Here is a 57,024-nt window from a genome sequence, read left to right on the forward strand (position 1 = left end):
GTTCGCCGTCGTGCGGCTGCTGGTGCTCTCCAGCTGGCGCCTGGCCCACTTCCGGCGGCTGGAGACACACCCCGACCCGGTGCTCGCGGCGGTCGCCGCCAAGGGCGTCAAGGAGCTGACCTACCACCGGCAGTACGCCGCCGAGTGGTGCGTGCGCCTGGGCGACGGCACCGACGAGTCGCACCGCAGGATGCGCGCCGCACTGGACGAGGTCGCCCCGTACCTGGGTGAGCTGCACACGGCGTACGACGTCCGGGACGAGGTCGCCGACGACCTGCGCCAGGTCACGGAGGCGGCCGGGCTGCCCCTGCCCGTGTACCGGCCGCTGCCCGGCTCGGGCCGGGCCGGCGAGCACACCGAACACCTGGCGCCGCTCCTGACCGAGCTGCAGGGCGTCGCCCGCGCCCACCCGGAGGCGACATGGTGACCCGGGACCCCGCCCTCCTGGACGCCCGCCGCGCCCGGCACGTCGCCGAGCAGGTGGCCGACCCCGAGCTGCCCATGCTGACCCTCGCCGACCTCGGCGTCCTGCGCGACGTCGAGGTGGAAGGGGACGGCACCGTGGTCGCCAGCCTGACCCCCACCTACTCGGGCTGCCCGGCCATGGCCGAGATGCGGGCGGACGTCGCCGCTCGGCTGCGCGCGGCGGGCTACCCGCGCGTGGAGATCCGCACCGTCCTGGACCCGCCCTGGACCAGCGACTGGATCACCGAGTCCGGCCGCGGCAAGCTCGCCGAGCACGGGATCGCCCCGCCCGGCGCCGCGCCCCGCGGCCCGGTCTCCCTGGTGCTGTCGCCCACCCGGCCCGCGGTGCCCTGCCCCCGCTGCGGCTCGGCGGACACCGAGGAGACCTCCCGCTTCGCCGCCACGTCCTGCAAGGCGCTGTGGCGCTGCCGGGCCTGCCGCGAGCCGTTCGAGTACGTCAAGGAGATCTGATGGCCCCGACCGCCCCCGTCCCGGCGGCCCCGGTGCGTACCCGCCGCCGGCCCGCCTTCCACCGTCTGCGCGTCGCGGCCGTCGAGCGGCTGTGCGCGGACGCGGCGGCCGTGAGTTTCGAGATCCCCGACGAGCTGGCCGGGGAGTTCGTCTTCGCGCCCGGTCAGTCACTCACCCTGCGGCGCGAGGTGGACGGCCGGGACGAGCGCCGCTCGTACTCGATCTGCGCACCGGCCGGCTCGGCGCCGCGCATCGGGGTCCGGGTGGTGCCGGGCGGACTGTTCTCGGCGTGGCTGGTCGACGAGGTGCGGCCGGGCGACACCGTCGAGGTGATGGCGCCCACCGGCCTCTTCACGCCCGACCTGACCACCCCCGGCCACCATGTACTGATCGCGGCCGGTTCGGGCATCACGCCGATGGTGTCCATCGCCGAGTCGGTGCTCGCCGCCGACGACCGCTCCACCGTCACCCTCTTCTACGGCAACCGCCGCACCGACACGGTGATGTTCGCCGACCAGCTCGCCGACCTGAAGGACCTCCACCCGACCCGCTTCCACCTCGCCCACGTGCTCTCCCGCGAGCCCCGCGAGGCCGAGGTGCTCTCCGGACGCCTGGACGCGGGACGGCTCTCGGCGCTCATCGGCTCGCTGCTGGACGCGGAGAGCACGGACCACTGGTGGCTGTGCGGACCGCAGGGCATGGTCGCCGACGCCCAACAGGTCCTGACCGGCCTCGGCGTCCCGGCCGACCGCGTCCACCGGGAACTGTTCTACGCAGACGACGAACCCGTACGGGAGGTGCGCCACGAGGAGAGCGGCCCCGAAGGACCCGTCAGCGAGGTCACCATCACCCTGGACGGCCGCTCGACGACCTCCTCGCTCTCCCGGGAGCGGTCGGTGCTCGACGGGGCCCAGCAGACCCGCCCCGACCTGCCCTTCGCCTGCAAGGGCGGGGTCTGCGGAACCTGCCGGGCCCTGGTCACCGACGGCAGTGTCGACATGCGCCGCAACTACGCGCTCGAAACCGCCGAGGTCGACGCCGGTTACGTCCTGACCTGCCAGTCGTACCCGGTCTCGGAGAAGCTGACCGTGGACTACGACAGCTGACAGGACGTCGCCCCTGGTCCGCTCAGGCGGGGTTGTCGCCGTGGGTGAGGGTCTCCCAGGCGACGAAGAGGTTGTTCGTGCCGGAGGGGCGGGTGCGTTCGGTCAGGGCCTGGGTGTTGGTCATGGCGAACCCGAGGCGGTTGTGCAGGGCGTTGTAGCCGACCTCGGTCACGGGGCCCAGGCCGAGGTCCACCTCGCCCCCGCACAACCAGCTCGGGACAGCGGCGCCCTGCTGGTACTTGGCCTGGAAGCCGAGCGCGTGCCGCAGCCGCTCGCCGACGTCGGTGCCGTAGAGGTCCTGCCCCTGGATCCGGCTGGTCTCGGCGACGTGCGAGATGGACGAGATGCCGTACCCGGTGTGGGTGAAGTCCCGGCAGGTCTCCTGGGTGAGGCCGGTGACGAAGGTGGACTGGCCCTGCCAGTACTTGACGATCTTGTCCCGGGTGTCGAGGTGCTGGCTCGGCACGGTCTTCGGCAGGTCTCCGTCGGAGTTCAGGTACACGTACGCGGCCGTGCGGGTGCGGAACCTGGCCATGGCCTTGTCGTAGGAGGCCCGGTCCTCCAGGAAGACGGAGATGCCGACGGCGGCCTCCGTCATCGTCAGCTCCCAGTTGCCGTTGGAGTTGGAGCCGTTGATGATCTCGGGCAGGTAGACGTCGCGGAGCATGGTGGCGAAGCGGCCGGAGTTCGTCCAGGCGCCGCCGTACGTGTACTTGATGATCTCGGCGGCCTTGGGCCAGGACGACCCGGCCCACCCGGTCTGCAGCGGCGCGTTGCTGTTGGTGTGGTCCCGGAGCACGGCCGACCAGGCGTCCATCAGCTCGATGGACTTGCGGGCGTACCTCTCGTCCCGGGTGAAGTACCAGGCCAGCGCGTTGGTGTAGGCCGCGATCGCGTCCTCGCGCTCGTCGGTGCAGCCGTAGTTCGGGTTGGAGTAGGACCCGCACTCCACCACTGCGCGGGGTTTCGGGACGCGGTTCGGGTCGGCGTACCTGCTCGCCGTCATCTGGTCGAAGGCGCCCTTCCAGGGCTGGGCCCCGGCGTCGACCTTGGCGCGGACGAAGTCGAGTTGACCCTGGGAGACGGTGACTCCGGGGTGCGTGAACGCGGCCGGTGCGGCGTCCGCGCGGGGGGTGGCCGAGCCGGGTCCGGTCAGCAGGGCGCCGGTGAGTGCCGCCGTGAGGGTGGCGAGGAGGACGGAGCGGGATCTCCGGTGACGGCGCGGGGGAGCAGAGGACATGTGGGGGGTCCATCCGTTCGAGTATGTGAACGTTGAGTGCTGTTCTGAACGTCCGACTGGGCGGTGACGATAGGTAGAGACCAATGGGGCGTCAAGAGGCCACGCAGGAAAGCACGGAGTTCCGGGCGGGCGGGGCTCGGCGAACACTATGAACGCAACGGCCGAAGGGGTGGCTCCGGATCCGGGGGATTCCTAACATCCCGGCTCGCAGCGCAACTTCGCGCCGGCCCGCAGCAGCACGTACAGGAGCCGCACCTTGACCACACCCCCCGCTCCCGCGCACGACACCCGGCCCACACACCGCAGAAGCCGCCCGGCGGTGGTGGCCGCCGCGCTCGCCGCCGTCTTCCTCGGCACCCTCGGCAACGTCTCCGCCGCCCCCGCCCGGGCGGCCGGACAGCCGTCGGCCGGACAGCCGTCGGCCGCCGACTGCCCGCCCGCCCTCGCCGAGAAGGCCACCTGCTACACCGGCCGGGAGGCCGACGGCGCCTACTACACGATGGCCGTGCCCCACCGCTGGAACGGCTCCCTGGTCGTGCACGCGCACGGCGGCCCCGACCTCGGCGACGCCTCGGACCCCGCCCGCAGCACCGAGGACCTGGAGCGCTGGGCGGTGATGGTCGACCAGGGGTACGCCTGGGCCGGCTCCTCCTACCGGCGCGGCGGCTACGGGGCCCGCATGGCGGCCGCCGACACCGAGAGCGTGCGCCGCCTGTTCACCGACCGGTTCGGCCGGCCGGAACACACCTACCTGCACGGCCAGTCCTGGGGCGGGAACGTCGCCGCGAAGGTCGCCGAGACCTACGGCCGGCAACCCGGCGCCTACGACGGGGTGCTGCTGACCAACGGCGTGCTCGGCGGCGGTTCGCGCGGCTACGACTACCGCGTGGACCTGCGGGTGGTCTACCAGTACTACTGCCACAACCACCCGCGCCCCACCGAGCCGCAGTACCCCCTGTGGCAGGGGCTGCGCCCCGGCTCCACCATGACCACCGCGGGCCTGCGCGCCCGGCTCCAGGAGTGCACGGGCTACGCCTCGGACCCGGCGGACCGCACCGCGGCGCAGCAGCGCAACCTCGACGACATCCTCGCCGTCACCGGCATCCCCGAGCGCACCCTGGAGTCCCATCTCCGGTTCGCCACCTTCACGTTCCGGGACATCGTGAGCAACCGGCTGGACGGGCGGAACCCCTGGAGCAACCGCGGAGTGCGCTACTCGGGCTCGCACGACGACAAGGCGCTCAACGCGGGCGTCGAGCGCTTCTCGGCCGACCCCGCCGCACGCCGCGACCTGTCCTGGGACAGCGACCTCACCGGCCAGGTCTCCCTCCCCGTTCTCACCCTGCACGCCATCGACGACCCGACCGCGTTCGTGGAGCACGAGGCGGCCTACCGTGCCACGCTCCGGGGCGCCGGCCGGGACCGGAACCTCGTCCAGACCTTCACGCGGGAACACGAGCACAGCTCGCTGAGCGACTCCGAGTACGCGGGCTCCCTGGCCGCACTGGACTCCTGGGTGCGCACCGGCCGCAGGCCGAGCCCGCGCTCGATCGCCGACTCCTGCGCCGTCTTCGACGCGAGGTACGGCGAGGGCTGCTTCTACGACCCCGGCTTCCACCCGTCGCCGTACGCCTCCCGGGTGCGGCCCCGGCCGGGCTCTCTCGCCTGGCCCGCCATGACGGCCGCGCAGGAGCGGGCGTGGAGCAGGATCGAGGGCGTGGGGATCGCGCCGTAGGCCGTGGGACCGCGCCGCTGACCTAGCGGTCCTCCGCCTCCGTCAGCACCGCCCGGATCACGTGCCGGGCGTTGCCCGCCATCGCGGGGTTGGTCTTCCGGTAGTACGGCAGGGCGATCAGGGCCTGGGACAGGGTGCGGCCCCGGCCGCGCCGCCAGGCCGCGTCGTCGACGCCGAGTGCCTCGCGGAAGACCTCCCGCGCGCCGGCCGGCAGCACATTCCACGCCGGGAAGAGGTCGCAGGCCGGATCGCCCACCCCCATGCACCCGAAGTCGATCACCGCGGACAGCCTGCCGCCGTCCACCAGCAGGTTGCCCGGCATCAGGTCCGCGTGCAGCCAACCGGGCGGCCCCTCCCAGACCGGTGCGCGCAGCGCGTCCTGCCACACGGCGGCCAGCGTGTCGCAGTCGACGTCCTCTTCGGGGAGGGACCGCAGTTCGTCGAGCGCGGCCCGCGTCGGCGCGTCTAGCGTGGCCAGCGGCCCACCGCGGTACGCCTTCGGCGCGTCGGGCAGGGAGAGGCCGCGCATCGCCGCCACGAAGGCGGCCAGATCCTCCGCCAGCCGCACGGGCTCGGTCAGCGCTCCGGCCTCCGGGTTCTCCCCGGGCAGCCACCGGTAGACCGACCAGGGCCACGGGTACCCGTCGCCCGGCACCCCTTCCCCGAGCACCTCGGGCACCGCGGTCGGCAGCAGCGGCGACAGCCGCGGCAGCCACGCCCGCTCCGTCGTCACGTCCGTGACGCCGCCCTCGGTCAGCGGCAGCCGTACGACCATGTCCTCGCCCAGCCGGTACATCGCGTTGACCGTACCGCCGGAGGGGAAGCGTTCGACGGGCAGGCCCGACCACCGCGGGAACTGCCCCTCGACCAGGCGCCGTACCAGACGGTCGTCGACGCGGCACCGGTCCGGATGCCTCTGCCCTGAACTCATGGCCCTCATCCGATCCTTCGACGCGGACGGCCGTCAAACGCTTTCCCGGCCGAGGGCCAGTGCCCCCGCCGCCGCCGTCCCCGCCGCCAACGTCAGCGTGCCCGGCAGGGACCACGCGGCGAGGGGGCCGGCGACGGCCACGCCCAGGGCGAACGCGGTGATCTTGAGGCTTGCCCCGGTGGTGAAGACCTGGCCCCGCAGGTGCTCCGGGGCCTCCCGGTGGCGTACCGCGAACAGCGCGGTGAGCTGGGGGCCCTCACCGATGCCGAGGACGAGCACGGCGACCACCAGCGCCACCGGCCGGCCCGTCGCCGCCAGCGTCAGCGCGACCGCCTGGACCAGGGCGCCCGCCCGGACGACCGTGTCGGGGGCGACGGCGAGCGGGCGCCGTGCGAGGACGGCGTTGGCCGCCAGGGCGGACACCGCCGCGCCGGAGAACAGCAGGACGCCGCGCCCGGCCGCACCGAGCCACTGTGCGCCGAGGAGCGGGACGCAGGCCGCCAGCATGCCCTGGGCGGCGCAGGAGGTCACCGAGGTGAAGGTCGCCCGGGCCAGGAGCGGGCGCCGCAGGACGACCCGGAACCCGGCGGCGAGGGCGCCCGCCACCGTCCCCGGCCGGGTGTCCCGGTCGGGGACGGTGCGCGCGGGCAGCCGCCACGCGGCGGGCAAGGCCGCCGTGATCAGTGCCGCGGCAAGTGCGAGGGCCGTGGAGGCTCCCAGCAGCACGGCCGCACCCCCGGTCAGGGCCGGACCCGCCAGGCTCGCCATGCCGAAGGTCATCGCGTCCAGCGCGTTGGCCCGGGGCAGCCGCGCGTGTGCCGCCACGCGGGGGAGCTGGGCGGTCCAGCCGCCCGACAGGGCCGGGCCCAGCAGCCCCGTGAGCACCGCGAGCGGGAGGGTGCAGGCCATGGGGAGTCGGCCGAGCCCGGCGAGGATCACCAGCAGCCCCGTCGCGTACAGCGCGAGCGCGCCCGCCAGCAGGCGACCCGGTCGCCCCGCCCGGTCCAGGAGCGCCCCGAGCAGTGGTCCGCCGACCGCGGCGGAGACCGTGATGCCCGCGAGCAGCGTCGACGCGTCGGTCGTCGAACCGGTGACGGCGAGGCCCGCCAGCAGCAGCGCCGGTCCGGACATCTCCTCCCCGGCGCGCGCCGCCGTCGCCGCGGTCAAGTAGAGGCGTAGTGAGTAACCCTTCGGCACCGGGGAGACGTTACGGAGGTAACTCAAAACTCGGCAATATGCGTTACATTCGGCCGGTGTCCACGCCTCGCGACGCCCACGCCCCCGACGACGACTGGTCCACGAGGCACTCCGTGCTGTCCACGGCGCGGCGCACCGCCGCTCTCGTCAACGTGCTCGTCGCGGGCCCTGCCGACGCCGGCGCAGGCCCGGCCCCCGGCGCGGTCGCCGAGGTGCTGCGCGCCTACGGCGAGAAGGAGCCCATCGACCTCACCGCGCGCGACGTGGAGGGGATGCGCGGAGCCGCCGCCCTGCTGCGGGACGTCTTCGCGGCGGAGTCCGCCGACGCCGCCGCGCACGTACTGAACCGCCTCCTCGGCGCACATACGGGACGCCTGCGCCTGACGTCCCACGGGGGCGGAACTCCCTGGCACCCGCACGTCGACCGCGCCGACGACGCGCCGTGGCCCGAATGGTTCCTGGCCTCGTCCTGTCTGGCGCTGACGGTCCTGGTCTGGGACCGTCAGCGCCCGCCCGGCAGGGTCTGCGTCTCCGCACGCTGCCGGAACGTCTTCATCGCCCGGGGCAGCGGTCCGGAGCGCCGCTACTGCTCACGTCGCTGCGCGACCCGGGAGCGGGTCGCGGCGCACCGGCGCCGGGCCGAGGGGTGATCAGACGCCGAACTCCGAGGGCGGGATGTTCAGCGCGGTGCACGCCTCGCGGATCGCGTACTGCTCGGACGGCTCGAAGGATCCGTCGGCCCCGGCGACCACCATGCCGGTCTGCACGACCGCACGGGCCTCCGCGGGCTTCTTGGCGGCCTTGGCGATCACCTGGAGGGCCTCGGCCTTCCCCTGCTCGAAGTTGGCGAGCAGCCGGTCCACGTGCTGGTTGAACCGCTGGCGGAGCTGGTCCGCCGGGAAGTTCTGCAGCACCTCGTTGGAGACGATCAGCTCCTCCACGCGCTGCCGCTCGGCCGGCTCCACCCGGCCGTCGGCGGCGGCGACCAGTGCGCACAGGGCCATGGTGGCGTCCCGGTAGGCGCCGCTCTTGAGCTCGTTCTTGGCCGAGGCGAGCTGGGACTTGAACATCCCGACCAGCTGGGCCTTGGAACCGCCGGAGGACGAGCCCGGCCTGCCGCCCGTCGAGGGGCCGTGCGATCCCTGCCCGGATCCGCTCGCTCCCCGAGTGCCCTGGGACTGCTGGAAGGTCTTGGCCTGGTCCTTGATCTTGTCCCACATCGCCACTCGTGCCACCTCGGCTTCTGTCGCTGTGTATCGGTCTGTCCTCGGCCGCTGTTTCCCGCGGTCACCACGATGAACGCGTCCGGGAACCACAGGGTTCCCCAAAGGCAAAGAAAAGGCAAAGCACCTGGTGGTGTCGTAGTACGCTGCGCCACCAGGGAGTTGTCGGTCGGTCGACGGGGTCGGGGGCGCACGTGTGGTCGCGGGAGGTCGGCTGGTTCGTCGCGATCGGCGTCGCGTCGACCGGGGGCCAGGCGCTGCTCTACTGGGGACTGCGCCCGTGGTCGCCGCCGGCGGTCGCCAACCTGGTCTCGCTCCTCGTCCTGACGGTGCTGAACACCGAGGCGAACCGGCGGCTGACGTTCCGCCACGCCGCCACGAAGCCGGCCCGCGCCCACCTCGGAGCGGGCGGCCTCTTCCTGCTCGGCTACCTGGTCACCTCCGGCGCCGTGCTGTGGTTCACGCACCGGCGGCCCGACGCCTCGCCCGCCGCCGAGACCGCGGTCCTCGCCGCCACGTCCGTCGCCGTCACGGTCGTACGCTTCGTCGTCCTGCGACTCGCCGTCTTCCGCGTCGCGCGTCAGGTGCCGACGAGGCCGCGCGAGGCCTCCCCGCGTCGTCGGGCGAGCCGCTGAACTGCTGGGTCGCTCTCGGGTTCCCCAGTCACTGAAAAGTGCGTTCTTCCATGTCGGCGGTCACTCTCCTACGGTTCCCGGGTAACCACAAGAGAGCACACGAGCAAGGAGACCGACGTCATGGCCATCACCCTGGTGAACCCCGGCGGGCTGCCCGAGATCGACGTCTACCGACAGGTGTCGATCGCGTCCGGATCGAAGCTGGTCTTCGTCGCCGGGCAGGTCGCCTGGGACGCCGACGGCGTCACGGTCGGCGAAGGAGACCTGGCCGCGCAGGCCGAGCAGTGCTACCTCAACGTCGCCACCGCCCTGGCGGCGGCCGGTGCCTCCTTCGCGGACGTCGCCAAGCTGAACGTCCACGTCGTCGACTGGACGCCCGACAAGATGCCCCTGCTGCTGGCGGGCATCGAACGGGCGGCCGCCCGGCTGGGGATGACCCCGGCCGCGCCGGCCACCCTGCTGGGCGTCGCGGCACTGGACGTGCCCGAGCACCTGATCGAGGTCGAGGCCACGGCCGTCGTCGACTGACCCCTTCCCGGTTCCGCCCGGCCGGACACGACCTCCCGGCCCCCCTAGCCGTGCACGACCCGGTCGAGGAGGCTCTGCAGGTACAGGCCGCGTCCGGCGTCGACCGGCGTCGGCGTACGCGTGCGGACGGCCGTGGCGAAGTCGCGGCGCAGCACGGGCCAGCACTCCTCGTGGTCGAGGCCGGCCGTGTCGTAGACCAGGGGCTCGCCTGCGCCGAAGAGTTCGACGCGGGTCAGCGCGCGGGGGACGGCCACGGAACCGGACAGCGAGGCCTGGCTCACGGCACCGTTCTCGTGCTCGCAGGTCAGCTCCACCCAGCGGCGCGGGTCGCCGGTGGCGCGGACGGCGGCGACCGGGCCGATCGCGGCGTCCAGCAGGTCGAGCAGATGGGGACCCAGGTCGAGCAGGGCGCCGTGCTCCAGACGCCAGCCGGTGGCGAACTCCCTCTCCAGGAAAGCACCGTGGAGGTAGCAGGAGCGCGCCCCGACCACGTCGAAGGAGCGGGCGGCCTCGAGGAAGGCCCGGGTGGCCGGGTGATAGCGCTTGGTCAGTACGAGCTGGGAGACCACCCCTGCCTCGGCGACCGCGTCGGCCACCCGGCGGGCCGCGGCCAGATCGGGGCCGAGCGGCTTCTCCAGCAACAGGTCCTTGCCCCGTTTCGCCGCCAGCGGCGCCAGCTCGGCCTGGACGGCGGGCGGCACGGCGAACGCCACGGCCTCGCAGTGGTCCAGCAACTCCTCGAATCCGGAGGCGACATGCGCGGCGTAGGGCGCGGCGGTCTCGCGGGCGGCCTCGGCACGGCGGGCCCAGACCGCGGTGAGCCGGGTCTCCGGCCCGGCGCCGAGCACCCGGGCGTGCATGGCGCGAGCCCAGGGGCCGGCGCCCACGAGCCCGACCTCGACGGGCCGCTCGGTCCAGGGAGCGGGGGCAGGGGCAGCGGTCACGGCGTTCCTGTCTTCGAAGGCCTCCCGGCGAACCGCCGGGGACGACGGGCGGCGGTCATGAGGCGAGGCGTTCCAGCCGGGCGTCGGCACCGGCGGGGGAGTAGAGGTGTTCGACGACCATGGCGGCGGCCCCGACGAGACCCGCGTGGTCGCCGAGCCGCGAGGTGACGACCTGGAGGTTGGCGGTCGCCCGGGGCATCGCCCGCTGGTAGACCAACTCCCGTACACCGGTGAGGAAGGGCACCCCCGCCAGCTCTCCGGCGATCATGAGGACCCCGGGGTTGAGCAGGGTCACGACGGTCACCAGGACCTCGCCCACCCGCCGTCCCGCCTCGCGGGCCAGCCGGACCGCGTCCGGATGCCCCTCGTTGAGCAGCCGCCTGACATCCCGTCCGGACGCGGTGTCCTGGCCGAGGGCGGCCAGTTCCCCGGCGATGGCCCGGCCACTGGCCACGGCCGCGAGACAGCCGTGGGAGCCGCACATGCACAGCGCGTCGGACCGGTCGTGCAGGCGGATGTGCCCGATGTCGCCCGCCCCGCCGTCGATGCCCCGGTACAGGCGGTCCCCGATCACGACTCCGGCGCCGATGCCGGTGGACACCTTCAGAAGCACGAAGGAGGCGCAGTCGCGGTGGTTGGCCTGGTACTCGGCCAGTGCCATGAGGTTGGCGTCGTTGTCCACGAGGACCGGCACGGCCCCGGTGGGTGCCGGGTCCAGGTCCAGGCGGGCCGCGTACGCCTCCTGCAGCCGCTCCCGGATGGGGTAGCGGTCCCAGCCGGGCATGATGGGCGGCTCGATCACCCGCCCGGACTCCCAGTCGACCGGACCGGGCACGGACAGGCCGACGCCCGCCACGTGGGACGCCGGGACACCCGCCGCGGCGATCAGGTCCGGGAACCAGTCGGCCAGCCCCTCCAGGACGCGGTCGGGGCCCGCGCCGACGTCCATCGGACCGGTGTGCTCGGCCAGGATGTTGCCGGCCAGGTCGAGCACCGCGGCGCGGGCGTGCCGGGTCTCCAGGTCGAAGGCGATGACCGAGGCGTGGCCGGGGTCGAAGACGATCCGGTGGGAGGGGCGTCCGCCGGTGGAGGTGCCCGTGCTGTGGCGCAGCCACCCCGCACGGTTGAGCAGGTCCAGGCGCTGCCCGACGGTGGAGCGGGACAGGCCGGTCGCCTGCTGGAGGTCCGCCCGCGTGTTGGCACGGCCGCTGCGGATCAGGTGCAGCAGTTCACCGGCGCTGGCCTGACTTGACGTCATCATGGAGTCCCCCACGACTCAACTCTTGTCGGCGCCACTGGTCAGCCCCTCGGTGAGCAGGCGTTCCGCGGCGAAGAACAGAAGTACCACGGGGATCGTGAGCACCACGGAACCGGCCATGAGGACGGTCTTGGGCACCTCGATGCCGTTGGACAGCTGGGCCAGGCCCAGGGAGACGGTCCACTGGCCGGGGTCGGCGGCCAGGAACAGCAGGGCGAAGAGGAACTCGTTCCAGGCGATCATGAAGACGTACAGGCCCGTCGCCATCAGGGAGGGCAGGGCCAGCGGCAGGATCACCTTGCGCACGGTCTGCAGGCGGGAGCAACCGTCCAGCGCGGCCGCCTCCTCGATGGAGGCGGGGATGGTGACGAGGTAGTTCTTCAGCATGTAGATCGACACGGGCACGGTCTGCGCGACGTACACGATGGCGAGACCGACCAGGCTGGAGGAGAGACCGATCTTGGCGAAGATCACGAAGAGCGGCACGGCCAGCAGTGTCGCCGGGAACATGTAGACGGCCAGGAAGAGGGCGCTGACCTGGCGGTGACCGAAGAACTTCAGCCGGCTCACCGCGTAGGCGCCGGGCACGGCGGCCACGAGGGTCAGCACCACCGTGCCGAGCGAGACCAGCGCGGAGTTGCGCAGGAACTTCAGGAAGCCCTGGCCGCCGTCGTCGGTGGAGCGCAGCACGTCCCGGTAGGTGGAGAGGGTGAAGTCCTTGGCCGAGATCCACAGCGAGCCGGGGTCGAGCAGGAGCGCGTCGATGGGCTTCAGTGACAGCAGCACCATGTAGTAGAACGGCAGGAGGGTGATCACGGCGAGGAACGCGATGACGATCCAGCGCGCGACGCCGAAGAACCTCTCCTCGAACCGGGCCCGGGTCAGGGCCGTCTTGCCGGTCACGCTTCCTCCTGGACCTTGTTGCCGAAGAACTTGAAGTAGAAGCCCAGCAGGATCATCAGCGAGAGGGCCAGGACGAGCGCCTGCGCGGCCGCCGCTCCCACGTCGTAGCGGGCGGTGAGGAAGTCGTACACGCGCACGGCGGCCACGTCGGTGCCGGCGCCGCCGCCGGTGAGCAGGTAGACGTCGTCGAACTTGTTGAACGTCATGATGAAGCGCAGCACGCACAGCAGTGCGATCACCGGCATCAACTGGGGCAGCAGCACGTGCCGGAACCGCTGGGTTGGCGTGGCGCCGTCGACCAGCGCGGCCTCCTCCAGCGTGTCGGGCACCGCCTGCAACCGCGCCAGGATGAACAGGAAGGCGAAGGGGAAGTACCGCCAGCACTCGAAGACGATGACCGTCAGCAGCGCCAGCGGGATGTCGAAGTGCAGGCCCAGCAGGTCGACCTCGTACTCCCGGGTGGACAGGAAGGCGATCGGGTCGTCCCAGCCGAACAGCCGCCGGCCCCAGTCGTTGACCACGCCGTACTGCGGGCTGAGCGCGACCTCCCAGACGAAGGCCACGGCGACGACCGGTGCGACGTACGGCAGCAGCATCGCCGCGCGCAGCAGCCCGCGCCCCTTGAACGGCTTGCGCAGGGCGAGTGCGGCGACCAGGCCGAGGAGCACGGAGCCGAGGGTGGCGCCCGTCGTGTACAGCAGGGTGGTGCCGAGGCTGGACCAGAAGCCGGCCGAGTCGAAGACCTGCGAGAAGTTGTCCAGGGACCAGTTGCCGAACAGGCCCATGCCCTGGATGTCGACGAGCCTGGCCTTCTGGAAGGCCAGCAGCACGGTCCACGCGATGGGCAGCACGACCACCACGAGGACGACGAGGAAGGTGGGGGAGACGAACGCGAGTCCCGCGCGGTTGGCGCGTCGGCTCGCGGTGAGCGGGCGCCGGACCGGGGAGGGGGACCGGTCCCCGGACGGGTCCGTGGACCGGCGGCTGGTGTCCCGGCGCTGCGGCGCGCCGGCTGGGGCTGTGGGCATGAGAGACCTTCGTGATGTGCAGGCTGCGGGCGGCTACTGCAGGGACTTCTTGAGTGCGGCGACCTCTTCGCCGGCGTCGCGCGCCGCCTCGGACGGCGAGTTCTGACCGCTGGTCATGGCGCCGACGGCCTTGGGCACGGGCAGTTCGCCGTTGGTGGCGCCGACGAGGGCTCCCTCGCCCTGCGTGATGCCCCAGCGGCGCATGTTGCTGACACCGTTGGCGAGTTGGTCGAGGAGGGTCTCGGGGAAGACCTCGTCCAGGGGCTTGCGGGTGTCGACCCCGATCTCGCTGTGCCGCCAGGCGTCCAGGTAGCGCTCGGGCTCGGCGGCCGTTCCCCTGCGGACCGGGATCTTGCCCTCGGGCGCCATGCCGAACCAGGACTCGTAGCCGGTGCCCATCATGTACTGGATGAACTCGCGGGACGCCGCCGTCTCGGCCGTCTTGGTCGTCACCCACGAGGTGATCTCGCCGAACTGGGCCGCCTCCTTGGCGTCGGGGCCCTTCATGGCGGTGACGATGCCGCTGTTGTCCGACAGGTAGCCCGGGTCCTTCGCGCACTGGGGGCAGCTGGGCAGGGCGTCCTTGCGCAGTCCGGCGAGTTCGTCGAGCAGGAACGAGGACCAGATGACCATGGAGGACCGGCCCGCGAAGTAGGTGGCGCGGGTGGAGTCCACGGTCTGGGTGCCCGGGGCGCCGTAGGCGCGGGCCAGCTGGTCGTAGGTGCGGAAGGCCTCCTGGCAGCGCGGGGAGTCGAGGGCGACCTCGTGCCGGTCGTCCACCAGTTGGCAGTCGTTGGCCAGGGCGAGACTCTCGAAGCTCTGGGAGGTGAAGGCGTCGCTGGGGTCGGTGGCCGCCGAGATGCCGTCGTGGCCGTTGGTGGTGAGCGCCTTGGCGGCGGCCAGCGCCTTCGCGTACGTGTCCGGAGCGGGCAGGCCCTTCTGCGCGAGCTGGTCCTTGCGGTAGACCAGCAGCTGGAGCCAGGCGTCGGAGGGCACGCCGAGACTGGTGCCGCCGTCGGACGTCAGCTCCAGCGCGTTGGCGTTGAAGGTGTCACGTCCGAGCCCGTCGACGATCCGCTTCGGGATGTCGGTGTTCAGCAGGCCGTTGCTGTACATCTGCCAGACCTGGCCCATGGGGGCGGCGCCGATGACGTCGGGCAGCGTGCCCGACGCCGCCGCCGACATGATGAGCTGCGGCATCTGCTTCTCGTCGACCCCGACGAGCTTCACCTTGACGCCGGTCTTCTTCTCGAACCCGTCGATGACCTTCTGCGTCGCGGCGACGCGGTCGGGCAGGTTCTCCTGCGACCAGACCGTGATCTCACGGTCCGGCCTGCCGGGCCCGGCGCTGCTCGCGCAGCCCGAGAGCAACCCGATTCCCAAGGCTGCCGTGACGCCGACCGCGGTCGTCCTCGACCGCAGGGTCCTGATGCGCATGGAGTGTCCTCGTTCCCACTTACGTCTACTCGCCACGCATCACAGCATCACTTTTGCTTGTTGACAAGACATAAGTTGCGGATATTGTCGACGCAACCGCATCAGCAACCCTTCCGGAGCCGTCCGTGTCATCCGTGCCGCCCGTGCCGCCCGCGCCGTCCGTACCCTCGGTGTCGCCCGTGTCGTCCGTGTCGTCCGTGTCGTCCGTGTCGTCCGCGTCGTCCGTGGAGCGCGTCGTCCAGTTCACCGGGCCCCGCCAGGTGGAGGTGGCCGAGCACACCCGGGCCGAACTTCCCCCCGGCCACCTGCGGGTCCGCACCCGCTACTCGGGCATCTCGGCCGGCACCGAGCTGACCGCCTACCGCGGCACCAACCCGTACCTGACCCGGACCTGGGACCCCGAAGCGCGGCTCTTCCGTGACGGGGCGCCCGGCATCGAGTACCCGGTGGTCGGCTGGGGCTACTCCGAGGTCGGCGAGGTCGTCGAGGTCTCCCCGGAACTGGCCGGCACCCCGGGCCTGCCGGTCCCCGGCGACCTGGTGTGGGGCATCTGGGGCCACCGCAGCGAGGGCATCGTCCCCGCCGAGCGCATGGTCGGACACACCCTGCCGACCGGTCTGGAACCGCTGGCCGGTGCCTTCGCCCGGGTCGGTGCCATCGCGTACAACGCGGTCCTGGCCGGCGACATCCACCTCGGCGAGGACGTCGCCGTGTTCGGGCAGGGCGTCATCGGCCTGCTCACCACCCGCCTCGCCCGCCTCAGCGGCGCCCGCGTCACCGCCGTGGACGCCCTCGACGGCCGCCTGGAAACGGCGAAGCTGTACGGCGCCCAGCACACCCTCAACGCCCGCACCGACACCGTCGCCGAACGCGTCCGCGAGGCCACCGGCGGCCTCGGCGCCGACCTCGCCATCGAGATCAGCGGCGCCTACCCGGCACTGCACGAGGCGCTGCGCTCGGTCGCGGCCGGGGGCCGCGTGGTGGCCTCCGGCTTCTACCAGGGCGACGGCATCGGCCTGCGCCTCGGCGACGAGTTCCACCACAACCGCGTCCAGCTGATCTGCTCCCAGATCGGCGGCGTCCCGCCCCAGCTGTCCCACCGCTGGAGCGTCGAACGCCTCCAGCGGACCTTCCTGCGGCTGGTCGCCGAGGGCCAGGTCGACGTCGACTCCCTGGTGAGCCACGTCGTCCCCGTCGCCGACGCCGCCGACGCCTACGTACTGCTGGACGAGCGGCCCGCCGAGGCACTGCAGGTCGTCCTGGAATTCTGAGAGCCCCGAAAGGCAGAGGCACCCCCATGCTCAAGACCGCCGTCCAGGAACAACTCCTGCCCCAAGGCACCCTCCAGGCCAAGTGGGACTTCGCCCAGCACGCCGGATACGACGCGATCGAACTGCGCGGCAAGGGCGACTTCCACTTCGCCTCCCGGCGCGAGGAACTGCGGCAGGCCCGCAAGGACGGCGTCGTCATGCCGACCGTCTGCGTCGACATGCCGCACTTCCTCGGCGCCTTCGACGACGATCTGCGCCGCGACGCCGTCGCCCAGATGAAGTCCCAGCTCACCGTGATCGCCGAGATCGGCGGCGTGGGCGCCCAGACCCCCGCCTCGTACGGCATGTTCTCCAGGCGCCTGCCGCCCTTCGAGCCGCCGCGCACCGAGGAGGAGGACCGCGAGGTGCTCCTCGCCGGGCTCACCGAACTCGGCGAGCACGCCCGCCGGGAGGGCGTCACGCTCTTCCTGGAGCCGCTCAACCGCTACGAGGACCACATGGTCAACCGGCTCGACCAGGCCGCCGACCTGATCCGCGCCGTCGGCCTCGACTCGGTCCGGATCGGCATCGACAGCTACCACATGAACATCGAGGAGACCGACCCCGCCGCCGCGATCGTCGCCCACGCCGACGTCATCGGCCACGCCCAGGTCTCCGACTCCAACCGCTTCCAGCCCGGCGCCGGACACCTCGACTGGCCCGCCTGGCTCGGCGCCCTGCACACCGTCGGCTACGACGGCCACCTCGCCCTCGAATCCCGGCTGACCGGCGACCCCGTCCAGGCCGTGCGCTCCGTCCCCGCCTTCCTCAAGAGGTCGGGCGCGTGAACTCCCCCCTGGACCTCCTGGACCGGCCCGCGCCCACCGCGCCCGCGGACCTGACCCTGCGGCGCGGTGCGGCGCGGGTCCTGCTCGACAACTGGACCGGCGCCTCCACCGTCCCCTCCCGCACCCTCTACCCGCACCAGTGGAGCTGGGACTCCGCCTTCGTCGCCATCGGACTGCGCCACCTCTCGGTACGCCGCGCCCAGCGGGAACTGGAGTCCCTGCTGACCGCCCAGTGGGCCGACGGACGCGTGCCCCACATCGTCTTCAATCCCGCCCTGCCGCACGACGCCTACTTCCCGAGTCCCGATTTCTGGCAGTCCTCCACGGCGGGCCGGACGGCCGGCGCCCCCTCGTCCGTCGAGACCTCCGGCATCGTCCAACCGCCCGTGCACGCCCTGGCCGCCTGGCTCGTCCACCGGGCCGACCCGGCCGAGTCCCGGCGCCGCGGCTTCCTCACCCGCGTCCAGCCGCGGCTCGCCGCCTGGCACGACTACCTCCTGGACCGCCGCGACCTCGGCGGGGGCGGCCTCGCGGCCGTCGTCCACCCGTGGGAACCCGGCATGGACAACAGTCCCAGCTGGGACCGGGCCCTGAAGCGGGTCGAACCCAGCCCGACCGACACCTTCCGGCGTGCCGACCTGGACCACGGCCACCCCGCCGACCGGCCCACCGACCTCGACTACGGCCGCTACGTACGGCTGGCCACCGAGTACCGGGAAGCGGGCTACGACGACCGGGCCGTACGGCACCGGTTCGCCGTGGAGGACCCGGCCTTCAACGCCCTGCTGATCGTGAGCGAACTGGCCCTGGCCGCCATGGCAGGCGAGCTGGGCCTGCCCGGGCAGCGGCACACCGAGCGGGCCGCCGGGCTGACCCGGGCGCTGGTGGACCGGCTCTGGGACGAGCGGGCCGGCCTGTTCCGCGTGCGCGACCTGGACACCGGCGCACCGGTCGACGAGCGGACCGTCAGCGGTCTGATCCCGCTCCTGGTCCCGCAGTTGCCCGAGGACATCGTCCGGCGCCTGCGCACCACGCTCACCGGACCGCGCTTCAGCGCCCCGGCCACGCACCTGGTCCCGAGCTACGACCTGACCGGCCACGCCTTCGACCCCACCCGGTACTGGCGCGGACCGGCCTGGTTCAACACCGCCTGGCTGATCGAGCGGGGACTGCGCGCCCACGGCTTCCAGCAGGACGCCGAGCGCCTGCGCACCGGCTTCCTCGCGGAGGCGGGACGCTCCGGGTTCGCCGAGTACGTCGACCCCGCCACCGGCGCGGCCCGCGGCACCCGGCACTTCTCCTGGACCGCGGCCCTCGCCCTCGACCTGCTGAGCACCGACCCGAAGGAGGCCGGACCATGACCGCGGCCGAGCCCCGCGTCCAACTGGTGCGCGACGCCACCTTCGTCCGCCTCCACCCCGACGGGGAGATCAGCGGCACCCGCGGATCGGCACCCGACGGGCTGTTCTTCCAGGACGCCCGGCACCTCAGCCGCTGGCACCTCACCGTGGACGGCACCGCCCCCACCGCGCTGGTGCCCGCCACGGCGGACACCGACGCCACGGCCGCGGGTGTGCTGACCCCCGAGGGCACCCGGGACAACCCGCCCGCGTACACCGTCTTCCGACGGCACGGTGTCACCGCCGGCACGTTCACCGAACACCTGAGCCTGGTCGGCAACCGTCCCGACGCCCTGACGGCCCGCCTCGACCTCACCGTCGACGCGGACTTCGCCGACCTCTTCGAACTCCGCGCCGACGACCGCCACTACGCCAAGCCCGGCGCGGAGTACGAGAGCCGCGCCACCGCCGACGGAGTGCTCTTCAGTTACCGCAGAGCCGACTGGCACGCCCGGACGGAGATCACCTGCGATCCCGCCCCGGACGAGGTGGCCCCCGCACCGGCCCGGCCGGGCGACACCGCCCGGACCCTCACCTGGCACCTGCCCCTCGACGCGCACGGACGCGCCGACCTGCACCTGACCGTCCGCGCCCACCCGCACGGACGGCCCCGGCCCGCCACCCCCGCACCCGCCGCTTCCGCTTCCGCTTCCGCCGCCGCCTCCGCTTCCGCCGCACGGCATCCGCACCGGCCCGACGTCGCGACGGACGACCTGACGCGCACCTGCGAACGCGGCCTCGCCGACATCGACCTGCTGACCATCCCGGTCCCCGGCGTCGACGGCGAGGACGTGCGCGTCCCGGCCGCCGGCATCCCGTGGTTCCTCACCCTGTTCGGCCGCGACTCGCTGCTGACCGCCTACTTCCTGCTGCCGTACCGGCCCGCGACGGCCGCCGCCGTCCTCAGCGCGCTCGCCGCCACCCAGGGCCGGCGGCACGACCCGTTCAGCGGCGAGCAGCCCGGACGCATCGTCCACGAGACCCGGCACGGCGAACTCGCCCACTTCCGGCAGGTCCCCTACGGCCGGTACTACGGCGCCGTCGACGCCACCCCGCTCTTCCTCGTCCTGCTCCACGCCCACCACGAGGCGACCGGCGACCGGGCCCTGGCCACACGCCTGGAACGGCACGCCCGCCGAGCCGTGGACTGGATGCTCACCGACGGCGGCCTGGAGAAGCACGGATACCTCGTGTACGAGCCCGACCCGGGCGGACTGGTCAACCAGAACTGGAAGGACTCCGCCGGGGCCGTCTGCTTCAGCGACGGAACCCAGGCCGAGGGGCCCGTCGCCGTCTGCGAGGCGCAGGGGTACGCCTACGACGCACTCCTGCGCACCGCCGAACTCGCCGCCGGCGTCTGGCGGGACGAGGCCTACGCCCGCCGGCTCCGCGAGAGCGCCGCCCGGCTGCGGAACCGTTTCACGGCGGACTTCTGGATGCCGGACGCGGACTTCCCCGCCCTGGCGCTGGACGGCGACGGCCGCCAGGTCGACGCGCTGGCCTCGGACGCCGGGCACCTCCTGTGGTCCGGGATCCTCGACCCGGAGCGCGCCCGCCGGGTGGGCCGGCGACTGCTGGAGCCGGACTTCTTCTCCGGCTGGGCGATCCGGACCCTCGCCGCCGGGCAGCGGCCGTACCACCCGCTGTCGTACCACCGGGGCAGTGCCTGGCCGCACGACAACGCGGTCGTCGTCCTCGGCCTGGCCCGGCAGGGCCTCACCGCGGAGGTGCGCACCGTCGCCGAGGGACTCGTCGCGGCGGCGGTCCATCACGGCCACCGGCTCCCCGAGGTCCTCGCGGGATACGACCGCTCGGCGACCGCCGCGCCCGTTCCCTACCCGCATTCCTGCTCGCCGCAGGCCTGGGCGGCCGCCACCCCGCTGGCCCTGCGGACGGCGCTGGGGAGGGAACCCCTCGGCCCCTGACCCCGCTACTGCGACGCCGGCCGGGCGCGGCCCCTGCCCGGGGCACCGGTGTGACGGCGGCAGTCCGCGTCGTGCCGCGCGCCGAGCGAGGTCCACCACTGTTCGCAGCAGTCCTCGGGCAGCGGGACGCGGGCGGCGGCGGGGCGGGCGCACTCCGGGCCGTGCACGACGCCGTCGGAGTGCCGCCAGAACGCGCAGCACGGCTCCAGGCCGTGCGCGAACGGATCCCGCAGCCGCGGCCGGGCCAGCAGCTCGGACCGCTGGGCCAGGGAGACCCGGCGCCGGTGCTCGGCGCCCTCCCGGGCGGCGCACCAGGCGAACACCGCGGCGACGTACAGGCCCGGCAGGGCCAGCCAGGAGTGGCGGGTGGCCGCGTACACCGCGGCGGCGACAAGGAGCGCGGCGGCGGCACGGCAGGCGCGGGCGGTGCGCAGGCTCGGCGTCACAGGGGACTCCCGTGGGTCGGCGGGGGAGAAGGCCTCGGTCATCCGTATGCCCCCGGTTCGCCGTCGTACGTCACCCTGTCGCCTCCGGCGGATAATCCGTTGCGGTCACCCGCCGCCGTGCCCGACTCTGCTCCCCATGTCCACCGCCGACCTGCGGCCGGCCACCCTCGCCGACGCCCCCGCCATCACCGCACTCCTCAACGAGATAGACCGGATCGAGATCGGCCGCCCCGAGACCGACCAGCACACCGTCGAAGCCGACCTGAAGCACCAGCAGACCGACCTGGCCCAGGACTCCTGGCTCGCCTTCGACGACGGCCGGCTGGTCGCGTACGGGCTGCTGTGGGACGAGTCCGGCGGGGAGCGCGTCGACATCGACCACTACGTGCTGCCCGACCACCAGCGGACCGGACTGCGCATGCTCGTGGCCATGGAGGCCCGTGCCCTGGCCAAGGCACGGGCCAACGGTGCGGAGCGCGCCGTCGTCCACCTGCACCTCAACGCCACGCCCACGACCGACACCGCGCTCCTCGCCGAGCGCGGCTGGAGCGTCGTCCGCAGCCACCACGTACTGCGCCGCGCGCTGGACCCGGCGGCCGACCTCCCGCCCGAGGTCCCGGCGGGCGTGCGGGTGCGGGCGTGCGCCACGGAGGCGGACCGCGTCCGGGTCCACGAGCTGTACCAGCGGTCGTTCGCCCAGCACTTCGACTTCCAGCCGCGCCCCTACCGGCTGTGGCTCGACGACATCGACGCCGCGGGCCTCGACTGGTCCCTGGTGTGGATCGCCGGGACCGACGACCTGGGGGACGCCGGTTTCCTGCTGGCCAGGGACGACCGCGAGGCCATGGGCTGGATCCGGAGCCTCGGCGTGCTGCGCGAGGCCCGCGGCCGCGGCCTGGGCGGGTTCCTTCTGCGCCACGCCTTCGCGGCCTTCGCCGCGCGGGGCCGGGACACGGTGGGCCTCGGTGTCGACACCGCCAACGCGACGGGCGCCCCGCGGCTGTACGGCCGCAACGGCATGACGGTCCACTTCGCGGTGGACACCTGGGAGGCCGTGCTCGCCTGACGGGGCCTCACAGCACCAGCGCGAGGGCCACCGCGGCGAGCAGCGCGACGTACGTCCGGGCGTAGAGGCGGTCGGGGATGTGCGGCGGGCGCCGGCGCAGCACCGCTGTCACCGACAGGGCGCCCAGGAGCAGTGCCCCGGCCGCGCGGAGGTCGACGAGGCCCACCAGGGTCACGTGCGCGTGGGCACCGGCGGGGTCCTCGGAGCCGCCCAGGAAGACGACAGCGGCCGGGAGCGCGATCGCGAGGGCGCGCGCCTGCTCGCGGCCGTGCCGCTGCTGGGGACCGGATCGGTCAGCGAGGTCGCCGGCCGGCTCGGCTACGCCTCTCCCGCCGCGTTCACCGCCGCCTTCACCCGTACCTTCGGCATCCCGCCGTCCCGTTTCGCGCGGGGCCACCAGGGGCGCCCCCGCCGAGCGCGTTAGGAGCGCTCCTGCGCGTGGTGCCCCAGGGCGGCGCTGCGGCTGGTCGCCAGATGGTGGAGGACCAGCTCCTGGACACGGTCCACGTCGCGTGCCGCGATGGCCCGGTAGAGGGCGTCGTGTTCGAGGGCGACGGCCAGCAGGTCGTCGTGCTGGCCCAGGAGCCAGCGCAGCCGGCTGCGCAGCACCCTTTCGAGCTCGTTGAGCAGTTCGTTGGCGGCCAGCGACACGACGGTCTCGTGGAAGTCGGCGGCCGCCCGGCGGGCCCGCACCGCGTCGTCCGCGCGGGCGGCGTCGAGTTCGGCGTCCACCGTCGCGCGCAGCCGCTCCAGCCCCTCCCGAGTGTGCCGTTGGGCGGCGAGCCGGAAACCCAGGGTCTCCAGGCCCGAGCGGACCTCGTCCAGGTCGGCGATGTCGCTCGTGGTGAACTCCCGCACCACCGCCCAGCTCCGGGGCCGCGGCGTCACCAGACCCTCCGACACCAGCGTCCTGAGGGCCTCGCGGACGGGGAGCCGGCTCACGCCGAGGGACTCGGCCAGCTCCCGCTCGACCAGGCGGCTGCCCGGGGCCCGCACACCGTCGATGATCTCGTCGCGCAACCGCCGCGTGACCCGCTCGGACTCGGGCGTGAAGTCCCCTGACGCAGCCATCGCCGTCCTTCGTCTGTCATCCCGTTCCCGGCCCGCCGACCGCGCCGTGCGGAGCGGCGGTCGGGCGGCCCGTCAGAATACCCCGGGGCCCACGGACGGCCCGGGCCGGACGGGAGCGGAGGAGGGGTCAGCCCACCCGCGGGGGCCAGTTGACGATCCGCTTGGGACGCGGGCGGGCGTAGGTGCGCACCTTGGACGTGGACAGACCGAGCCTGACCAGCGACTCGGCGACGCTCACGGCGGCGGTGACCCCGTCGACCACGGGGACACCGGTACGCTCCACCACACGTTCGGCGAGGCCCGCCATGCCTCCGCAGCCCAGGCAGATGACCTCGGCACGGTCGTCCTCCACCGCGCGGGCGGCCTGCTCGGTGATGGCGTCCACGGCGGCCTGCTCGTCCCGCTCCAGCTCCAGTACGGCGAGCCCGCTGGCCCGCACCGAGGCGCACCTGGCGCTCAGTCCGGCCACCTCCAACCGCTCCTCGATCAGGGGGACCGTACGGTCGAGGGTGGTGACGACGGAGTAGCGGCGGCCCAGGTACTGCGCGGTGCTCGCGGCCGCCTCGGTGATGTCGACGACGGGCACGTCGAGCAGTTCCTGGAGTCCCTCCCGGCCGTGTTCGCCGTAACCGGCCTGGATCACCGCGTCGAAGGGATCCGGGTGGGCGCGCACGGCCTCCATCACGGCGACCGCGGCGAGGTAGCTCTCGTAGTTGCCCTCGACGGACTCCGCGCCGAAGGCCGGTGTCAGGGGCACGATCTCGGTGCCCTCGGAGGCGGCGCCGGCCGCCTGCTTGCCGATCGCGTCGGTGATGGACTGCGTGGTGTTGACGTTGACCACGAGGATGCGCATGGGTGGGCCTGGGCCTTCTGCTCGGACGGGAGAGGCACGACGGGGCGGGGCGGGAGAGGCGCGACGGGGCGGGGCCGGGGAGGCCGCGCGGGTCTATTCGGCGGCGACGGCGATGGACTCGCCGTCCACGTCGCGGATCGGCGCGGCACGGTCGGCGACGATCGCGTACAGCACCGCGGCGATGACGGCGCCGACGAACCAGGAGAACCCGGCCGCGGCGTGGAAGAAGGGCACGAGCGCGACGACGACCGCGATCGCGGCGGCGGGGACGAAGGCGGCGACCGCCCGCGGGTTGTAGCCGCGCCGGTAGTGGTACTCGGCGCCCGCGTCCTCCGTGTAGAGGGCCGGCACGTTCACGCGGGACCGCCGCAGCAGCCAGTAGTCCGCCATGATCACCCCGAACAGGGGGCCGAGCAGCGCGCCGAGACCGCCGAGGAAGTAGTTCACGACGACCGGGCTGTTGTAGAGGTTCCAGGGCGTGATCACCAGGCCGAGGACCGCGCTCACCAGACCCGCGCGGCGGAAGTCGAGCCGGTGCGGGAAGAGGTCGACCAGGGCGTAGATCGGCGCGACGAAGTTGGCCAGCAGGTTCACCGCCACCGTGAGGGCGATGAGACACAGCGAGGCGACGGCCAGCAGGAACATGTTGGGGATGGTCCTGACGATGTCCGTCGGACTGGTGATCACGTGCCCGTCGAGGGTGAACTGGGCTCCGCTGAGCACCGCCACGATGACGGCGAAGAAGAGCATGTTCACCGGGATGCCGATCACGTTGCCCCGGACGATGGAGCGGCGGCTGCGCGCGGACCGGGTGAAGTCGCAGAAGTTCAGCACGAAGGTCCCGTAGATCACCACCCAGAGGGCGGCGGCCTGGAGCACCTGGAGCCACATCGCGCCGCCGGTGAGCGGATCGTCGACCGACACGGAGACCGACCCGTCGGCCCGGACGAACATCCACACCGCGAGGGCGCACATCGTCAGCAGGGTGGTGGGCGCGGCGAACGCCATGTACCGCCGGATCATCTGCATCCCGTAGCTGACGATGAGCACCTGGAGGGCCCACAGCGCGAGGAAGGTGATCCAGCCGAGCGTCGACTGGCCGAGCAGGGAGTCCGTGTCCAGGGAGGCCAGGGAGGGGAACATGGCCACCAGGAGGGCGCTCAGCACGGCCGACGCGAGATAGGTCTGGATACCAAACCAGGCGATGGCCACGGCCCCGCGCACGACGGCCGGGATCTTCGCTCCCCGGATGCCGAAGGCGATGCGGCTCATCACGGGGAACGGGACGCCCGTCTTGTGGCCCATGAATCCGGAGAGCGTGAGCAGGAGGAAGAGCAGGACCGAGGCGAGCGCGAAGGCGGCGAGGATGCCCCACACGTTCAGCCCCAGGGCGAACAGGCCGATGGCGAAGGCGTAGTTGCCCAGGCTGTGCACGTCGTTGGCCCAGAGCGTGAAGACGTTGTAGGCGCCCCAGCGGCGGCCCTCCCGTTTCGTCGGGGCCAGGTCGTAGGTGTAGAGGCCGGAGCTGGTGGCGGTGCCGTCGGTCCGGGCGGACGGACGGCGGTCTTCCAGGGCAGTCATACGGGACTCCTGGGATCAGGTGCGGGGAGTTGGAGGGTTCCACAAAGCGGAAGCGGCTTTCCGGTGCACAGAACGTAGTTTTCGCCAAACCGCACCGTCAAGAGGTCTGCGGCAAATGGAATACCATTTTTGGCCCTGTTGACAGGCCTGTGGGCCGTCCCTACCCTGACGCCCCGTCATTACATCGATGTAAAGGCCTCGGGAGAGGACCCCCACGTGCTTCCCAGCCCCTCGCACCGTCTCCGCGCCCGCCTCGGCCCGCTCCTCGCCGCCCTTCTCGGGCTGGTCGTGAGCCTGCTTCCCGCGGTCACCACACCCGCGGCCGCGGCGGCGACCGCGTCCGCACCGCGTGCCCACGCCGCGGCGTCCGGCGCCTTCCGCAACCCCCTGAACAGCGGGCCCGACCCCTTCATGACGCACTGGAAGGGCGACTACTACCTCACCACCACCCAGGGCGGCAGCATCAGAATGTGGCGCTCCCCGTCGCTGGGCACCCTGCTCGCCGCGGACCCGGTCACCGTGTGGACCGACACCGACCCGTCCCGCAACCGCAACATCTGGGCCCCGGAGTTCTACCGGTTCGGCGACCACTGGTACCTCTACTACACGGCCGACGACGGCGTCGACGACCACCACCGGCTGTACGTCCTGGAGTCGGAGCGCGACGATCCCACCGGCCCCTACCACTTCAAGGCGAAGCTCGCCCCGCCCAACCACGCGGACGACTTCGCCATCGACGCGGGCATCCTCCGGCTCGGCGGGCGGCTCTACCTCGCCTACAGCGGCATCAACCAGTACCAGCACAACGGGCTCAACATCGCCCCGATGGCCAACCCGTACACCGTCTCCGGGAACGCGGTCGCGATCGACGCGGCGGGCGGCTGCCCCGAGGTGCGGGAGGGGCCCGAGTTCCTCTACCGGAGCGGCCGGGTCTGGATGACGTACTCCACCTGCGACACGGGCAAGCCGGACTACCAGGTCTGGATGATGTCGATGCCGCTGGACGCCGACCCGCTGGTGCCGGGCAACTGGCACCAGCACCAGGGCCCGGTGTTCTCCCGGGCCGACGACCGGGGCGTCTTCGGGCCGGGCCACCACGCCTTCTTCACGTCGCCCGACGGCACCGAGGACTGGATCGTCTACCACGCCAAGACCACGTCGGTGAACACCTACACCAACCGCACCACCCGGGCGCAGAAGTTCACCTGGCGGGCCGACGGCACCCCCGACTTCGGCCGGCCGCTGGCCATGGGCGCCACCCATGACCTGCCCTCCGGCGATCCCGGCTCGGGCAACCACTGGATCAACGACGACGGCCGCTCCAGCGGCACCGGGAGCGTCACCTACACCGGCGCCTGGAACTCCGGCACCGGCTGCGCCACGCAGTGCTTCTGGAGCGACGACCACTGGAGCGACCGGGCCGGTGCCACGGCCACCTTCTCCTTCACCGGCACCCGGATCGCGCTGCTCTCCGTCAAGGACACCGGCAACGGCTACGCGGCCGTCAGCATCGACGGCGGTCCCGAGCAGCGGGTGGACTTCCACCATTCGATCCGCGTCGGTGAGGCGGTGCAGTACGTCAGCCCACGGCTCGCGAACGGCGGCCACACCCTGCGGATCCGGGTGACGGGAGAGCACAACCCCCAGTCCGGCGCGTCCTTCGTCAGCGTCGACCGGGCCGAGGTCTACACGGACTGAACGTCAGCGCCGCTCGTGGCCCTCCGTGCTCTCCCGCAGGACGAGACGGTGGGCCACGATGCGGTCCTGGGGTGCCTGCACCCCCGACACGGCACCGTCCGGCGCCGTCGCCTCCTCGATGCGGTGCTGGAGCAGTTGCACGGCGACCTTGGCCACCGCCGCCTTGTCCGGCGCCACCGTGCTCAGCGTCGGGACGCTGAACCGACCGCCCTCCACGTCGTCGAAGCCGATCACGGCGACGTCCTCGGGCACCGACACCCCGTGCTCGTGCAGGGCGCGCAGCGCGCCCAGCGCCAACTGGTCGTTGAGGCAGAGCAGCGCGTCCGGCCGGGCGCCCCGTGCGAGCGCCCGCGCCACGGCCCGGGCGCCGTCGGGCATCCGGAAGGAGCCGACGGGCAGCAGAGCGGCCGGATCGTAGGCGATGCCCGCCTCCGCCAGGGCGGCACGGTAGCCCCGGGTGCGGGCCTGCGCCGTTCCCAGACCCGAGTCGTCGCGCCCTCCGACGGCGAGGACGGTGCGCCGCCCCAGCCCGATCAGATGGCGGGTCGCCTCGCGTGCGGCCCTCTCGTTGTCGATGGCCACATGGTCGGCGCCCTCCTCCAGCAGCTCCCCGAGCAGCACCGTGGGCGGGAAGCCCGTACGGTCCCGCAGGTCGTCGGCGGTCAGCGCCAGCGGGCTGAGGATGATCCCGTCCACGAAGGTGGACCCGAACCCGGCCAGCGCCGCCAGCTCGTGGTCGCGGTCCGCCCCGGACTGGTGGATCAGCACCGTCAGAGACCGCTCCTCGGCCTCGCGGATGACATGCCGGGCCAGCTCCGCGAAGTACGGTATGTCCAGTTCCGGGACGACGAGCGCGATGATGCCGGTTCTGCCCTTGCGCAGATGACGGCCCGCCAGGTTGACCCGGTAGCCGAGGTGTTCGATGGCCTCGCGCACCACCCGCCTGGTCCGGTCGGAGACATGGGCGTAGTCGTTGATGACATTGGACACCGTCTTCTCCGAAACGCCCGCATGACGTGCGACGTCCTTGATCCTGGGCCGTGCCACCGAGACCTCCCTGCCTCTTTCGCGCTGCCCGAGTCTATGTCCCGGCGCGGGGAGGGCTTCGGCGCAGGTCCACTTCCGTTCAGCTCTTTACAGCCAATGTACATCGATGTAAAAACAAGCCACCGCATGAGCTCCGGCCGTCGAAAGGTCCGCGATGAGTTCCCGTTTGCCCGCCCAGGGGGTGCCGGCCGTGTCCGACCCGGTCCGCCGCCCCAGCCGCCGCCGGATACTGCGTCACGCCGTGGCAGGGGCGGGAGCCCTGCTCGCCGCGGGCCCGCTGTCCGGCTGCGCGTCACCGGCCTCGGCCTCCGGGGCGTCCGCGCTGAGCGTCTGGGACCTCTTCCAGGGCGGCGACGGCATGCTCATGGACGACATGATCGAGGCCGTGTCCAAGGGGGCCGGGGGAGCCGAGGGCTTCGAGATCGACCGGACGATCCTGGACTGGGGCCCGTCCTACTACACCAAGCTCGCCATGTCCGCGGCCGGCGGCCGGGCCTCCGACGTGGCTGCCATGCACCTGTCCCGGTTGGCGGGCTACGCCCCCGGCGGTCTGGTGGACGCCTTCGACCTGGACCTGCTCGCCGAGTACGGCGTCACGGAGAAGGACTTCACCCCGGCCGTGTGGTCACGCACCCGGCACGAGGGGACCGTCTACGCGATCCCGCTGGACGTCCACCCCTTCATCGTGTTCTACGACAAGAAGGCGGCGGAGAAGGCCGGACTCCTGGACACCGCCGGCGAACTGGCCCCCATGGGGTCCCCCGAGGCCCTGCTGGAAGCGGGCAAGGCCCTCGCCGAGGCGACCGGCGAGTCGGGCATCCTGTTCGGCCACGTCACCGACACGGCCCAGAACTGGCGCCTGTTCGCCGGGCTCTACGCGCAGACCGGCGCCGCCTTCGACCTGCCGGACGGCGGCCCCCCGAAGATCGACGTCGATGCCGCCGTACGCGTCGTCACCCTCATGACGCGGCTCTTCGACGGGAAGACCAACCCCAACAACCTGGACTACAACGGCGCGCTGGCCGCCTTCAGCAGCGGACGCGGCGGCATGGCGATGCTCGGCGAGTGGGAGCTGCCGACGCTGAAGAAGTCCGGCATGGAGCTGGGCGCCGCGCCGTTCCCGCAGGTCTTCGAGAAGCCGGCCGTCTACACCGACAGCCACAGCTTCGTCCTCCCGCACCAGGACAGCCCCGACCCGGCCCGGCGCCGCGAGGCCCACCGGTACGTCGCGCGGATACTCAGGCAGAGCCTCACCTGGGCGAGCGCCGGACACATCCCCGCCTACCAGCCCGTCCTCGCGGAGCCCGAGTACGCGGCACTCGACCCCCAGTCCTCCTACGCCGACGCCGCCGAGGTGGCGGTGCTCGACCCGCCCAACTGGTTCGCGGGCGCCGGTTCCAACTTCCAGAACCGGATGTGCCAGCCGCTCCAGTCGGCGCTGCTGGGCGACACCACCCCCGAGAAGGCGGTGCGGCAGATGGTCCGCGAGGCGGACACGCTGCTGCGGCAGCCCAACCCGGTGGCCTGACCAGCGAAAGGAGTGACCGACGTGACCACCACCGCACCACTCGGCGCCGAGGAACGGACCGCCCCGCCCGCTGTTCCCCCGGGCGGCCGCCGCTCCGTCCTCGGCCGCATACGCACCGGCAACGGGCTCGTGTTCGTCCTGCCGTTCCTGCTCGTGTTCGGCCTCTTCATGGTCTGGCCGATCGTGCAGGGGCTCTGGATGAGCTTCACCGACAGCTCGCTCGCCCTGCGCGACACGAGCTTCGTCGGCTTCGACAACTACACCGAGGCCTTCGGCGACCCGGACGTGTGGAGCAGCCTCGGCAACACCGTCTTCTTCACCGTCGTCTCCAGCGTCCCGCTGGTGCTGGTGGCGCTCGCGATGGCCCTGCTGGTGCACAGCGGACTCGCCGGGCAGTGGGCGTGGCGCCTGTCGTTCTTCGCGCCCTACCTGCTGCCCGTGACCGTCGTGACCATGATCTGGACCTGGCTCTACCAGCCCGAACTGGGCATGGCCAACCAGCTCCTGGACACCCTCGGCATGGCGCCGGTCGGCTGGCTGTCCGACGAGTCCGTCGCCATGTGGTCGGTGGCCGCCCTCACCGTCTGGTGGACGGTCGGCTTCAACTTCCTGCTCTACCTCGCGGCTCTCCAGTCCCTGCCCACCACCTTCGACGAGGCGGCGGCCCTCGACGGGGCCGGCGCCTGGCGCCGCCTGTGGTCCATCACCCTGCCCCAACTGCGCAGGACCACGGGCCTGGTGGCCATGCTCCAGGTGCTGGCCTCCCTCAAGGTGTTCGACCAGATCTACATCCTCACCAAGGGCGGGCCCAACGGCTCCACCCGGCCGGTCCTCGAGTACGTCTACGACGTCGGCTTCACCGGCTACCGCCTCGGCTACGCCTCCGCGGTCTCGTACCTCTTCTTCGCCCTGATCGTCCTCGTCTCGCTCGTGCAGCTCCGCCTCTTCCGCCGGGAGGACTGACCGTGTCCGCAACCGCCACCACCCTCCGCCCCCGGCGCCGTCCACCCCGCGAAGCGGCCGGCTCGCCCCTGCTCCTCGGCCACGGAAAGCTGCCCCGCGTCCTGGCCGGGACCGCGCTCGTCGTCCTCGCCGTCCTCTGGCTGCTGCCGTTCGTCTGGGCGGTCATCACCTCGGTGCAGAGCGAGGAGGACATCAACACCACGGGGCTGTCCCCGTTCAAGGGCGCCTTCACCCTGGACGCCTACCAGCAGATACTGGAACGCGGCAACGTCACCGTCTGGGCCTTCAACAGCTTCCTGATCTCGGCTCTGGTCACGTTGATCACCGTGGCGGTGTCCACCCTCGCCGCGTACGGCTTCTCCCGCGGCACCTTCCGCGGCCGCCGGGGGCTGCTCGGTGTCACCGTCGCTGCCATCATGGTCCCGCCGCAACTGCTCGTGGTGCCGCTGTTCGACCAGATGACCCTGTTCAACCTGGTCGACACCTATGCGGCGGTCATCCTGCCCCAGGTCGTCGCACCGATGATGGTCTTCATCCTCAAGCGGTTCTTCGACGCCGTCCCGAGGGAACTGGAGGAGGCGGCCCGCATCGACGGCGCCTCCGAGTTCCGGGTCTTCCGGTCGATCGTGCTGCCGCTCTCCCGGCCGATCGTGGCCGCGGTGGCGATCTTCGTCTTCATCGGCGCCTGGAACAACTTCATGTGGCCGTTCATCGTCACCAACGACCCCGACCTGATGACCCTCCCGGTGGGCCTGGCCACGGTGAAGGACGCCTACGGCATCCAGTACGCGCAGTCCATGGCCTCCGCCCTGCTGGCCGCGCTGCCGCTGATCGTCGTCTTCCTCCTCTTCCAGCGCCGCATCGTCAACTCCGTCGCCACCACCGGCCTCGGCGGTTCCTGACCCTTCACAGCTGTACCCACGGGCTCGGCGTTCGCGCGCCCGGCCCACCGATCGACTGGAGCATGTGTGCCCACTCACTCCGTACCGCGCCCGGAGTACCCGCGACCGCAGTTCACGCGCCGCGACTGGCTCAACCTGAACGGCGCCTGGCAGTTCGAGACCGACCGGGGGGACAGCGGCCTCGAACGCGGTCTGCTCGACCGCGAGCTGCGCGAGGAGATCCTCGTCCCCTTCCCGCCCGAGTCCGAGCTGTCCGGCATCGGCGACACCGACTTCCTGGAGGCCGTCTGGTACCGGCGGGCCCTCACCCTCCCGGCCGCCTGGGCCGGACGCCGCGTACTGCTGCACTTCGGCGCCGTCGACCACGACACCACCGTGTGGGCCGACGGAAGGGAGGTCGCCCGGCACCGCGGCGGCTTCACGCCCTTCACCGCCGACCTCGGCGACATCGCCGGGGCGGGGGAGGAGGTCGTGATCACCGTCCGGGCCCGCGACCCCAAGTCCGGGCCGCAGGCCCGCGGCAAGCAGGCGATCAAGTACGCCAACCACGACTGCAACTACACCCGCGTGACCGGCATCTGGCAGACCGTGTGGCTGGAGCCCGTCCCCGAGACGCACCTGCGCCGCCCCCGCATCACCCCCGACCTGGCCGGCTCCGCCTTCCACCTCGAACTGCCCCTGTCCGGCAACCGCCCGGGGCACCGGGTCCGCGCCGTCCTCGGCGACGCCGACGGCGAGGTGAGCCGCGCCGAGGCCCGCGCCGACCTCGACCTCGCCCCGCGCCTGCACCTGCCGGTCCCGGACGACCGGCGGCGCGAGTGGGGACCCGAGGACCCGCACCTGTACGACCTGCGCCTCGAACTCCTCGACGCCGCGGGACAGGTGGTCGACAGCGCCGAGAGCTACGCCGGACTGCGCGCCGTGGGCCTGCGCGGCAAGGCCGTCCTGCTCAACGGCCGCCCGGTCTTCCAGCGCCTCGTCCTCGACCAGGGCTGGTACCCGGACGGGCTGATGACCGCCCCCACCGACGAGGCCCTGGTCAAGGACATCGAGCTGGCCATGGCGGCCGGCTTCAACGGCGCCCGGCTGCACCAGAAGGTCTTCGAGGAGCGCTTCCTCCACCACGCCGACCGCCTCGGCTACCTGGTCTGGGGCGAGTTCGGCGACTGGGGCTGCGAGACGGGCGGCTCCTCGGGCGACAACCAGAAGCCCGACGCCTCCTACGTCGCCCAGTGGCTGGAGGCGCTGGAGCGCGACTACTCGCACCCCTCGATCATCGGCTGGTGCCCACTCAACGAGACCTACCAGAAGCTGCACGACCGGATCACCCAGCTCGACGACGTGACCCGGGCGATGTTCCTGGCCACCAAGGCCATGGACACCACCCGCCCGGTCGTCGACGCGTCCGGCTACGCCCACCGGGTCGCCGAGACCGACATCTACGACTCCCACAACTACGAGCAGGACCCCGCCGCCTTCCGGCAGCTGATGTCCGGCCTGGCCAAGGACGCGCCGTTCGTCAACGCCCACGAGAGCGGCGCCGCCTACTCCCAGCCCTACCGGGGCCAGCCGTACTTCGTCAGCGAGTTCGGCGGCATCTGGTGGGACCCCGAGGCGGCCGCCGACCGCTCCGGCGAGGACCGCACCCTCTCCTGGGGCTACGGCGAACGCGTGTGCAACGAGGACGAGTTCCACGAGCGGTTCGCCGGCCTCACCGAGGTCCTGCTCGGCGACCGTGACATGTTCGGCTACTGCTACACCCAGTTGACCGACGTCTTCCAGGAGCAGAACGGCATCTACCGCTTCGACCGGGGCGAGAAGCTCGACATCGCCCGGGTCCGCGCCGCCCAGCTGCGCCCGGCGGCCATCGAGCGGCCGGAGGCGTAGCCCGCGCGGGGGCCGGAGGCGAAAAGTGCCGCCTCCGGCCCCCGTGCGCGCGGATCAGAAGGGCCGGTCGCCCTCGACGGCGACGCGTTCGGCGACCCGACGCTCGGACCCGTAGTCACCCACCGCGTAGTGCTGGGTGGCCCGGTTGTCCCAGAAGGCGACGTCGCCGGGCTGCCAGCGCCAGCGGACCTGGTACTCGGGCACGTGCGCCTGCTGGAAGAGGAACCGCAGCAGCCGGTCGCTCTCGTCGCGGTCCATGCCGGTGATACGGGTGGTGAACGAGACGTTGACGAAGAGCATGCGCCGCCCCGTCTCCGGGTGGGTGCGCACGACGGGATGCTCCACGGGCGGGAGGAGGTCCTGGTGCGGCAGCAGCCGCTCGGGTCCGTAGAACCGCGCGAAGCCGGGGACGAAGTCGTGGACGGCCAGGGCGCCGTCGATGCGCTCCCTCACCTCTCGGGGCAGGTTGTCGTAGGCCGCGGCCATGTCCGCCCACATGGTGTCGCCGCCGAACGGCGGCACCTCGCGCAGTTGCAGCACCGCGCCGAGCGCGGGCCGTTCGCGGAAGGTGACGTCCGTGTGCCACACGTTCTCGTACGTCGGCACGGCCTCGTCGCCCTTGTCGAACCGGACGACGTCGTCGCTGGAACCTGCGGTGAGCAGCGGGTTGGTCTCCAGCGCTCCCCAGTTGCGTGCGAAGTCGCGCTGCTGGTCGGAAGTGAGGTGCGCGCCGCGGAAGAACAGCACCTTCCACTCCAGCAGGGCGCGGTTCAACTCCTCGCGCAGGGCGGGCGGGAGCGGGCGGGAGAGGTCGGCTCCGCGGATCTCCGCGCCGATGGTGCGAGCCTGAGGGACGACCTCGAAGTGCTCGTAGGGCCGTTCCTCCCAGCCCTCGGGCAGCCGGCGCAGCGTGCGCCGGCCCTCGTACATTCCGTCCCCCGGGATGCGTGCTTCCCGCAGGACGGTGCTCGGACCGACGGACGTGACGGACATGGGAGTCCTCCCCTTGTATGACGGTACGCGTGCAATCCGGCCCGGGCGCGGCACGAGGCCACGCCGAACGGCCGGGGAACGGAGGGTGCTACGGGTGCTCCGGGCCGTGGACCGGAGGGAATGCCGACGGGCTACGACGCGACGGGCGTCGGACGGTCGGTGCGGAGAAGGCCGTTAAAGGCCGGAACGCTCACAGCCGGTCCGCTCGGGCACGCGGGGACACTCCGCCGTGGTGCCGAACCGGTATGTGGTCATGGAGCCGATTGTGTGATCTTTCCGCGCCCGTGTCAATGGGATCACGCAGCCAGGGGAGCGAACGGGAGCAGTTCGTCCCCCTCCGGCCGGACGACGCCGTAGCTGCCCTCGGGCACCTTGTTCCACACGCCGGGCAGGTCGCCCAGGGGCTCCGACACGATCAGACGGGTGCTGTCGGACGCCTCCTTGAGGAAGGGCAGTCCGGGATGCAGCGCGCGCAGGCTCTCCACCCGGCTGCTGTAGTAGAGCGACCGCGACTGGGCCTGGCTGGAGTAGCGGAAGGCCCACAGCCGGCGCCCGTCGGTGACGGCGACCGTCATCTGCAGGGGGAACTCCACGCCGTGTTCATGGCCGATCTCCTCCACCAGTCCGGCCATCCGGGCCACGGCGGCGGGAGGGTCGTCCTCCAGGCCGAGCGTGAGCGCCAGGTAGAACATCATCTCCGAGTCCGTCGATCCCTCGATGTCGAGGAAGAGCCGCGGATCGACGGCCAGCGCGAGGTCCCGGCGCAGCCGGTGGAACTCGGCGATCGCGCCGTTGTGCATCCACATCCACCGGCCGTGGCGGAACGGATGGCAGTTGGTCTGCTGCACCGGGCTGCCCGTCGACGCCCGGATGTGCGCGAAGAACAGGGGTGAGCGGACATGGCTCGCGATCTCCCGCAGATTGCGGTTGCTCCAGGCCGGTCCGACCTCCCGGACGATGGCGGGGGTATGCATCTCCGGCCCGAACCAGCCGACGCCGAACCCGTCACCGTTGGTCGTCTCGACGCCCATGCGGGCGTGCAGGCTCTGGTCGATGAGTGAGTGCTCGGGCTGGTAGAGCAGGGACTCCAGAAGGACGGGTGTCCCCGAGTAGGCGAGCCATCGGCACATCGCTCCGTCGCCTCCCTGGTGGTCTGCCGTGCCCCGGACGTCAGTCGACCGGCCAGGTGTGGACCGGGGCGTTGAGGTGCATGTAGTCCATGTACTGCTGGGTCATCCGGCGCAGCGCCTCGTGGCGGCCCGGCCGGACACCGGCGTCGATGTGGTGGAACATCTCCTTCTGCCACACCGCGCCGTTGCGGCCGGTGACGCACCGCTGCTCGATGATGCCGAGCAGCGGCTCCCGCCAGGCCGAGTCCATGCCCGACAGCTCCAGGCCCCGGTGCGCCAGCGGCAGCAGCCGGCGCAGGACCAGTTCGGGCACCGTCACCTCGCCCACGCCGGGCCAGTACAGGTGTGCCTCGATGCCGTGCCGGGCGGCGGTGTGCAGGTTGTCCTCGGCCACCGAGAAGGACATCCGCGACCACACCGGCCGCTCCTCCTCCACCAGGGCACGGGTGAGCCCGTAGTAGAAGGCGCCGTTGGCGAGGGTGTCGGCGACGGTCGGGCCGGCCGGCAGGACGCGGTTCTCGACGCGGACGTGCGGCTTGTCGTGGGCGACGGCGTAGACGGGCCGGTTCCAGCGGTAGATGGTGCCGTTGTGGAGGGTGAGTTCGCCCAGTTCCGGGATGTCGCCGCGGTCGAGGGTCTCGGCGGGATCCTGCTCGTCGCACAGCGGCAGCAGCGCCGGGAAGTAGCGGAGGTTCTCCTCGAACAGGTCGAAGACGCTGTTGATCCAGCGCTCCCCGAACCACACCCGCGGCCTGACCCCCTGGGCCTTGATCTCCTGCGGCCGGGTGTCGGTGGCCTGCTCGAACAGCGGGATGCGGCTCTCGTGCCACAGTTCCTTGCCGAGCAGGAAGGGCGAGTTGGCCGCGAGGGCGACCTGGACACCGGCGACGGCCTGGGCCGCGTTCCAGTAGTCGGGGAACTCCTCCGGGGCGACCTGGAGGTGGAACTGGGTGCTGGTGCAGGCGGCCTCGGGCGTGATCGTGTCCGCGTAGGTCCGCAGGCGGTCGACGCCGTCCACCTCGATGTGCAGGTCCTCGCCCCGGGCGGCGAACACCTGGTCGTTGAGCAGCCGGTAGCGAGGATTCTCCGACAGGGCCGCCTCGCCCACGTCCGACTGGCGCAGCGTGGGCAGGGTGCCGACCATGATCAGATGGGCGCCGACCGACGCGGCGCGGTCCTCGGCGTGGTTCAGGGCGGCGCGGATCTCCGTCTCCCAGGCGTCGGGGCCGCCCGCCGTCAGCTGCCGGGGCGGTATGTTGATCTCCAGGTTGAACCGGCCCAGCTCGGTGGACCAGGCGGGATCCGCGATCGCTTCGAGGGCGTCGCTGTTGCGCATCGCCGGTTCGCCCCGGTCGTCGACCAGGTTCAGCTCGATCTCCAGGCCGACCTGGGGCCGCTCGGTCTCGAACCGGGACTCGCGCAGCATCTGCGCGAAGGCCTCCAGGCACTCCTGCATCTTGATCCGGTAGCGGCGGCGGTCCTCGCGGGTGAAGACCAGCGCCGGGACGTCCCGTCCCATCGGTCCTCCCGGGGTTGCCTTCCTCGGACGCTCCTCCACCCCAGCGTCGCACCACCCGGCGCACCCCACCAGACGGGACGGAACGGGGCCCGCCGCACGGTGTGCGACGGGCCCCGCGGGGTTCAGGTCCGCGTAGGGCCGATCAGGCCCTACAGCTTGCCGGACGCGCGTACCTTGATCTCCTTGGAGGTCTTGCCCGCGGGCGAGGAGCCGTAGCCCTCGATCTTGTCGACCACGTCCGTGCCCTCGACGACCTTGCCGAAGACGACGTGCTTGCCGTCCAGCCACGAGGTGACGACGGTGGTGATGAAGAACTGCGAGCCGTTGGTGTTCGGGCCCGCGTTCGCCATGGACAGGAGGTACGGCTCGGTGTGCTTCAGCTGGAAGTTCTCGTCCGCGAACTTCTCGCCGTAGATGCTCTTGCCCCCGGTGCCGTTGCCGTTGGTGAAGTCACCGCCCTGGAGCATGAACTGCGGGATCACACGGTGGAACGGGGAACCGGCGTAGCCGAAGCCGTGCTCGCCGGTGGCCAGCTCGATGAAGTTCCTGGCGGTCTTGGGGGTGACGTCCTCGAAGAGTTCGAAGACGATGCGGCCCGCATCCTGGCCGGCGATGTCGATGTCGAAGTAAACCTTGGAATTGCTCATCGCACCATTGTGACCTGTGACCCCCGGTGATGCCGAACCGGCTGCCCGTTCAGCGTGTGGCGAGCAGCCCGAGGGTGTCGATCACGCGGTTGGAGAAGCCCCACTCGTTGTCGTACCAGGCGACCACCTTGATGTGACGGCCCTCCACACGGGTCAGCGCCGAGTCGAAGATCGACGAGGCCGGGTTGCCGGTGATGTCGGACGAGACCAGCGGGTCCTCCGAGTACTCCAGCACACCGGCGAGCGGGCCCTCGGCGGCGGCGCGGTAGGCGGCCAGCACGTCCTCGCGCGTCACGTCGCGGGCGACGGTGGTGTTCAGCTCGACGATCGAACCCACCGGGACCGGCACGCGGATCGAGTCGCCCGACAGCTTGCCGTCCAGGCCCGGCAGCACCAGGCCGATCGCCTTGGCGGCGCCCGTCGTGGTCGGCACGATGTTCACCCCGGCGGCGCGGGCGCGGCGCGGATCGCGGTGCGGGCCGTCCTGGAGGTTCTGCTCCTGCGTGTAGGCGTGCACCGTCGTCATGAAGCCGTGCTCGATGCCGGCCAGCTCGTCCAGCACCGCGGCCAGCGGCGCGAGGGCGTTGGTGGTGCAGGAGGCGTTGGAGACGATCGTGTGTGCGGCCGGGTCGTAGGCGTCGGTGTTCACGCCGTACGCGAGCGTCACGTCGGCACCGCTCGACGGCGCGCTGACCAGGACCTTCCGCGCGCCCGCGGTGAGGTGGGCGCGGGCGGCGTCGGCCGAGGTGAAGCGGCCGGTCGCCTCCAGCACGAGGTCGACGCCCAGCTCGGCCCAGGGCAGCCGGGCCGGCTCGCGCTCGGCGAGCACCTTGATGCGGTGCCCGTCGACGACCAGGGTGTCCCCGTCGACCGTCACCGGGCGGCCGAGCCGGCCGGCCGTCGAGTCGAAGGCGAGCAGACGGGCCAGGGTGGCGGGCTCCGTGAGGTCGTTGACGGCGACGACCTCGAGCTTCGTGTCGCGTTCGAGCAGTGCGCGCAGCACGTTGCGCCCGATGCGGCCGAATCCGTTGATGCCGATGCGAGTCATGAGTGGTGTGTCCCTTCGTTTCGCCACCAGGTCCTTCGCCACCAGGCTCGCGCACGCCGGGTACCGGTGGCAGCGGCGTGAGTGCCACGGTTCGAAAGGATCACGCCAGGCGGCGGGGTCCGCGCGCCGCCCGGCTACTCGCCCCGGGCGAAGGTACGCCGGTACTCGCTGGGTGTGGTGCCGAGGATGCGCTGGAAGTGCAGCCGCAGGTTGGCGCCGGTGCCGAGGCCCACGTCGGCGGCGATCTGCTCGACGCCGCGCTCGGAGCGTTCGAGCAGCTCACGGGCCCGGTCGATACGGGCCCGCATGATCCATTGCATGGGGGTGTATCCGGTGTCCTCGACGAAGCGCCGGGAGAGGGTGCGCGCCGACACCGCCGCGTGCCGGGCCAGTGCCTCCAGGGTGAGCGGCTCACCGAGCCGGCGCAGTGCCCACTCGCGGGTGGCGGCGAACCGCTCGCCGAGCGGCTCCGGAACGCTGCGCGGCACGTACTGGGCCTGACCGCCGCTGCGGTAGGGGGCCGCCACCAGGCGCCGGGCCGCGTGGTTCGACGCGGCCACCCCGAGGTCGCCGCGCAGGATGTGCAGGCACAGGTCGATGCCGGAGGCGGCGCCCGCGGACGTGAGGACGCTGCCCTCGTCCACGAACAGCACGTTCTCGTCGACCCGCACGTCCGGGTGCTTCGCCGCGAGCGCCCGGGTGTAGTGCCAGTGGGTGGTGGCCCGCCTGCCGTCGAGCAGGCCCGTGGCGGCGAGCGCGAACGCGCCGGTGGAGATGGCGGCGAGCCGCGCGCCCCGGTCGTGGGCCGCCGTCAGCGCGTCGAGGACGGTCCGCGGCGGGTCCTCGACGTCGGGGGAGCGGTAACCGGGGAGGAAGACCACGTCGGCCCACGCCAGGGTGTCGAGGCCGTGGGCGACGTGGTACGACAGGCCGTCACCGCCGGTCACCAGGCCGGGCGCCGCGCCGCACACCCGTACCTCGTACGGCATGCTCGCGCGCGTCGTGAAGACCTGCGCCGGAATGCCGACGTCGAGGGGTTTCGCGCCCTCCAGGACGAGGACGGCTACGCGGCGCAGGCGGGAGGACGGCACGGGAAGAGCGTACGCGGGGAGTGACCGGGGCTCAGCGCAGACCGAGGACGCCCATCGTGTGCTCGGCCATGCGCCGCTCGCCGAGGGCGTTGGGGTGGACGGGCACGATGCTGCTGCCGAACAGCAGCGGCTCGATCCAGCGGGTACCGGGGGCCTCGCAGGCGTCGTGGCCGTCGGACACCCCGGAGAAGTCCACGTAGGTGGCGCCGGTCTCCTCGGCGGCACGCCGGACCGCGTCGTTGAGGTGCGCCTGGATGTCCCGCAGGTAGGGCACGTCACCGGCGGCGACGGGCAGCTTCAGGAAGCAGGACGGGTCGGCGGTGGCCGGTGTGATCCACGGATAGCCGAGCGCCGCCACCCGGGCCCGGGGAGCCCTGGCGCGGACGTCGCGCAGCGCGGCCTTGAGCGCGGGGTACGTGTTGGCCTCGATCTCGTCGTCGAAGGAGGTGCCGTGCTTGTCCTTGCAGGGGCTGCCCTTCCCGCCGCTGAGGACGCCCGCCGTGCCGCAGGCCGTGATGGCGTTGATGAACGTGCTGTTGTCGTTGCCGCCGATGGTGAGTGTGACCAGGTCCGTGCCGGTGCCGAGCGCGTCCAACTGGGGGGCGACGCCCGGGTACTGGGCCTGCGTGAAGTCCGCGGTCTGCGCGGCGCCGCAGGTGACGTCCTTGAGCCGGGCGCCCGTCGCATCCGCGATGACGTGGGGGTAGTTGGCCGTCGAGCGCAGACAGAGCAGGTTGGTGAGGTCGATGGGCAGGACGCCCGATCCGGCACTGTAACTGTCGCCGAGAGCCACGTAGTCGAGGGTGGCGGGTGTGGCGTGCGCGGTGGTGTCCGTGAGGCCGAGGGCGAGCGCGCCGAGAGCGGCAGTTGTCGCGGTCATGACACGGCGAAGGGCGGGCTTCGGCATGTGCTCTCTCTTCCGGGAGGGGGCGGCGGGGTTACCGGGCGGTTCTACTTTTAAGTAATGTGCAGGGCCGTTGAATTGAAGTCAACGCTGTTGACCGAACTTCTCGTCGTCCGGCCGCGCCGACGGCCGCCCGCGCTGTTCTAGAGTTGTCGTTCGCACCAGTGCAGACGATTCCGTGGACCTGTGAGGTACTCACCAGCCATGACGACCGAAACGTTTGAGTTCCAGGTAGAGGCACGTCAGCTGCTCCAGCTGATGATTCACTCCGTCTACTCGAACAAGGATGTCTTCCTGCGCGAGCTCGTCTCCAACGCCTCCGACGCGCTGGACAAGCTGCGCCTGGCCGCCCTGCGCGACGACGCTCCGGGCGCCGACGTGAGCGACCTGCACATCGAGTTGGAGGTCGACCAGGACGCCCGCACCCTGACCGTGCGGGACAACGGCATCGGCATGTCGTACGAGGAGGTCACCCGGCTGATCGGCACGATCGCCAACTCGGGTACAGCCAAGTTCCTGGAGGAACTGCGGGAGGCCAAGGACGCGGCCGGGGCCGACGGCCTCATCGGCCAGTTCGGCGTCGGCTTCTACTCGGGCTTCATGGTGGCGGACGAGGTCACCCTGGTCACCCGCCACGCCGGAGAGACCGAGGGCACCCGGTGGACCTCCCGCGGCGAGGGCACGTACACCCTGGAGCGGATCGGCGAGGCCCCGCAGGGCACCGCGGTCACGCTGCACCTCAAGCCGGCCGACGCCGAGAACCAGCTGCACGACTACACCTCCGCGTGGAAGATCAAGGAGATCGTCAAGCGGTACTCGGACTTCATCACCTGGCCGGTCCGCCTGCTGCCGGAGCCGGCTGCCGAAGGCGACGGCGACGGCGCCGAGGCCCGCGAGGCCGAGACGCTCAACTCGATGAAGGCCCTGTGGGCGCGCCCGCGCGACGAGGTGTCCGACGACGAGTACCACGAGCTGTACAAGCACATCGCCCACGACTGGCGCGACCCGCTGGAGACGATCCGGCTCCAGGCTGAGGGCACCTTCGAGTACCAGGCCCTGCTCTTCGTGCCCTCGCACGCCCCGCACGACCTGTTCACCCAGGGCTACCAGCGCGGCGTCCAGCTCTATGTGAAGCGCGTCTTCATCATGGACGACTGCGAGGAACTGCTGCCGCCCCACCTCCGCTTCGTCAAGGGCGTCGTCGACGCGCAGGACCTCTCGCTGAACGTCTCCCGCGAGATCCTCCAGCAGGACCGCCACATCCGCATGATCCAGCGCAGGCTGACGAAGAAGGTCCTCTCCACGGTCAAGGACCTCAGGACGTCGGCGCCGGAGCGCTACGCCACCTTCTGGCGCGAGTTCGGCGCGGTCCTCAAGGAAGGCCTGGTGACCGACTCCGAGAACCGGGACGCGATCCTCGCCGCCTGCTCGTTCCCCTCCACCCACGACGCCGACGAGCCCACCGCGCTCAAGGACTACGTGGAGCGGATGAAGGACGGTCAGGACGACATCTACTACATGACGGGCGAGTCCCGGCAGGCCATCGAGAACTCCCCGCACATGGAGGCGTTCCGGGCCAAGGGCGTCGAGGTCCTCCTGCTCACCGACGCCGTCGACGAGGTCTGGGTCGACGCGGTGGGGGAGTACGAGGGCAGGACGCTGCGCTCGGTGGCCAAGGGCGAGATCGACCTCTCCGGCACCGAGGAGGAGAAGAGCGAGGCCGAGAAGGAGAAGCAGGGCGAGGAGTACGCCGGGCTGCTCGGCTGGATGACCGAGCACCTGGGCGAGGACGTCAAGGAGGTGCGCCTCTCCTCCCGCCTCACCGTCTCCCCGGCGTGCGTCGTCTCCGACGCGGGTGAGCTGACGCCGGCCCTGGAGAACATGTACCGGGCGATGGGCCAGGAGGTGCCGAGCGCCAAGCGGATCCTGGAGCTCAACCCGGAGCACCAGCTGGTGAAGACCCTGAACCGGGCCTGGACCGACCGGCGGGACCGCGCGGAGCTGACCGAGACCGCCGAACTGCTGCACGCCCTCGCGGTGCTCGCCGAGGGTGGCCGCCCCAAGGAGCCCGCCCGGTTCGTGCAGCTGATGGCGGACCGTCTGGAGCGCACCCTGTAACCGGCCGGAAGGACACGCACTCCACGCCGTCCCGCCATCCGCATGGCGAGACGGCGTGGCATGCGGAGCAGGCTCTTCCGTATATTCGTACGCATGTATGCATCGGCTCCGCTGCTGTGCCTCGCGCTCTTCGCGTGCTCGGCGTGGTGCGTCGACGACGGCCTCTGTCGCCGCTGACCCGCCGGACCGGCCGCGCTCCCCGCGCCGCCGGCCCGCCCGCGTCCGCCGTCCCCGTGCACACCACCCCGGAGATTCTTCCGTGACCACCGCACCTCCGGCCGGGTCCGCCCCGGCCGCGCCGCCACGCGCACCCGCGGCCCTGTTCTCCCCCTCGCCCACCTCCTCGGCCCGGCCCGCGGCACCGCCCCTTCCGCCGGTGCGACGGGCGCCGCTCGTCGTGTCCGGGCTGCTCGCCGCCGCCCTGACCGCGTACGTGTGGTCCGCGCACGGCGCCAAGCCCGGCGTGCTGCTCCTGCTCGGCCTCGGCCTGGGCGTCGCCCTCTTCCACTCCCGCTTCGGGTTCACCTCCGCCTGGCGACGGCTGGTCGCCGTCGGCAACGGCTCCGGGCTGCGGGCGCACGCCCTGCTGCTGGGCACCACGGCCACCCTGTTCGCGCTGCTCATCGGCACGGAGACCGGGCTGTTCGGCTCCCAGCCCGCGCCGTCCGCCGGGCCGATCGGCGTCGGCCTGTTCGCCGGTTCGGCGCTCTTCGCGATCGGCATGCAACTCGGCGGAGCCTGCGCCTCGGGCACCCTGTTCGCGGTCGGCTCGGGACAGACCTCGATCGTGCTGACCCTGGGCGGCTTCGTCGCCGGGGCCACGCTGGCCGCCTGGCAGTTCGACCTGTGGAAGGACCTCCCGGCCTGGCAGCCCGTCGTGCTGTCCGAGCACATCGGCTGGTTCGGCTCCTGGGCCGTGACGATCGGCGCGCTGCTTCTCGTGGTGCTGGTCAGCCGACGCGTCCAGGCCCGGCGCAACCCGCCGCCGCTGGGCGCCGTGCCCTCGGCACGCCGGGCGGCCGTCCGTGCCGTCCGAGGGTCCTGGCCGCTCGCCGTCGGCGCCCTCGCGCTGGCCGTGCTCGGCGCGGGCGTCCTGCTGGTCTCCGGCGGCGCCTGGGGAATTACCAGTGCCTTCAGCCTCTGGGGCTCGGAGCTGGTCGGCGCGCTCGGCGGCCACCCGGAGAACTGGACCTGGTGGCAGCGGCCCGGCAACGCCGAGATGCTGGCCGGTCCGGTGCTCGCCGACAAGACCAGCCTCACCGACATCGGCATCATGGTCGGCGCGGCCGTCGCCGCCTCGCTCGGCGGCACCTGGGCGCTGCACCGGGGCATCCCGTGGCGTACCGCCGTCGCGGCGGTGCTCGGCGGCGTGCTGATGGGCATCGGCGCCCGGCTGGCCGGCGGCTGCAACATCGGCGCCTACCTGGCGGGCATCGCCTCGGGCAGCCTCAGCGGCTGGCTGTGGGGCGCCTTCGCCCTGGCCGGCACCTGGGTGGGTCTCAAACTGCGGCCCCTGTTCGGCCTGGGCAACCCGAAGCCGGGCGACGGCGTCTGCTGACGGGGGATGCCCGTGCGGCACGGGGGTCAGGCCCGCGCCGCACGGGCTGCTGGGGGCGCCGTTTCCCTAGGGGACCGGCCGGTCCGGGGCGGGCCGGTCCGTGGTGGTGATCCGGGCGATGGCCTCCAGGGTGAGGGCACGGCCGTGCGGCTCACGGGCCAGGGCACGGTGCAGCGTCAGGCCCTCGATGAGGGCGTCCAGCTGACGGGCCGTGTCCGGGTCGAAGTGCTTCTCCAGATGGACGCGGCTGCGGCGCATCCACTCGTGGGTCAGCTCCCGGTAGGCCGGCCGGCGCGCGGCGAGCGTGTACAGCTCCTGGGTGAGCACCAGGTCCCGCTGGCTGTCCTCGGACAGCTCGTGCACCAGGTCGGCCACCGCCTCCCGCGCCTGGTCGCGGTCGGCGGCGGCGCCGAGGTGCTCGTCGAACACCGCGACGATGTGGTCGGTGAACCGGCCGAACGCCTCCCGCAGCAGCTGCTCGATGCCGCTGAAGTGGTACGTCATCGAGCCGAGCGGTACCCCCGCGCGCTGCGCGATCCTGCGGTGGGAGACGCGTGCGATGCCCTCCTCGGCGATCAGGTCGAGGGTGGCCGCGAGGATGCGCTCCCGCCGCTGCGGATCCGTGTGTCCGGTTGCCATGGGAGCAGACTTACACGTTCCGCACCGGCCGGGCAGGGTTGCCGACCGCCACGACGTTCGCCGGCACGTCCTTCGTGACGACCGCGCCCGCGCCGATCACCGCGTTGTCCCCGATGGTCACGCCCGGCAGCACGATGGTGCCGCCGCCCAGCCAGACGTTGTCGCCGATGACGATCGGGCGGGCGGCCTCCAGCTTGTCCCGCCGGGGTCCGGGTTCCAGGGGGTGCGTCGGGGTCAGCAACTGGACGTTCGGCCCGATCTGGCAGTCCTCGCCGATGGTGATCGCCGCGACGTCCAGCGCCGTCAGGTTGTAGTTGACGAAGGTGCGCGCCCCGACCCTGATGTTGCTGCCGTAGTCGACGTACAGCGGAGGCCGCACATGGGCCTCGGCGCCCAGGGAGCCGAGCAGTTCCGCGAGCAGCGGTCGCGCCGCCTCCGCGTCCTCCGCGTAGGCCGCCTGGTAGCGGGCCGCCAGCCGCACGGCCTGCTGCTGCCTGCGGGCGATCTCCGGATCGTCGGCGATGTACAGGTCGCCCGCCAGCATGCGTTCGAGGTTGGTGCGGGAGTCGCCCGCGAAGTGGTCCGTCGGCATGCGCCCGATCGTACCCCCGAAAGCGTACGAACGTACACTCCTGAGGGGAGTGCGCGGCCCGGCGATACGGCTCAGCCGCGCCTGGGCCGGAGCACTCCGGCGCACAGCAGCACGAGGAACCCCGCGAGCGGCACCACCAGGAGGCCCACCCGCAGGCTCGTCGCGTCGGCGACGAGCCCCACGACCGGCGGCGAGAGCAGGAAGCCGAGCCGCATCAGCCAGGAGACGAGGGTCAGGCCCGAACCGGGCTTGAGGCCGGGCAGTTCGTCGGCCTCGTGCATCGCCGCCGGGACCAGCGTCGCCACCCCGAACCCGGCCGCGGCGAATCCGAGGACCGTGCCGGGCACCGTCGGCACGGCCAGCGCCAGGCCCATGCCGACCGCGGCGATCAGGGCGCCGGAGCGGGCCACCGCGCGCTGGCCGAAGCGGTCCACGAGCCGGTCGCCGACGATCCGGCCGGCGAACTGCGCGCCGACCAGGGCGACATACCCGGACGCGGCCAGCGCCGCCGTCGCGTGCAGCGAGTCGGAGAGGTAGAGGGTGGCCCAGGACATGCCCGCGTCCTCGACGAGGGTGCCGGCCATGGCGATGAGGACGAGGGCGGTCAGCACCCAGCCGGTGCGCAGGCCGACCGCCGGCGCCCGGATCGGCGACGGCGCGGAGTCCTCGGCGCCGGTCTCCGCGGCCGGTTCCGCCTCGGTCTCGGGGCCCGGCAGGCAGTGGCGCAGGGCGACGCAGGCCGCGACCGCGAACACCACGGCGGAGACGGACAGGTGCGGGCCCCGCGACACGTCGAGCGCGATGGCGGCGGCGGCCATGGAGCCGCCGGTGACGGCACCGATGGACCACACGGCGTGGAAGGAGTTGATGACGGAACGTCCGTAACGGCGCTGCACCCGCAGACCGTGGGCGTTCTGCGCGACATCGGTGAAGGCGTCCATCGCGCCCGCCAGGAACAGGGCCCCCGCGAACACCGCCACCGAGTCGGCGAGGCCCGCGGCGAGGATGCCCACCCCGGTCAGCAGCGTGCCGCCGACCGCCACCCGCGCCGAACCGAACCGGCGTACCAGGATCCCGGCCGCGAGCCCGGCCGTGATGGCTCCCGCCGGGAACGCCGCCACGGCCAGTCCGTAGGCGGCGTTCCCGATGCCCAGGTCCGCCTTGATCTGCGGATAGCGCGGCAGCAGGTTGGCGAACAGGGCCCCGTTGGTGAAGAACAGCACGGCGACGGCCACGCGAGCCCGCCGATCGGCCGGGGTGGGCCGGCGCAGTACGTCAACAGTCATGCGCGGGAGCGTACCCGCCAGGGTGTACGAACGTACACTCCCGGTCGTCCCCGCTCCGGGGACAGGTGGTCAGCGCCGCTCGGCGCACAGGGCCGCGTCCACGGCGCTCTGGAGATGACGCAGGCTGGCACCCTCGGCCGCCCACGTCGTCGTGTAGACGGTCACGGTGCCCCGGCCGCCCGTGGCCCGGCCGCCGCCCACCGAACCGCCGGGCAGGTCGCCGCCGTGGCCCCAGTAGACGCCGCCGCAGCTGAGCGGGATGGAGGCGACGCCGTACCCGTAGCGGCTGCCCGCCGGGTAGACGTCGCGGCCTCCGATGTCGGTGGTGTCCCGCGTCATCAGGCGCACCGCCCAGCCGGGCAGCAGCCGGCCGCCGAACAGACCGTCCCAGAAGGCGTTGAGGTCCACGGGGGTGGACACCAGGCCGCCGGACGCGCCGAACTCGTACCCGGGCAGCTCGGTCACGTCCACCCGGCCGTCCTGCGGGTGCGCGGGATGGACGCCGTAGTTGCGGGCGTGCGGGCCGCGCAGGCCCAGCTCGCCGGGCGCGGGCCAGTAGGTGTCGTCCAGGTGCAGCGGGCGCAGGATCGTGCGCTCCACATATGTGCGGAAGCCGACCCCGGACACCTCGTCGATCACCATGCCGAGGACCAGGTAGTTGGTGTTGGAGTAGCCCCAGTCCGTGCCGGGCTCGAAGACGGGCTCCGCGTCGAGCGCCAGGGCCAGGTACTCCTCGGGCGTCCCCGGCCGGGTCCAGTCCACCAGCGCCGAGTACTCCGGCAGCCCGCTGGTCTGCTTCAGCAACTGCCGTACGGTGATGGGGCTGTCGGCCAGCTGCGGCACGTAGGAGCCCGCACGGTCGCCGAGGCCCAGGCGGCCGTCCGCCACCAGCCGCAGCACCGCGGTCGCGGTGAACGCCTTGGTGTCGCTGGCGAGCCGGAACCGGCCCCGCTCGTCGGTCATCGGCCGGCCCGAGTCCAGGTCCGCGACGCCCGAGGCGCGCGTCGTCCTGCCGTCGTACGCGAGGGCCCCCGGTACGCCGTCGCGTGCGGTGAGCAGGTCCAGTTGACGTTGCACGGGGTCGGGGCGGTGGGCCGGGTGGGCGGCCGCCGCGGGCGCGAGCGCCCCGGTGAGCACGGCGGCGAGCAGGACTGCGGCGGCGAGGCGCTTGCGGTGCATGTGTCTTCCCCCTGTTCGTGGCCGCCCGACTGCGGCGGGCGGACGGTGTCCCTGCACCGACGACCCTCTCAGGGCCGGGAAGGAAGATCAGTGGGACTGGCCCCCGGGCCGGGGGTGTCACCAACACCCCCGCCGATACCCCGTCGCGCGGGCGCGCCCGGCCTCAGCCGAGCAGGTCGGCGACGAGCACGGCGAACTCCTCGGGGGTGGCCAGCCGGACGCCGAGCTGCTCCGCCTTGGCCCGCTTCGAACCCGCCCCCTCGCCCGCGACGACGAGCGTCGTGTTCTTGGAGACGCTGGAGGAGGAGCGTCCGCCGGCCCGCTCGATCAGTTCGTTCATCTCGTTGCGGCTGAGCCGCTCCAGGTCCCCGGTCATCGCGCCGGTGACGACCACCTTCATGCCCGCCAGCGGACCGCCGTCCGCCGCCGCGGCGGGCGTCGCCCCGTCCTCGCCGTCCGCGTCGGCGGGCGGGGGAGGGGCCGCGCCGGGCTCGGTCATGTTCACGCCGGCGGCGGCGAGCTTGTCGATGAGCGGGGCCAGTTCGGCGATCTCCGCGACGACGGAGGGGGCCTTCTCCACCCCGATCCCGTCGACCCGCTGCATGGCCTCGGCGTCGGCGGCGCGTATGTGGTCCATGGTGGCGAAGTACCGGGCGATGCGCCGGGACATGGAACGGCCGGTGCCCCGCACGCCCAGCGCGCACAGCACCCGGGACAGCGGCTGCTCCTTGGCCCGGGCGAGCGCGGCGAGCAGGTTGTCGGTGCTGGTGTCGCCCATCCGCTCCAGGGCGAGCAACTGCTCGCGCCGGAGCAGGAAGAGGTCGGCCAGGTCGGCGACGAGCCCCGCCTCCACGAGCTGGACGACCCGGGTGGTGCCCAGCCCCTCGATGTCGAGCTGGTCCCGCCCCGCGGCGTAGGCGAGGGCGGCGACCAGGTGGCAGTTGCGGCCCTGCGCGCACCGCCAGCGCTCCTCGCTCGTGTCGATGTCCGAGCCGCAGCGCGGACACGCCTCGGGGAAGACGATGGGCTGTTCCTCGCCCGTCCGCAGATGTGCGACGGGAGCCTCGATGCGCGGGATGACGTCACCGGCGCGGTGCACCATGACGTGGTCGCCCAGCCGCAGACCGCGACGGGTGATGTCGGCCGGATTGTGCAGCGTGGCGTAGGCGATCGTGGAGCCCTCGATGACCACCGGTTCCAGGACGCCGCGCGGGGCGATGATGCCGGTACGGCCGACGTTCCACTCCACCTCGAGCAGCCGGGTGATCTTCTCCACGGCCGGGAGCTTGTAGGCGATCGCCCACCGCGGCGCCCGCGAGCCCGACCCGGCGGCCCGCCGGTCGGCGGCGAGGTCGGCCTTGACGACGATCCCGTCGATGCCGAACGGCAGCTCGGCACGGAGCGCGGCGATCTCCTGGACCCGCGCCACCACCTGCTCGGGCGTCTCCACGACCACGTCCGGCACCGCCGTGCCGGTGCTGGTGTGCACGCCGAGCCCGGCCGCCGTCTCCATCAGCTCGCTGTACGGCAGCTCCTCCAGCCGCCCCGCGAGCCCCGCGTCGGTGTCCGGCAGGGCCAGCAGGCCGTACCCGAAGAACGTCATCGGCACCGTGTAGGCGCGCTCCTTCGCCCGCAGGGTGCCCGCGGCCGCGTTGCGCGGGTTGGCGAAGGGCTGTCCGCCGTGCTGGATGCGCACCTCGTTGGCGTGCTCGAACTGGGCCGTCGTCATCAGGATCTCGCCGCGCACCTCGACGGTCACCGGCTCGGCCAGCACCTCCGGCAGCCCCTCCACGGTGCCGATCGCGTGCGAGACGTCCTCCCCGGCCGTGCCGTCGCCCCGGGTGATCAGCCGGGTGAGGCGGCCCTCCCGGTAGCGGGCGGCGACGGCGAGGCCGTCCAGCTTGGGGCCCACGCTGAACCGCGCGGCCTCGCGGTCGATGCGCCGGGCCAGGGATTCCGTCCAGGCGGTGAACTCCTCCGGCGAGAACACGTTGTCCAGGCTGAGCATCGGCACCGTGTGCGGCACGTCCCCCTCGGCCGCGCCGCCGGCGACCTTGCCGGTGGGGGAGTCGGGCAGCACCTCGTCGGGGTGCTCGGCCTCCCACGCGGCGATCCCTCTCGCCAGCCGGTCGTAGGCGTCGTCGTCCAGCGGGGCGGAGCCGCCCGCGTAGTAGGCGGCGGCCGCGCGCGCGGCGTCCGCCACCGCCTGGGCGTAGGCGGTGGCGTCGACGATCACTGCTGCAGGAGTAGTCATGGCCCAAATCATGCCGCCCACCACTGACAACGGGCCCTCGCCGCCGGGTGGCGGCCGTTCCGCTTGCGGAGCCGCCGACATGGGGTTTCGGTGGAGTCGACTGCCACCGCCCCTGGAGCTCTCATGTCGATGTCGTCGTTCGGATTCGGTGCGTCCGATCCCTTCAGCGATCTGTTCAACCGGTTCTTCGGAACGTCGCCCGCCTCCTCGCCCCCGGCGGTGCAGCGGGTGCCGATCGGCCGGCTGCTGACCGAGTCCTCGCAGGAGCTCCTCAACCTGGCGGCACGGCGGTCGCTGGAGGACGGGACGTCCGACCTGGACACCGAGCACCTGTTGTGGGCGGCCACGAAGGTCGAGCCCGCGCGGGGACTGCTCGCCCGGGCGGACGCCGACCCCGACACACTCGCGGACCGGATCGCCGAGGTGCTGCCCCGCGAGGCGGGCGAGCCGTCCGCCGAGCCGGGCCTCACCCCGGCGGCCAAGCGCACCCTCGCCACCGCCTACGCCCGCTCCCGCGCGTCCGGCGTCTCCTACATCGGCCCCGAGCACATCCTGGGCGCCCTGCTCGCGGACGGCGACACGGGCGCGGCCCGGCTGCTGGGCGCTCAGGGGCAGGACATCGGCAAGCTGGAGGGGCTCACCGACCAGGTCGCCCGTTCGGGCGGGACTCCGGGCGACGACGGCGGCAGGCCCGTCACGACGCTGGACGAGTACGGGCGGGACCTGACCGACGAGGCGAAGGCCGGGAAGCTCGACCCCGTCGTCGGCCGCGCCGAGGAGATCGAGCAGACCGTCGAGATCCTCTCCCGGCGCTCGAAGAACAACCCGGTGCTGATCGGCGAGCCCGGCGTCGGCAAGACCGCCATCGTGGAGGGGCTGGCCCAACGCATCGTCGCCGGTGAGGTCCCGGACACGCTCAAGGACAGGAGAGTGGTCGCCCTCGACCTGTCCGCCATGGTGGCGGGCGCGCAGTACCGGGGACAGTTCGAGGAGCGGCTCAAGAAGGTCATCGAGGACGTCCAGCAGGCCCGCGGCGACATCGTCCTGTTCATCGACGAACTGCACACCGTCGTCGGCGCCGGGGCGAGCGGCGAGAGCTCCATGGACGCCGGCAACATGCTCAAGCCGGCCCTCGCGCGCGGCGAACTGCACGTGGTGGGCGCCACGACCATCGACGAGTACCGCAAGTACGTCGAGAAGGACGCCGCCCTCGAACGCCGCTTCCAGCCCGTGATGGTTCCCGAGCCCTCGGTCGAGGAGACGGTGCAGATCCTGGAGGGCCTGCGCGACGCCTACGAGGCGCACCACCAGGTCCGCTTCGCCGACGGAGCGCTGACAGCCGCGGCGGAGCTGTCCGACCGCTACGTCGGCGACCGTTTCCTGCCCGACAAGGCGATCGACGTCATGGACCAGGCGGGCGCCCGGGTACGGCTGCGCAGCGCGAGCCGCTCCACCGAGGTCGTCAGCCGCGAGGACCGCGTCGCGAAGCTGCGCCGGGAGCAGGAGCAGGCCGTCGCCGCCGAGGACTACGACCGGGCGGGCGAGCTGAAGCACGAGATCGCCGAGGCGGAGGGCGAACTCGCGGGCATCCAGGAACGCCGCGAGGGCGTCGTCTCCGTCACCGCCGACGACATCGCGGACGTGATCTCCCGCCGCACCGGCATCCCGGTCTCGCGGCTGACGGCCGGGGAGAAGGAACGCCTGCTCAGGCTGGAGGACGAGATGCACGCCCGGATCGTCGGCCAGGACCGGGCGGTCACCGCCGTCGCGCGGGCCGTGCGCCGCAACCGGGCCGGCATGGGCGACCCCGACCGGCCCGTGGGCTCCTTCCTCTTCCTCGGCCCGACCGGCGTCGGCAAGACCGAGCTGGCCAAGACCCTCGCCGAGCTGCTGTTCGGCGAGGAGAACCGCATGATCCGCTTCGACATGAGCGAGTTCCAGGAGAAGCACACGGTCGCCCGGCTCGTCGGCGCGCCCCCGGGATACGTCGGCTACGAGGAGGCCGGCCAGCTCACCGAGAAGGTCCGCAGGCAGCCCTACAGCGTGGTCCTGTTCGACGAGGTGGAGAAGGCCCACCCCGACGTCTTCAACACACTGCTGCAGATCCTCGACGACGGCCGCCTCACCGACGGACAGGGCCGCACCGTCGACTTCCGGCACTGCGTGGTCATCATGACGTCCAACATCGGCGCCCACCGCATCCTCGACCACAAGGGCGACGTGTCCGGCCTCAAGGACGAGCTCATGCAGGAGCTGCGGGGCCGGTTCCTGCCGGAGTTCCTCAACCGCATCGACGACATCATCGTCTTCCACGGCCTCACCGAGGCCGACCTCTCGCGGATCGTCGACCACCTGCTGGCCGGGAGCGAACGGCGGGTGCACGCCCAGGGCCTGACGCTCAAGGTCACCGAGGCGGCCAAGAAGCTGCTGATCGCGCACGGCCACCAGCCGGAGTTCGGCGCCCGACCGCTCAGGCGCACCATCCAGGCCGAACTCGACAACCGCGTCGCCGACCTGCTCCTCGGCGGCGAGGCCGACCCCGGGGACACCGTCGTCGCCGACGTGGTCGACGACTCCCTGCACTGCACGGTCGACAAGTCCGGCATCGCACGACCCGCGGAGGCGAGCGGCACATGAACACCGTCGAGGAGACCATCGAGATCGCCGTACCGGTGCGCACCGCGTACGACCAGTGGACCCAGTTCGAGTGCTTCCCGCGGTTCATGACCACCGTGCAGCGCGTCGAACAGATCAGGCCCGCTGTGACCCTGTGGGTCGTCGGACTCGGCCTCGCCCGCCGGGAGTTCGCGACCGAGATCGTGGACCAGGTGCCCGACTCGCACCTGACCTGGCGCAGTCTCGGGCAACGCCACGGCCACCGGGGCGAGGTGACCTTCCGGCCCACCGAGGCGGACCGCACCTCGGTGACCGTGCGGATGTCGGCCGAGCCGCGCGGACTCACGGGCGTACTCACCCTGGTCCCCGGTGCGGCGGGCCGCGTCGTGCGGCACGAACTCGCGCACTTCAAGGCGTACATCGAAGGGCACGGGGAGGCGAGCGGCGCCTGGCGGGGGACGATCCGCGGCGGCCAGGTGCGGCCGGGGGAGCCGGAACCGCCGCGCAGCCGGGTGGCGGTCTGGCCCGTGGGCTGACGGGCCCGTACCGAACACGGCGCAGGCCCGTACCGAACACGGCGCAGACCCGTGCCGGAACACAGCGAACGAGAGGCGATCCCCCGATGAAGAAGCCGCCCAGGGACGAACCCCGGGACGACCTGACCGTCACCCCGCCCAAGACCTGGGCCGCGGGCGTGCCCGCCGTGGTGCACGCACTGGAGTACTCCCTGGCGCAGACGTCCCCCAGGGAAACCGCGGTGGACCTGCTGACCATGAACCAGGTGGACGGGATCGACTGCCCGGGCTGCGCCTGGGCGGACCCCGCGCCCGGCCGCCGGCACCGCAACGAGTACTGCGAGAACGGCGCCAAGCACATCAACGACGAGGCGACCACCCGGCGGATCACCGCCGACTTCTTCCGCGAGCACTCCGTCTCCGACCTGGCCCAGCGCTCCGACCTGTGGCTGAACCAGCAGGGGCGGCTCACCGAGCCGATGGTGAAGCGGCCCGGCTCCGACCACTACGAGCCGATCAGCTGGCGCGACGCCCTCGACCTGCTCGCCGGGGAGCTGAAGGCGCTGGCCACCCCCGACGAGGCGGTCTTCTACACCTCGGGCCGGGTCGGCAACGAAGCCGCCTTCGTGCTGCAGCTCTTCGCCCGCGCCTACGGCACCAACAACCTGCCCGACTGCAGCAACATGTGCCACGAGTCGAGCGGCTTCGCCCTGCACGAGACCCTCGGCACCGGCAAGGGCACGGTCAGCCTCGACGACCTCCACCACGCCGACCTGATCTTCCTGGTGGGACAGAACCCCGGCTCCAACCACCCGCGGCAGCTGTCCGCGCTGGAGCAGGCCAAGCGCAACGGCGCCCGCATCGTCGCCGCCAACCCGCTCCCGGAGGCGGGGCTGCTGCGGTTCAGGAACCCGCAGAACGCACGCGGGGTCATCGGCCAGGGCGTCCGGATCGCCGACCGGTTCCTGCACATCCGCCCCGGCGGCGACCTCGCCCTGTTCCAGGCACTGAACCGGCTGCTCCTAGAGGCCGAGGACGCCCGGCCCGGCACGGTCCTGGACCACGCGTTCATCCGCGACAGCACCAGCGGCTTCGAGGAGTTCGCCGAGCACGCCCGGCAGGCCTCCTGGGACGACGTGGTCGCCACCACCGGTCTGACCCGTCACGAGATCGAGCGGGTCCGCGACGAGGTACTGCGCAGCAAGCGGGTCATCGTCTGCTGGGCGATGGGCATCACCCAGCACAAACACGGCGTGCCCACCATCCGGGAGATCGTCAACTTCCTGCTGCTGCGCGGCAACCTCGGCCGGGCCGGAGCCGGCGCCTGCCCCGTGCGCGGCCACAGCAACGTCCAGGGCGACCGCACCATGGGCATCTGGGAGCAGATGCCGGACTCCTTCCTGGACGCCCTGCGCGACGAGTTCGGCTTCGACCCGCCGCGCGCCCACGGCCTCGACTCGGTCGACTCGATCAAGGCGATGCGGGAGGGCCGGATCAAGGTCTTCCTCGGCGTCGCGGGCAACTTCGTCCGGGCCGCCCCCGACAGCTCGGTCACCGAGGAGGCCATGCGCCGCTGCCGCCTGACCGCCCACGTCTCCACCAAGCTCAACGGGTCCCACACCGTCTGCGGGCAGACCGCGCTGATCCTGCCCACCCTCGGCCGCACCGAACGCGACCAGCAGGCGGGCGGGGAGCAGTTCGTCACCGTGGAGAACTCCATGAGCGAGGTGCACACCTCCCGCGGACGGCTCAAGCCCGCCTCACCCCTGCTGCTCAGCGAGGTCGCCATCCTGTGCCGGCTCGCCCGCCGCACCCTCGGCACCGGCCCCGGGAACGTGACCTGGGAGGAGTTCGAGGCCGACTACGGCGCGATCCGCGACCGGATCTCCCGGGTCGTGCCGGGCCTGCACGACTTCAACCGGCGCGTGGCACGCCCCGGCGGCATCCGGCTGCCCAACCCCGTCAACGAGGGCGTCTACCGCACCGCCACCGGCAAGGCCATGTTCACCCGCAACACCTGGCGCACGCCCGACGTGCCCGAGGGCCACCTGCTGCTGCAGACCCTGCGCTCCCACGACCAGTGGAACACCATCCCCTACACCCTGAACGACCGCTACCGGGGCATCCACGGCAGCCGCCGGGTGGTCATGGTCAACCCGGACGACCTGAGCGCCCTGTCCCTGGCCGAGGGAGACCGCGTCGACGTCGTCGGGGTCTGGCACGACGACACCGAGCGGCGCGCCGAGGGCTTCGAGGTGGTCCCCTACCCCACCGCACGCGGATCCGCCGCCGCGTACTACCCGGAGACCCAGGTCCTGGTCCCGCTGGACAGCGTCGCCGACATCAGCAACCAGCCCACCTCGAAGGGCATCCTCGTCCGGCTGGAGCGCGTGACACCGTAGCCGCATCGTGAGACGGGCCCCGCCGCGGGAATGGCGGGAAGCGGGGCTCCGTTGACAGCTGTCGTGCCCGACTCTTCTCCACGGCCCACGGCCGGACGCATGCCGCTCGCCGTCTACATCCTCGGCCTGTCCGTCTTCGCCCTCGGCACCAGCGAGTTCATGCTCTCCGGACTGCTGCCGCCCATCGCCGACGACATGGACGTGTCGATCCCCCGAGCCGGGCTGCTCATATCGGCGTTCGCGATCGGCATGGTGGTCGGCGCGCCGCTGCTGGCCGTCGCGACCCTGCGCCTCCCGCGCAAGACCACGCTGGTCGCGCTGATCTCGGTGTTCGGCGTCGGCCAGGTCGCGGGCGCGCTCGCGACGAGCTACGAGGTCCTGTTCGTCTCGCGGGTCGTCAGCGCCCTCGCCTGCGCCGGCTTCTGGGCGGTGGGCGCGGCCGTGGCCATCGCGATGGTGCCGGTGACCGCGCGGGCCCGCGCGATGGCCGTGATGATCGGCGGACTGTCCATCGCCAACGTCCTCGGCGTCCCGGCGGGCGCCTTCCTCGGCGAGCACCTGGGCTGGCGGTCCGCGTTCTGGGCCGTGGGCGGCGCGTCCGCCGTCGCGCTCGTCGGCGTGGTGACCCTCATCCCCCGTATCCCGCTGCCCGAGCGGCGGCCCCGGCTGCGGGGCGAGCTGGCGATCTACCGGGACCACCAGGTCTGGCTGTCCATCGTCGTGACCGCGCTCGCCGCCGGCGGCGTCTTCTGCGCCTTCTCCTACCTCGCCCCGCTGCTCACCGACGTCGCCGGACTGGCGGACGGATGGGTGCCGACCGTGCTGGCGCTGTTCGGCGTCGGCGCGCTGATCGGCACGGCGATCGGCGGCCGGGTCGCCGACGCCCACCTGTTCGGCGTACTGCTCTCCGGCATCACCGCCTCGACGGTGCTGCTGGCCGCCCTCGCGCTGTTCGCCGGCAGCCCCG

Annotated in this window: 50 protein-coding genes and 1 pseudogene (2 of these 51 cut by a window edge); 24 read left to right on the forward strand and 27 right to left on the reverse strand. The window is 72.3% G+C overall.

The window, feature by feature from the left end; all coding sequences use genetic code 11:
- The 3 genes in view from paaC to paaE are tightly spaced (each overlapping or abutting the next) and all read left to right on the forward strand, a layout consistent with a single transcriptional unit that may run on beyond the window.
- Positions 1-427 carry the 3' portion of a 1,2-phenylacetyl-CoA epoxidase subunit PaaC gene (gene paaC / locus C4J65_RS33300; RefSeq protein ID WP_115745782.1) on the forward strand. It extends 401 nt beyond the left edge of the window, so only the last 427 of its 828 coding nucleotides appear in the window; its start codon lies beyond the left edge, outside the window; it ends in the stop codon at positions 425-427.
- Complete coding sequence (gene paaD / locus C4J65_RS33305) at positions 421-936, forward strand: 1,2-phenylacetyl-CoA epoxidase subunit PaaD (protein ID WP_162833471.1); 516 nt, start codon at positions 421-423, stop codon at positions 934-936. Before paaC ends, paaD begins: the two co-directional genes overlap by 7 nt.
- Positions 936-2,042: a 1,2-phenylacetyl-CoA epoxidase subunit PaaE gene (paaE, locus tag C4J65_RS33310; protein WP_115745783.1), complete on the forward strand. Its 1,107-nt coding sequence runs from the start codon at positions 936-938 to the stop codon at positions 2,040-2,042. The genes paaD and paaE overlap by 1 nt, the downstream gene beginning before the upstream one ends.
- Before the next feature lie 22 nt (positions 2,043-2,064).
- Here paaE and C4J65_RS33315 read toward each other — a convergent pair whose 3' ends face one another.
- The gene (locus C4J65_RS33315; protein ID WP_115745784.1) at positions 2,065-3,282 is read right to left on the reverse strand and encodes an alginate lyase family protein; all 1,218 of its coding nucleotides are present in this window, start codon (positions 3,280-3,282) and stop codon (positions 2,065-2,067) included.
- A 256-nt stretch (positions 3,283-3,538) separates the two neighbouring features.
- Between C4J65_RS33315 and C4J65_RS33325 the strand changes: the two genes are divergently transcribed.
- A complete protein-coding gene (locus C4J65_RS33325) occupies positions 3,539-5,017 on the forward strand; it encodes a DUF6351 family protein (RefSeq protein ID WP_115745785.1) in 1,479 nt (492 codons plus the stop codon).
- 22 nt (positions 5,018-5,039) lie between these two features.
- Here the strand turns inward: C4J65_RS33325 and C4J65_RS33330 are convergent, their stop codons facing one another.
- On the reverse strand, positions 5,040-5,948 hold the full coding sequence (locus tag C4J65_RS33330; RefSeq protein WP_115745786.1) for an aminoglycoside phosphotransferase family protein: 909 nt from the start codon (positions 5,946-5,948) through the stop codon (positions 5,040-5,042).
- A gap of 33 nt (positions 5,949-5,981) precedes the next feature.
- Positions 5,982-7,145, reverse strand: a complete 1,164-nt coding sequence (locus tag C4J65_RS33335) for an MFS transporter (protein WP_115745787.1) — start codon at positions 7,143-7,145, stop codon at positions 5,982-5,984.
- Between the two features lie 38 nt (positions 7,146-7,183).
- Here C4J65_RS33335 and C4J65_RS33340 point away from each other — a divergent pair, with 38 nt between their 5' ends.
- Entirely contained in the window at positions 7,184-7,795 is a 612-nt protein-coding gene (locus C4J65_RS33340; protein ID WP_115745788.1) for a CGNR zinc finger domain-containing protein, read from the forward strand.
- Here C4J65_RS33340 and C4J65_RS33345 read toward each other — a convergent pair whose 3' ends face one another.
- Positions 7,796-8,371 (reverse strand): TerB family tellurite resistance protein, encoded by a 576-nt coding sequence (locus C4J65_RS33345; protein WP_115745789.1) that lies wholly within the window; start codon positions 8,369-8,371, stop codon positions 7,796-7,798. It lies immediately after the preceding gene.
- A 191-nt stretch (positions 8,372-8,562) separates the two neighbouring features.
- On the opposite strand from C4J65_RS33345, the gene C4J65_RS33350 reads away from it, so the two are divergent.
- Positions 8,563-9,003: a GtrA family protein gene (locus C4J65_RS33350; RefSeq protein ID WP_115745790.1), complete on the forward strand. Its 441-nt coding sequence runs from the start codon at positions 8,563-8,565 to the stop codon at positions 9,001-9,003.
- Positions 9,004-9,123: 120 nt separating this feature from the next.
- The gene (locus tag C4J65_RS33355; RefSeq protein ID WP_115745791.1) at positions 9,124-9,531 is read left to right on the forward strand and encodes a RidA family protein; all 408 of its coding nucleotides are present in this window, start codon (positions 9,124-9,126) and stop codon (positions 9,529-9,531) included.
- A 44-nt stretch (positions 9,532-9,575) separates the two neighbouring features.
- Here C4J65_RS33355 and C4J65_RS33360 read toward each other — a convergent pair whose 3' ends face one another.
- Genes C4J65_RS33360 through C4J65_RS33380 form a run of 5 tightly spaced genes read right to left on the reverse strand, consistent with a single transcriptional unit; the run spans position 9,576 to position 15,101 of the window.
- Positions 9,576-10,475, reverse strand: coding sequence for a Gfo/Idh/MocA family oxidoreductase (locus tag C4J65_RS33360; protein ID WP_115745792.1), 900 nt, complete (start codon positions 10,473-10,475; stop codon positions 9,576-9,578).
- A gap of 55 nt (positions 10,476-10,530) precedes the next feature.
- Positions 10,531-11,733, reverse strand: coding sequence for an ROK family protein (locus tag C4J65_RS33365; protein ID WP_205351180.1), 1,203 nt, complete (start codon positions 11,731-11,733; stop codon positions 10,531-10,533).
- A gap of 18 nt (positions 11,734-11,751) precedes the next feature.
- A complete protein-coding gene (locus C4J65_RS33370; protein WP_115745794.1) occupies positions 11,752-12,636 on the reverse strand; it encodes a carbohydrate ABC transporter permease in 885 nt (294 codons plus the stop codon).
- Complete coding sequence (locus C4J65_RS33375; RefSeq protein ID WP_115745795.1) at positions 12,633-13,664, reverse strand: sugar ABC transporter permease; 1,032 nt, start codon at positions 13,662-13,664, stop codon at positions 12,633-12,635. The genes C4J65_RS33370 and C4J65_RS33375 overlap by 4 nt, the downstream gene beginning before the upstream one ends.
- Before the next feature lie 33 nt (positions 13,665-13,697).
- Positions 13,698-15,101 (reverse strand): extracellular solute-binding protein, encoded by a 1,404-nt coding sequence (locus C4J65_RS33380; RefSeq protein ID WP_115745796.1) that lies wholly within the window; start codon positions 15,099-15,101, stop codon positions 13,698-13,700.
- 224 nt (positions 15,102-15,325) lie between these two features.
- Here C4J65_RS33380 and C4J65_RS33385 point away from each other — a divergent pair, with 224 nt between their 5' ends.
- From C4J65_RS33385 to C4J65_RS33400, 4 genes are read left to right on the forward strand one after another with little or no spacing between them, the layout of a single operon-like run.
- Complete coding sequence (locus tag C4J65_RS33385) at positions 15,326-16,372, forward strand: zinc-binding alcohol dehydrogenase (RefSeq protein WP_162833658.1); 1,047 nt, start codon at positions 15,326-15,328, stop codon at positions 16,370-16,372.
- Between the two features lie 26 nt (positions 16,373-16,398).
- On the forward strand, positions 16,399-17,199 hold the full coding sequence (locus C4J65_RS33390) for a sugar phosphate isomerase/epimerase family protein (RefSeq protein ID WP_115745798.1): 801 nt from the start codon (positions 16,399-16,401) through the stop codon (positions 17,197-17,199).
- Positions 17,196-18,560: a hypothetical protein gene (locus tag C4J65_RS33395; protein WP_115745799.1), complete on the forward strand. Its 1,365-nt coding sequence runs from the start codon at positions 17,196-17,198 to the stop codon at positions 18,558-18,560. Before C4J65_RS33390 ends, C4J65_RS33395 begins: the two co-directional genes overlap by 4 nt.
- Positions 18,557-20,524, forward strand: coding sequence for a glycogen debranching N-terminal domain-containing protein (locus C4J65_RS33400; protein WP_115745800.1), 1,968 nt, complete (start codon positions 18,557-18,559; stop codon positions 20,522-20,524). Before C4J65_RS33395 ends, C4J65_RS33400 begins: the two co-directional genes overlap by 4 nt.
- A 5-nt stretch (positions 20,525-20,529) precedes the next feature.
- Here the strand turns inward: C4J65_RS33400 and C4J65_RS33405 are convergent, their stop codons facing one another.
- Positions 20,530-20,970 (reverse strand): hypothetical protein, encoded by a 441-nt coding sequence (locus C4J65_RS33405; protein ID WP_115746766.1) that lies wholly within the window; start codon positions 20,968-20,970, stop codon positions 20,530-20,532.
- A gap of 136 nt (positions 20,971-21,106) precedes the next feature.
- On the opposite strand from C4J65_RS33405, the gene C4J65_RS33410 reads away from it, so the two are divergent.
- A complete protein-coding gene (locus C4J65_RS33410) occupies positions 21,107-22,036 on the forward strand; it encodes a GNAT family N-acetyltransferase (protein ID WP_115745801.1) in 930 nt (309 codons plus the stop codon).
- A 7-nt stretch (positions 22,037-22,043) separates the two neighbouring features.
- Here C4J65_RS33410 and C4J65_RS33415 read toward each other — a convergent pair whose 3' ends face one another.
- Positions 22,044-22,211 (reverse strand): hypothetical protein, encoded by a 168-nt coding sequence (locus tag C4J65_RS33415; protein ID WP_275898179.1) that lies wholly within the window; start codon positions 22,209-22,211, stop codon positions 22,044-22,046.
- Positions 22,212-22,286: 75 nt separating this feature from the next.
- On the opposite strand from C4J65_RS33415, the pseudogene C4J65_RS33420 reads away from it, so the two are divergent.
- A pseudogene (locus C4J65_RS33420) lies at positions 22,287-22,460 on the forward strand (AraC family transcriptional regulator); the annotation flags it as partial.
- Here C4J65_RS33420 and C4J65_RS33425 read toward each other — a convergent pair.
- The 3 genes from C4J65_RS33425 to C4J65_RS33435 form a co-directional block, all read right to left on the reverse strand.
- Complete coding sequence (locus C4J65_RS33425) at positions 22,457-23,107, reverse strand: GntR family transcriptional regulator (protein ID WP_115745802.1); 651 nt, start codon at positions 23,105-23,107, stop codon at positions 22,457-22,459. The pseudogene C4J65_RS33420 and the gene C4J65_RS33425 overlap by 4 nt on opposite strands.
- A gap of 127 nt (positions 23,108-23,234) precedes the next feature.
- A complete protein-coding gene (locus tag C4J65_RS33430) occupies positions 23,235-23,960 on the reverse strand; it encodes an aspartate/glutamate racemase family protein (RefSeq protein ID WP_115745803.1) in 726 nt (241 codons plus the stop codon).
- A gap of 93 nt (positions 23,961-24,053) precedes the next feature.
- Positions 24,054-25,541, reverse strand: coding sequence for an NCS1 family nucleobase:cation symporter-1 (locus C4J65_RS33435; protein WP_115745804.1), 1,488 nt, complete (start codon positions 25,539-25,541; stop codon positions 24,054-24,056).
- A gap of 216 nt (positions 25,542-25,757) precedes the next feature.
- On the opposite strand from C4J65_RS33435, the gene C4J65_RS33440 reads away from it, so the two are divergent.
- Positions 25,758-27,239 (forward strand): family 43 glycosylhydrolase, encoded by a 1,482-nt coding sequence (locus tag C4J65_RS33440; protein WP_115745805.1) that lies wholly within the window; start codon positions 25,758-25,760, stop codon positions 27,237-27,239.
- 3 nt (positions 27,240-27,242) lie between these two features.
- Here C4J65_RS33440 and C4J65_RS33445 read toward each other — a convergent pair whose 3' ends face one another.
- On the reverse strand, positions 27,243-28,286 hold the full coding sequence (locus C4J65_RS33445; protein WP_115745806.1) for a LacI family DNA-binding transcriptional regulator: 1,044 nt from the start codon (positions 28,284-28,286) through the stop codon (positions 27,243-27,245).
- A 154-nt stretch (positions 28,287-28,440) separates the two neighbouring features.
- Between C4J65_RS33445 and C4J65_RS33450 the strand changes: the two genes are divergently transcribed.
- The 4 genes from C4J65_RS33450 (at position 28,441) to C4J65_RS33465 (ending at position 33,566) form a co-directional block, all read left to right on the forward strand.
- Complete coding sequence (locus C4J65_RS33450; RefSeq protein WP_205351110.1) at positions 28,441-29,814, forward strand: extracellular solute-binding protein; 1,374 nt, start codon at positions 28,441-28,443, stop codon at positions 29,812-29,814.
- Between the two features lie 21 nt (positions 29,815-29,835).
- Positions 29,836-30,777 carry a sugar ABC transporter permease gene (locus C4J65_RS33455; protein WP_162833472.1) on the forward strand — a complete coding sequence of 314 codons (942 nt, stop codon included), beginning with the start codon at positions 29,836-29,838 and terminating at the stop codon, positions 30,775-30,777.
- Between the two features lie 2 nt (positions 30,778-30,779).
- Positions 30,780-31,679: a carbohydrate ABC transporter permease gene (locus C4J65_RS33460; protein WP_115745808.1), complete on the forward strand. Its 900-nt coding sequence runs from the start codon at positions 30,780-30,782 to the stop codon at positions 31,677-31,679.
- Between the two features lie 66 nt (positions 31,680-31,745).
- On the forward strand, positions 31,746-33,566 hold the full coding sequence (locus C4J65_RS33465; protein ID WP_115745809.1) for a sugar-binding domain-containing protein: 1,821 nt from the start codon (positions 31,746-31,748) through the stop codon (positions 33,564-33,566).
- Positions 33,567-33,620: 54 nt separating this feature from the next.
- Here the strand turns inward: C4J65_RS33465 and C4J65_RS33470 are convergent, their stop codons facing one another.
- The 7 genes from C4J65_RS33470 to C4J65_RS33500 form a co-directional block, all read right to left on the reverse strand.
- The gene (locus tag C4J65_RS33470; RefSeq protein ID WP_115745810.1) at positions 33,621-34,559 is read right to left on the reverse strand and encodes a TauD/TfdA family dioxygenase; all 939 of its coding nucleotides are present in this window, start codon (positions 34,557-34,559) and stop codon (positions 33,621-33,623) included.
- 296 nt (positions 34,560-34,855) lie between these two features.
- A complete protein-coding gene (locus tag C4J65_RS33475) occupies positions 34,856-35,689 on the reverse strand; it encodes a class II glutamine amidotransferase (protein ID WP_115745811.1) in 834 nt (277 codons plus the stop codon).
- A 40-nt stretch (positions 35,690-35,729) separates the two neighbouring features.
- Positions 35,730-37,208, reverse strand: coding sequence for a glutamate-cysteine ligase family protein (locus C4J65_RS33480; protein ID WP_115745812.1), 1,479 nt, complete (start codon positions 37,206-37,208; stop codon positions 35,730-35,732).
- 149 nt (positions 37,209-37,357) lie between these two features.
- Complete coding sequence (locus tag C4J65_RS33485; RefSeq protein WP_115745813.1) at positions 37,358-37,855, reverse strand: peptidylprolyl isomerase; 498 nt, start codon at positions 37,853-37,855, stop codon at positions 37,358-37,360.
- A 49-nt stretch (positions 37,856-37,904) separates the two neighbouring features.
- Positions 37,905-38,903: a type I glyceraldehyde-3-phosphate dehydrogenase gene (gap, locus tag C4J65_RS33490; RefSeq protein WP_115745814.1), complete on the reverse strand. Its 999-nt coding sequence runs from the start codon at positions 38,901-38,903 to the stop codon at positions 37,905-37,907.
- Positions 38,904-39,037: 134 nt separating this feature from the next.
- A complete protein-coding gene (locus tag C4J65_RS33495) occupies positions 39,038-39,994 on the reverse strand; it encodes a helix-turn-helix domain-containing protein (protein ID WP_115745815.1) in 957 nt (318 codons plus the stop codon).
- Between the two features lie 31 nt (positions 39,995-40,025).
- Positions 40,026-40,901: an SGNH/GDSL hydrolase family protein gene (locus C4J65_RS33500; protein WP_115745816.1), complete on the reverse strand. Its 876-nt coding sequence runs from the start codon at positions 40,899-40,901 to the stop codon at positions 40,026-40,028.
- Between the two features lie 201 nt (positions 40,902-41,102).
- Between C4J65_RS33500 and htpG the strand changes: the two genes are divergently transcribed.
- Positions 41,103-43,016, forward strand: a complete 1,914-nt coding sequence (gene htpG, locus C4J65_RS33505) for a molecular chaperone HtpG (protein ID WP_115745817.1) — start codon at positions 41,103-41,105, stop codon at positions 43,014-43,016.
- A gap of 259 nt (positions 43,017-43,275) precedes the next feature.
- On the forward strand, positions 43,276-44,574 hold the full coding sequence (locus C4J65_RS33510; protein WP_115745818.1) for a YeeE/YedE family protein: 1,299 nt from the start codon (positions 43,276-43,278) through the stop codon (positions 44,572-44,574).
- Positions 44,575-44,640: 66 nt separating this feature from the next.
- On the opposite strand, the gene C4J65_RS33515 is transcribed toward C4J65_RS33510, so the two are convergent.
- From C4J65_RS33515 to ligA, 5 genes are all read right to left on the reverse strand, one after another.
- Positions 44,641-45,213: a TetR family transcriptional regulator gene (locus C4J65_RS33515; protein WP_115745819.1), complete on the reverse strand. Its 573-nt coding sequence runs from the start codon at positions 45,211-45,213 to the stop codon at positions 44,641-44,643.
- A 10-nt stretch (positions 45,214-45,223) separates the two neighbouring features.
- Positions 45,224-45,805, reverse strand: a complete 582-nt coding sequence (locus C4J65_RS33520; protein ID WP_115745820.1) for a sugar O-acetyltransferase — start codon at positions 45,803-45,805, stop codon at positions 45,224-45,226.
- Positions 45,806-45,876: 71 nt separating this feature from the next.
- A complete protein-coding gene (locus tag C4J65_RS33525; RefSeq protein ID WP_115745821.1) occupies positions 45,877-47,091 on the reverse strand; it encodes an MFS transporter in 1,215 nt (404 codons plus the stop codon).
- A gap of 69 nt (positions 47,092-47,160) precedes the next feature.
- On the reverse strand, positions 47,161-48,270 hold the full coding sequence (locus tag C4J65_RS33530) for a serine hydrolase domain-containing protein (protein ID WP_115745822.1): 1,110 nt from the start codon (positions 48,268-48,270) through the stop codon (positions 47,161-47,163).
- Positions 48,271-48,433: 163 nt separating this feature from the next.
- Entirely contained in the window at positions 48,434-50,524 is a 2,091-nt protein-coding gene (ligA, locus tag C4J65_RS33535) for an NAD-dependent DNA ligase LigA (RefSeq protein ID WP_162833473.1), read from the reverse strand.
- Between the two features lie 123 nt (positions 50,525-50,647).
- Between ligA and C4J65_RS33540 the strand changes: the two genes are divergently transcribed.
- From C4J65_RS33540 to C4J65_RS33555, 4 genes are all read left to right on the forward strand, one after another.
- Positions 50,648-53,161 carry an ATP-dependent Clp protease ATP-binding subunit gene (locus C4J65_RS33540; RefSeq protein ID WP_115745824.1) on the forward strand — a complete coding sequence of 838 codons (2,514 nt, stop codon included), beginning with the start codon at positions 50,648-50,650 and terminating at the stop codon, positions 53,159-53,161.
- Positions 53,158-53,676 (forward strand): SRPBCC family protein, encoded by a 519-nt coding sequence (locus C4J65_RS33545; RefSeq protein ID WP_115745825.1) that lies wholly within the window; start codon positions 53,158-53,160, stop codon positions 53,674-53,676. Before C4J65_RS33540 ends, C4J65_RS33545 begins: the two co-directional genes overlap by 4 nt.
- Positions 53,677-53,762: 86 nt before the next feature.
- The gene (locus C4J65_RS33550) at positions 53,763-56,057 is read left to right on the forward strand and encodes an FdhF/YdeP family oxidoreductase (protein ID WP_115745826.1); all 2,295 of its coding nucleotides are present in this window, start codon (positions 53,763-53,765) and stop codon (positions 56,055-56,057) included.
- 99 nt (positions 56,058-56,156) lie between these two features.
- Positions 56,157-57,024, forward strand: the 5' portion of a protein-coding gene (locus C4J65_RS33555; RefSeq protein WP_115745827.1) for a Cmx/CmrA family chloramphenicol efflux MFS transporter. 344 nt of this gene lie beyond the right edge of the window; only the first 868 of its 1,212 coding nucleotides appear in the window; it begins with the start codon at positions 56,157-56,159; the stop codon falls past the right edge of the window.

Source organism: Streptomyces sp. CB09001 (assembly GCF_003369795.1).
Classification (GTDB): Bacteria; Actinomycetota; Actinomycetes; order Streptomycetales; family Streptomycetaceae; genus Streptomyces.

Coding starts and splice junctions, on each gene's coding strand:
- C4J65_RS33315 (WP_115745784.1), bottom strand. CDS start 3,282: ATGTCCTCTGCTCCCCCGCGCCGTCACCGGAGATCCCGCTCCGTCCTC.
- C4J65_RS33365 (WP_205351180.1), bottom strand. CDS start 11,733: ATGACGTCAAGTCAGGCCAGCGCCGGTGAACTGCTGCACCTGATCCGC.
- C4J65_RS33340 (WP_115745788.1), top strand. CDS start 7,184: ATGCGTTACATTCGGCCGGTGTCCACGCCTCGCGACGCCCACGCCCCC.
- C4J65_RS33485 (WP_115745813.1), bottom strand. CDS start 37,855: ATGAGCAATTCCAAGGTTTACTTCGACATCGACATCGCCGGCCAGGAT.
- C4J65_RS33430 (WP_115745803.1), bottom strand. CDS start 23,960: ATGCGCATCCTCGTGGTCAACGTCAACACCACGCAGTCCATCACCGAC.
- C4J65_RS33475 (WP_115745811.1), bottom strand. CDS start 35,689: ATGTGCCGATGGCTCGCCTACTCGGGGACACCCGTCCTTCTGGAGTCC.
- C4J65_RS33520 (WP_115745820.1), bottom strand. CDS start 45,805: ATGCCGACGGACCACTTCGCGGGCGACTCCCGCACCAACCTCGAACGC.
- C4J65_RS33450 (WP_205351110.1), top strand. CDS start 28,441: ATGAGTTCCCGTTTGCCCGCCCAGGGGGTGCCGGCCGTGTCCGACCCG.
- gap (WP_115745814.1), bottom strand. CDS start 38,903: ATGACTCGCATCGGCATCAACGGATTCGGCCGCATCGGGCGCAACGTG.
- C4J65_RS33400 (WP_115745800.1), top strand. CDS start 18,557: ATGACCGCGGCCGAGCCCCGCGTCCAACTGGTGCGCGACGCCACCTTC.
- C4J65_RS33390 (WP_115745798.1), top strand. CDS start 16,399: ATGCTCAAGACCGCCGTCCAGGAACAACTCCTGCCCCAAGGCACCCTC.
- C4J65_RS33330 (WP_115745786.1), bottom strand. CDS start 5,948: ATGAGTTCAGGGCAGAGGCATCCGGACCGGTGCCGCGTCGACGACCGT.
- C4J65_RS33515 (WP_115745819.1), bottom strand. CDS start 45,213: ATGGCAACCGGACACACGGATCCGCAGCGGCGGGAGCGCATCCTCGCG.
- C4J65_RS33410 (WP_115745801.1), top strand. CDS start 21,107: ATGTCCACCGCCGACCTGCGGCCGGCCACCCTCGCCGACGCCCCCGCC.
- C4J65_RS33380 (WP_115745796.1), bottom strand. CDS start 15,101: ATGCGCATCAGGACCCTGCGGTCGAGGACGACCGCGGTCGGCGTCACG.
- C4J65_RS33375 (WP_115745795.1), bottom strand. CDS start 13,664: ATGCCCACAGCCCCAGCCGGCGCGCCGCAGCGCCGGGACACCAGCCGC.
- C4J65_RS33525 (WP_115745821.1), bottom strand. CDS start 47,091: ATGACTGTTGACGTACTGCGCCGGCCCACCCCGGCCGATCGGCGGGCT.
- C4J65_RS33435 (WP_115745804.1), bottom strand. CDS start 25,541: ATGACTGCCCTGGAAGACCGCCGTCCGTCCGCCCGGACCGACGGCACC.
- paaD (WP_162833471.1), top strand. CDS start 421: ATGGTGACCCGGGACCCCGCCCTCCTGGACGCCCGCCGCGCCCGGCAC.
- C4J65_RS33530 (WP_115745822.1), bottom strand. CDS start 48,270: ATGCACCGCAAGCGCCTCGCCGCCGCAGTCCTGCTCGCCGCCGTGCTC.
- htpG (WP_115745817.1), top strand. CDS start 41,103: ATGACGACCGAAACGTTTGAGTTCCAGGTAGAGGCACGTCAGCTGCTC.
- C4J65_RS33550 (WP_115745826.1), top strand. CDS start 53,763: ATGAAGAAGCCGCCCAGGGACGAACCCCGGGACGACCTGACCGTCACC.
- C4J65_RS33425 (WP_115745802.1), bottom strand. CDS start 23,107: ATGGCTGCGTCAGGGGACTTCACGCCCGAGTCCGAGCGGGTCACGCGG.
- C4J65_RS33480 (WP_115745812.1), bottom strand. CDS start 37,208: ATGGGACGGGACGTCCCGGCGCTGGTCTTCACCCGCGAGGACCGCCGC.
- paaE (WP_115745783.1), top strand. CDS start 936: ATGGCCCCGACCGCCCCCGTCCCGGCGGCCCCGGTGCGTACCCGCCGC.
- ligA (WP_162833473.1), bottom strand. CDS start 50,524: ATGACTACTCCTGCAGCAGTGATCGTCGACGCCACCGCCTACGCCCAG.
- C4J65_RS33545 (WP_115745825.1), top strand. CDS start 53,158: ATGAACACCGTCGAGGAGACCATCGAGATCGCCGTACCGGTGCGCACC.
- C4J65_RS33355 (WP_115745791.1), top strand. CDS start 9,124: ATGGCCATCACCCTGGTGAACCCCGGCGGGCTGCCCGAGATCGACGTC.
- C4J65_RS33500 (WP_115745816.1), bottom strand. CDS start 40,901: ATGCCGAAGCCCGCCCTTCGCCGTGTCATGACCGCGACAACTGCCGCT.
- C4J65_RS33540 (WP_115745824.1), top strand. CDS start 50,648: ATGTCGATGTCGTCGTTCGGATTCGGTGCGTCCGATCCCTTCAGCGAT.
- C4J65_RS33470 (WP_115745810.1), bottom strand. CDS start 34,559: ATGTCCGTCACGTCCGTCGGTCCGAGCACCGTCCTGCGGGAAGCACGC.